The organism is Desulfomicrobium apsheronum (assembly GCF_900114115.1).
GTDB lineage: Bacteria > Desulfobacterota > Desulfovibrionia > Desulfovibrionales > Desulfomicrobiaceae > Desulfomicrobium > Desulfomicrobium apsheronum.
In genome coordinates, this window is sequence record NZ_FORX01000004.1 from 114,025 (window position 1) to 171,695 (window position 57,671).

A 57,671-nucleotide genomic window follows, 5' to 3' on the forward strand; every position below is an offset into this window, starting at 1 on the left:
AAGAACATACGCGGCGACATTCGATTTCCGGCATGCGGCTTCCAGCGTCCACGGAACCAAGCTTCGCTGACCGCTGCCCCCGCTTTTACCGCTCTCGCCAAGAGAAATGACCCGCTCCAGTTTCCCCTGTTCCGAAATTTCTACAACATGGGTGATGCGCTGATACGTGTACCCCGGAAGGGGAATGCCGAAGCGCCCGTCATTCACCATCCGCTGGTAGTATTCATGGAGCGCGGAGAGAATCATTGACGCGACTCCTTCCAGTATCTGGCCACTTCAATGACGCCGCCTTCGATGCGCGGGTGATAAAAGAGAGGAGTCATATCATCGCTGAAGTCGATGTCGTAAAGCATCACTCCCAGATCACGCGAGGGGTGATCCCACAATTTGGAGACAGGCATCGTGCCTTCCAGCAACTCAAAATGCGCTGGAAACTCCCGGCATCCCAGATATGGACGATGGAAGCATTTTCCAGTTCGCGCGCGACGATTGAAGCAGTCCAGATGCTTGCCAAAACTGTCATCGGGTCCCGCCCTTTCAGTCAGTTCGAAACGGGCCTCGATAACATACGCGACATTGCGCAGCACCAGCGAGGTTCGCTGCTGACGAACACGGACATCGTTGGCGACAAGCTCCAGGGGCTTTTTGTGCTTCAGGGCCTGCACTACCTTGTCCTTGGAAACGGTCTCGCCGACCTCGTTTCTTCGGATGGAATCGAACACGATCGGATTGAGCACGCCAATCCTGATCACCACCCAACGTATCGCCGGTTTCCAATATATCGCTTCAAGAATGCCACGCGCCGCAGAAGGAGTCATTACCTCATAACTGACTCGCTCCACCTTCATTTCGGGGCGTGTGAAGCATGCGTATTCACCCCAAACCAACAATCGTATCCCATGGGCCATTGCTCACCTGCGACGATTACAGGGTTTGCCGAGGGGTCGAACGTCTTTTTGTGCCGCGCGTTCAAGTATTTATTACGCAAAATTTGAAACGATAAAAAAATGAATATAAAAATCAAATCTATAAAATCATACTTATTTACTATATAAATAAATGAATAAATCAAAATAATATTATAACGGTTCAATTTAATGAAAAAAAATTATATTTGTTTTCGATTATAGCACAAACAAAAAAATTAAGACAAGATTATTGTCGCGTCATACATTTAGTGCGCATTTACTGTGAATAAAATTTGTTATCAAAACGACAGCAAAGATTGTCATACAAAGATTTTGAAATAGAATGTATCGTATTTTTAAATAACCAACCTTCAAAATCCAAGACGTCGCGCCCGGCACAGAATTGTGCAGGTAGTCTCGGAAAATCAGGCCGTCACTGTCGGCAGGATTGAAATGCTTGATTTAAGGGAAGTCCCAAGAGAATCGAACGGTCCGAAGTTTTCCGGCAGATCAGGCCCAAGTCGAATGTAAAGTTCGCCGAATGAATGCGTTGAAGCACCTTACATCATATGGATAAAGCGGCAGGACCGAAGCCCTGCTCCTTGCCAGTGAGCAACTCCATAAATGCGGATCTACTGTTCATGGTACATGCCTCCTTATTGGGGTCATAATCCATAAACACTGCACTCCGCATACCACACCGACAACCAGCTCTTTTCATTCATCTCTTTAATGTATTGAAATTTTACCAGGGAACCTACTGTAACAATTATCGACGCGAGAAGCCCGCGATGAATGCAGTCAGGATAAATTGAAACACCAATTCAAAGAATTACATGAATATATGCTGCTGTAAGAAATTCCAACAGACACTGTTGCTTTTAGCCTTAAAGCCCCAGCGAGGGCACTCGGGCATGGGTGCTCCGCCGCGATTTCGTTCATGGAGCGGCTCTTGTAACGGCATGACTCCCTGAAAAGCAGAGCCAGGTTCAACCGGCACCGTCACCGCTTCATTTTCCGGTCGGAAGCGAAGAGGCTTTCGTTCAGAGCTTCGTCACCAGCCTGCGCAAATGTCTTCAGAATATCCCATTCGGCCTTGATACGGGCCCTGATCTGGTCCCAGCCAAGTTCGTCATCATGCCGCCGGATGGAGGGACCGGATCGCAGGTTTTCATACGCCGCGAGCGCCTTGCGCGCGGAAGACGCCATCGAAAAGACATCGGCCGTGGCGCGAGCGGAGGCGACCAAGGCCGCCCTCTCTTCCCGCGAACGCCCATGAACCCACTGTAGCGCAGCGTAGAAGGCCTCCCTTGTCTCCTCCCTGATCACCCGGCCGTTATCCCCGTCCACGACGACTTCCCGGACACCCGGCGCATCAAGGGCCACCACCGGCAGGCCGGACGCCATCGCTTCGGTCAGGACCATGCCCTGGGTTTCGCTTTTCGACGCGAACGCGAACACGTCCATGGCATTGAGCGCATCGGCGAGGGCGTCCTTCTCCAGTACGCCACAGGTATGGAGCCGCCCGCTCATGCCGGCCCCGGCAAAGATATGCTTGATCGCCTCCAGCGAAGGCCCGGCGCCGACCAGCAGAAAAACCGCCGCGCCATGCTCCTTCATGAAGTCCGCAACCGATCGTGCGAGAAATTCCAGGTTCTTTTCGGGGGCCAGGCGGCCCATGTGCCCGACCACAAACGCATCCTCGGGGATATGCTTTTTCATCCTGAAATCCCGACCCTTGCCCTTTGTAAAGCGCTCCACGCTAACCCCTGTGGGCACCACCAATACCGGCGAGGTGACGCCGCGCCGGATCAGCATGTCGCGAATGCTCTGGCTTGGCGCAAAAACCTGATCGGCAAGATTGGCATAGCGAGTGGACAGCTCGATGACGAAACGCTTCATCGCCAGCGAATCGCCCGGCACATAGTGCGTGTACTGCTCGTAAAGCGTGTGATGGGTGAACACCAGCGGCAGGTCGAACTTGCGGGCTATCCGCAGAGCGGTCATGCCGAGCAGGAAGGGATGCTGGGAGTGGATGACATCGGGGCCGAATTCCTCCATCCTGTCGTACAGTCCCCGCGATACCGGCAGCACCACCGAAAAGTCGCTGCCATTGAAATGCTGGATGGCGGGAATACGGAAGACATCGGTTTCATGCTCCGGCGCATTCTCGAATTCCGGCGCCACGACCAGCACGCGGTGCCCCAGTTCCCGGTATGCCTTCGCGAACGCTTCCACCGAGCGCGCCACGCCCCCCACGTGCGGTGTGAAAGTGTTCGTGATGAGCGCGATGTTCATGACGGGTTTTCCTTTGTTGCCACGATCACGGTTGTGGCGCTTCGTTCCAGCGTGACAGGCTCATGGCCTGGGAGACGAACGTCGATGAGCGGCTGCTGATCGCGCCATGCCGTTCGCAAGACGATTTCAACGCTGGTTTCCGAGACTGGATTCAGGGCAATCGACACCGGACCGAAGCTTGTGGGAGCCGGTCCGAACAGCACGGGTCTGCCTTCCTTCAGCCAGCGCCCGGGAATACCCGCACACAGAATCAGACGATCGCCCTCTTCACGCACAAAAGAGTTGCGCACCATTAGGACCCATTCGGCCGCCGCCCAGACATGATGGCCGTCCCCCATGCACCCTCCCCGGGTATGCGGATGAATCGCTTCAGGCCACTGGCCCGTCGACGTCGCCAGCCCGGCCACCGCGTCCATCAGCTCCAGATGCCGGGGGTCATTGGCTCGTAGCAACACCTGAGCCACATGCAGGGTCAGATACGCGTTGAGACCGGAATGGATCATGTCCTGAAAAAAAGCGCCTTCGATGAAACAGGCTTTGAGCAGAAACTCCGCGCAATCGAGCAGCCGGGGATCGTCCGGGGCATGCAGTTGCAGGGGGTAGCCGGAAACGATCGACCCGATGGCGCCGGAATCCAGCCGCCGATACGGCGAAGCCGGCATGCCCGGACGTCCCAGCCGCTGCGCGCAGGAAGCCAGGCTGCGCTCCACCGACCCGGTGAAATCGACGGCGGCGCGCGTGAACTCCGCAGCCATGTCGGCATCGTGGCCATGGACCAGAGCCGCTGCGCAATGCAGTCCGGCAATGCCCCAGAAGTCATCCCAGTAGTAGTAATCGTTGGGACCGAGGTGCTCGGCGCTGAATCCCGCCGGCAGCAAGCCCGCATGTGGGGCGGCGAGTGTGTCGGAAAGACGCTTGCGTATGATCCAGCGCGCGCCGCGTGCAATCACGCTGCGCCAGTCGGCGGTCAGTTTCCTGCCGCTGATTTGCTGGTAGCGATGCAGGATCCACAGCACCTCACCGTTGGAATCCCACTCGCCGTCCTGCGACCGAAAATAGCCGAGCGGAGTCTGGCGCTCCGGAAAGCGCCTGAGCGCGCGTTCGGCACGCGCCTCCAGGCCCACGCACAGCAGGGCATGGATGATGTAGGCGGCATCACGAAACCAGAAACGCCTGTAGGTCGATGGGCCCGGGTACACATCGTCCGGCGAATGCAGAATCAACGAGGTGATCGCCGCGTCATAGAGTTCCTGGTACTTGCGATCGGGACACTGCAACATGCACGCGCCTTCGCGCAGATCCGTCCAGGCATTTTGCGCAAGCACGGGGGCCTTGTGCTGCAGCGGAATACGGGCGGTCAGGACCCTCTCGCCGTCTTCGGGTATCGCGAACAGCGCCGCCGCCGTCACCATGCCGTGGTCGCAACTGCCCGCGCCGCGTTCTTCCATTTCGGCGTGGGCATGCGCCTGCCTCAAATGAAGCGCGACATCGCCATGGCCATAATCGGATACAAGGTGACGTTCCACCGGCGCGCTGAACACGACACTCTGTTCCTCGTTCACGGTCCAGGTCCTGCGATCAGGGGAAAGAGCCACCTCATTGATGAAACTGATCCCTTCCGCATTGGCCGGGCGCAACGCGAGCGCCAGCCAGGCGGGGCCGTCGGCCCGGGCCGTCAGAGTTAGCACGCACACCGGCATCCCGCCTTCGAGTTCAACGCTCGCCGTGCTGCTCAGGATCAGGCCGCCCTCCTGAACCCGTGTCGTGATCGCAAGGCCGCTGGACATGTCCTGCCGCTGATCGCCGCTCAGGCTACGCGACGGAAACAGGTTGCGCCCACCTTCCGTACACACCCAGCCGTCCAGGGACCAGCCGTCCAGGCAGGGCGTCAGGAGTCCGCGCGGATCGACCAGCGGAAATTCCTCGCAGTCGGGATAACCGAGCGCGGTCCAGTTGCGATGGGTGAGATTGATATGCGAGACCGAAAATGCGCGTGGAATGAATGATTCGTCATTGGGGTTGAATTGGCGTTCGACCCAGTAGGGCCACACCCAGTCCATGTTGTACTGGATCACGCGGCTGTTGATCAGGCCGCGCGCGTGAAACACGACCCCCGCACGCAACAGTTCAACCGGTTCGCCCACTTCGGAGGGCTGAGCGAAACTGCGCAGCCGCGCGAGCAGTTCGATCGGATCGAGGAAACCCTGGCGACGCGCCGCGCGCCGTATGATGTATTGCAAAAAGGTCCATTTTGAAAATTTCATGAGCTGTCCTTGGTGGGTCCTGCCCTTTTCCCTGCTTCAGGCCCGGGCTTGCCGCCCTGCACGACTTCGCTTTTCCGCGAATACGCCGCCAGAGCCCGCCGCGCCAGTTTGTTGAAATAAAGCAACGCAACGATCGTCATGACGAACCCCAGGCCATAGATCGCCCACTGCAACGGCGAACGCTCCATTTCACCCCGCAGTAGGCTTGCCAGATCGGCGGTGATCGAGCCCAAGTAGACGTTGTGCAACGAAAACGGAATGAACCCGATCAGCGAGCCGAGCACGAAGCCCTTGAACGTGAACCCAGTCAGTCCGAAGAGATAATTGGAAATCTTGCCCGGAAAGAACGGGATCAGCCGGGTGAGCATCACGACTTTCAAGTCGTGACGCGCCATTTCTTCGCTGACGACCTGCAACCTGCCGTGACCGACGATGAACCGCGAGGCGCGCTCGCCAAACAGGTGGCGGGCGATCAGGAAGGCCAGCGACGCGCCAATGGCCGTACCCGCCACGACCAGCACGGTCCCCTTGCTGACGCCGAACACGAAACCGGCACCCGTGGTGACGAAAAAGCCCGGCAAAAGCAGGACCACTACCGCCGCCATGAGCAGGATGAAGTAGACTCCGGCCATCACACCCTGCGCGTCTATCCACTCCAGCAATGCGACCAGTTGCTCGTGAAGATCGAAATAGACGAGCACGGCGAGAATCAGGCCGACAAACACAATGCCCGAGGCAATGCCAAGCAAAGGTCTTTTCATGCCTGTCGCGACGAATGAAGTGAAAGCACTGGATATGGATTTGATCATTTCCTTTTTTACCTGGGCTGTGAAATTTATTCGAAAATTTGAAAGCAGCTTACAAATGCTATAAATTTTCTGATTTTGATTTCATTTAAACATAATTTACTGATATAATTACATGGTCATTCCAGCATATATTCTCAAACAAAACAAAAAAAGAAGCCTTCAATTCCTCCGCTAGCATGGTTGACGTGCCGTGTCCAAAAAAGTCTGCCCCCATCAGGATCGACGTCGACTGCACTCCCGCCCTTACGGACTCCGGAAGCCCACAAAAGGTCTAAGCGGGACGCGCGCCATGCGCGGCACAAACGAAAACTATTTTTTGTGCCCCGATTCGGGTATGGATTTGTGGAAACTGAACGCCGGGGAGAGGGAGACGCGAACATGTCGGTTTTGCATACGTTGAGATTGGCGGCGGTGTTGACAGGCACCCTTTGCTTCCTGATTTGGCCCTTGTCGGACCCGGCCACGTGCGCGCCGGATTCCGCCGGACAGGAAATGCGCGAACTGGAACAGGAGGGGAAGCTCACCGTCCGGGCCCTGCGTGGCTGGAACATGCTGCCAGCCCCGTTCATGCGGCTTGCCCTGGAACTGCATCAAGGCGGAATCGACATTCTCGGGGCAGACGTGCAGAAAATTTTGTCCCTGGCGCACGAGGCAAAAAGCGCGAATGCCGGGTCCCTGGCCAAACATGTCGACACCCTGGAAGCGCTGGCCAAATACATGCAGGAATTCGCGGCCCGGCAGGCGAACGCCCCCGCCGCGCCCCTGCCCAATGGACCGGAACACGCAGGCGGCGAACCGAGCACGGCCCCGCCTGTCCGGGTGCCTGGCCCGGTGCCTGGCCCGGTGCCCGTACAAGACTCTGATCTGCTCGGTACGGACGATTACGACTGGCGAAACACTCCGGACCTGCAGGCCGAGAAACAGGCCATCGGACAGCGGCAGAACGATTTCCGGCAGGCCATGGACCGCAAGGACATCGCGGGGGCTACGGCCCTCATCGCCAAGGGCCGGCGCGACGTCTACGCGGCGCTGTTCGCGGCCAACCCCGACGCCATGCCGTCGTTTGGGGCCCTGTTCGAAGCGGCGGAAATCACGTTCCTGAGTCCTCCCGCCGAGCCGGAAAAGGACCCAACGCTCAGAACTGCCGAGTATGCATTGGAACTGGACGGATTCACCTTCTATGCAAGGTGGATGAAAGATGGCGACACCTGGTTTCTGGCCGATTTTTGAAGGGGCTTGCTCATGAGGATCAAATTTTTCTGCACTGCGCTTCTGCTTCTTTTTCTTGCCTTGACGCATGACGGCCTGGCCTGGAACCAGGGAACGCATCGGCAGATCAACTACGAAGCGGTCAATGTTTTCTACAGGCAGATGGAAGGCAAGAAGAAGTATCTTCTGGGACCGTTGCCGGAAGAATTGCGCCAAAAACCCTGCCGGGGCATTGCCGTGACCAGCTCCGGCCTTGACATCGGGCATTACACGATCGCCGAGGGTTCCTTCACGATGCCGCAGTGGATCATCGTGGGCGGCGACTGGGCCGACGAACCGCACCTGTATGCCTCGGTGCGGCATTTCTACGACCCCCTTGGCCTTGTGAAGCCATACCTGACGGATCAGTTCTGGGCCCACGGAGTCCTCTATGAAGCCCCCGGCATCGATGCCAAGACATGGGGGCTGGACCACCCGGACAATCCGTTCAGCTTCCGGCAGGGGCTGACCTATTACAAGCTCGCCATGGAGGTCGACGACAGCGTTCCCCTGCCGCCCACGCTCGCCCCGAATCATTTCAAGCTCAACCTGAATCTGGCTCCGGTTGATCATGCCGACCAACGCAGCGTCTATCTCGCGTTGGCGTACCGGGCGCTGGGCGAGGCCATGCACATGCTGGGCGACATGACGCAGCCCGCGCACGTCCGCAACGACTCCCATCCCCTCGACGAACCCATCGAGACGCGCATCTTCAGCGAGCATGTCCGCGCAGCGGCCGCGGACCCTTTCCTGGATCCCCGGCTGACGCCCCTGCTGGCCAGCGCCGGCGGCACCCTCCAGGAACCCGAACGCCTGGTCCGCGAAGTGGCGAGCTTCACCAACAGTCATTTCTATTCCGAGGACACCATCCACGACAAGGCTTCCAAAATCATTCCGAACAATTACGACCCGCTCCTGGCCCACGCCTATCCGTCTCCGCAATTTTCCGATCTGCGTGAAAGCGCCACCCTCGTTCAGGGCTATCTGATCAAGCGCAGGGTCAAACGCTACGACGGCCAGGGGGGAGCCTTCGACTGGACGCGAGTGCCCATGGCGCAGGAACGGCTCAGTTTTCACTGGTTCGACCCGGACCAGTCCATCTGGAACGACCCGCTGGAATCCGCGGCCTCCTACTCGGGCGCCACGGGGCGCTATCACATCCCGAACGCCTACGCGCCGAATCAGGCCAAGGTGCTGCTGCCCATCGCCATCCATGCCAATGCGGATCTGATGGACATGTTTTTTCCGACCATGGAGCTTGTCTCGACTTTTGCCGAAAAAGGCGTGGAAAAAGGGGATGCACCAAGCGGGGCCGAGTATTCGAGGTATGTGATCGAGGTCGAGACGGACATGACGCACCACCAGGAGCAGGACGTGGCCTGGAAAGCCTATGGGCTTGCGATCGAATACACCGGTCCGGCGACGCTGGTCATCGCCCGCGACGGGAAGCCGGTCAGCAGGCGCGCGCTGCATTTCCGGAAGGGCAGGCTCGAAGCCATCGAAAAGGCCGACGGCACCCTTGAGAAGAAGAAATTGCGTCTTTACTCGACTCTGGGCGAACACGCCCTGACTGAGGAAGAGGAATTCTATGGCATCGAGGACGGCCAGACGGCCCATGTGGAGATCGAAGCGGGAACAAGGCGCTTCAAGAGCGAACCCTTTACCTACAAGAAAAAGGACACAACGGTCGTCATCCAGCCGCCGCGCATCGTGACATACGAGATGGCCGAGGGCGCCACCCAGGTCACGCACGAGTTCGAGGCGACCGCCCGCCCCGATGACGCCTATCGTTTCGTGTGGGACTTCGGCGACGGAGCGACCTTCTCCGAAGACCTGCGGCCCGGCGTCTCGTCAAAGATCAGTCATACCTACACGAATCTGAAGGCCAAAGACCGCTTCCATCCCGAAGTCAGGCTGGAAAGCACAAGTGGCGCCGCGCTGGCCAAGGACGCCGTAACCATCGACATTACGGAAAAAGAGGACGTCGCCGAGCCCGCTCCGGCGACAGCAGAAGGCGGCGGACGCTGGATGCTGACCAGGACCTGGCAGGACATCCTCGAAAGCTCCCGTTTCAACACCGTCAATGTTCAAGGTACGGAGACATCCGCCTCGATCCATATCTCCGTGAAGGATCGCAGCGCCACCTGGGTATTCGACTACGGGGCCAGCTGGTCGCCGCTGCCGGTCTCGGCCGCGCCGAGAGAAGAGGTGGAAATCCTGCTCAAAGTCGACAGGGCGGAAGGATCAACGGGGCCGGTCTGGTCATGCGGGCTCGAAATTTACGACGGCCGCCACAAGGATCACAACTATCCGCCGCCCAAGGCGACCTTTTTGGCCTCCGGATTCAAATGGCATTCTCTTTGGGTCGCCAAGGATCCCAAGGTTACGCAGACAACCTACAATCTGTCTTTTGGAAAGAACCCCAAGAAGGGAGACAAGCAGGTGGTGACGGTTCGTTTCGTGGGCCATGGCTGCGGAGCGGCCATCGCCAATGGCGCCGTTCACCAGTATTACGAGTACACCTTTCAGCCCTGAAAACACCCGGAAACGCTCGCGTCTCCGGCACGGGACATCGATGAGCACGCCTGCCTGCGGATCAGTTGGTGGTCGTGGCCTGGGAGAGGCGCAGACCGGCTTCAGGGGCTTTGGCCTGATCCATGTCGGCCGTCAGCTGCGTCACCCTGGCCTTGAAGGCGGCGCGATCCTTCTTGGAAATGGAGGACATGATCGGGATGGGTGCCGTGACCGGATCGACGGGGCGTCCCGCGACGTGGAACTCGTAATGCAGATGCGGGCCGGTGGACCGACCGGTGTTGCCGGACAGGGCGATCTTGTCGCCGCGCTTGACCCTTTGCCCCTTGCGGACCAGAAATTTGCTCAGATGCAGGTAGCGGGTCGAGTAGCGATCGCTATGCCGGATTTCGATGTATTTGCCGGCGAAACGGTGCTGGAGGGTACGCGTCACCACGCCATCGCCCGGGGCGAATATGGGCGTGCCCACGGACATGCGGAAATCGGCGCCGTTGTGCGGGGAGACCCTGCCGGTCACCGGGTGACGCCGCCTGGGGTTGAAGGCTGACGACAGCCGCTGGCTGCACTTGAACGGATAGCGGACAAAGGCGCGCATGAGGCTGTTGCCCTCGCGGTCGTAGTACTTGCCGTCCGAGAACAGATAAGCGTCGTAAGTCCGTTTCCGGCAGAGGATGCGGATGCCCAGGATCTGGCTCTCGCCCGCGAACTCGTCGCCGACGAACTGCTGCCTGCGCACGACCTGAAACGTGTCCCCGGCCTGCAGGTCGCGGCGGAAGTTGATGCGTCCCTTGAGCAGATCCGCGATGCTCGCCACTTCCTGATCATTCAGGCCCGCGCTCTGGGCGGAGACGAAAAAGCTGCCCTCGATGCCGCCGGCCAGGGTCTGTTGCACCCAGGTACCGGGATGGATGACTTCCTCGAACTCGAAATTTTCCGCGTCAACCCGGCGATAGACGACCTGCCGGGCCGGATTCACTGAAAGCACCATCCGTTCCAGACTCCAGTCGGCATTGAACGTAAACGTCAGCGTGTTCCCGGGGCGCAGGATGTCCAAGGCCAGGAGCTGCTCGTCGGCGTCCATGATCTGGAACAGGGTCGTCTGGGAAATGAGGTGTTTATCGAAGATGGAACTCAGGGTGTCCCCGTCCTGGATCAGGCATTCCTGCACGGGCTCCCGTTTGGGCGGTTCCGGCACGTCGGCCGCGACCGCCGTGGCGTTGTCCATGGTGGCGTTGCCCATGGTCGAGTTGTCCATGGTGGCGTTGTCCGTGGCGACGGAGTCCTCGGCGGGGCTGCCGAACACGTCGAGGACATCCTGCCGATGCGTCCATGCCAGATACACTGCGCAAACAATGACCAGACCGGCCAGGAGGATTGGGATGAGCCGGCGGCGGCGCGCCAGTTTCCGTTTGTCGTTGATATAGTAATTTTTCATGGAGTATTGCGATTGTATTCGGGGTCGGCCCATGGTCCGGGCCCAAGGGCGGCGCCGCGTCTTCAGCGATGCAAGGAAGTGCCTGCAAAAATAATCAGCGTGGGTCAAGCCTTACGAAAAAGCGACATGGCAAGCAAACCATTGCCGTGGCTTCATTGCCTTGACTCCAGCGCCCAGAATGCGGCAGGTCAGGCAAACGCCACCTTACTATAATCGCCGACAGCATCCCGCAATCGTCGGCCGGTTCAATCGGGGCAACACCAACACCCTCCTATGCATGACATTGTTCTCACCACGCTGAATGCCCGGTATATCCACCCCGCCATCGGGCTGCGCTACCTGCATGCCAATCTGCATGACCTGCGGCCACGGGCCGTTGTCCAGGAATTCGTCATTTCGGAACAACTGGTCGACATTGCTGAAAAAATCCTGGCGCACCGTCCCAGAATCATCGGCCTTGGCGTCTACATCTGGAACGGAAAGGAATGCGAACAGCTGGTGCGCATTCTCAAAACCCTCGCGCCCGAGACGCTGCTTGTTCTTGGCGGGCCGGAGGTCAGCCATTTTCCGCATCGGCTCGATTTTTCCATGGCCGACCACGTGATCTGCGGCGAAGGGGAAGAGCGATTTTATCAGCTCTGCTGCGCGTATCTTACAGGCGGCACCGGGATGCCCCGGATCATCACGGCCAGCCCGCCCGATCCGGACCGCCTTGTCATGCCTTACGCCCTGTACACTGACGAAGACATTGCCCACCGGGTCATTTATGTGGAAGCGTCCAGGGGATGCCCCTTTTCCTGCGAATTCTGCCTGTCCTCCATCGACAAAAAGGTCCGCTATTTCGACCCGGACCGATTTCTGCGCGAACTGGCCACGCTCTGGGAACGGGGGGCGCGCAACTTCAAGTTCATCGACCGGACTTTCAACCTGAGCATGCAGCGGGTCGGGCCGATCCTGGATTTTTTCCTGCGGCAGGAACCGCCGTTTCTGGTCCATTTTGAGGTTGTGCCCGAACATTTTCCCGATGAATTGCGGGAGCAGCTTGCCCAGTTTCCTCCGGGCACCCTGCAACTGGAAGTCGGCATCCAGACCTTGAACGCGGATGTAGCCGCGTCCATTCACAGGCGGCTGGACATGGACAGGATCACGGCCAACCTGCGCTTTCTGGAAGAAAAGACCAATGCCCATCTGCATGTGGACCTGATCATCGGGCTGCCCGGGGAAAGCGCGGACAGCTTTGGCCGCAACCTGAATCGGCTGGCCAATCTGACCAGGGCCGAAATCCAGCTGGGCGTCCTGAAAAAACTGTCCGGCACCACCCTGAACAGGCACGATGCCGTGCATGGCATGACCTATCTGCCATATCCCCCCTACGAAATCCTGGCCAACGACCTGATTGATTTCAAAACCATGCAGGACTTGAAACGCATGGCCCGGTTCTGGGACCTGCTCTATAACAGCGGGAATTTTAATGGCAGTGTGCGCCTGCTGTGGCCGGATCAGGATGTCTATGCGGGATTTCTGCGGTTTTCGAAATGGCTGTACGGCGCGACCCTGTCCACCTGGCAGATTGCCTTGAAACGCCTGGCGGAACTGCTTTTCGCCTACCTGACCGAGGAGCTTGGGCTATCTGATAATGAGGCGGCCAACGCCATTGCCGCCGACCTTCTGAAAGTCAAGGGCCGACCCTTGCCCCTGGTGATTTCGGACAACATGACTTTCCATCCCAGGTCGCTGGAAGCCAGAAGCACATCCGGCCCCGGAAAGAGGCAGGCCAAGCATCTGGAGTGACGTACGCTGCTCATGCCCAGGGAATTGCAGCGATTATTCGGCTCGTGGACGCAAAAGATCGGTCGATACGTATCCTCTTTCCGCCCTCATGCCGGATGGCGCTCTTCCGCCGCGCCCTTCATGCCCTCCTTGACATAATTCCCGCAAAGAGCCGAAGAAGACGTTCCGCCGACGACGGATGCCCGCCATCCGGATGCTTGCGGCAAAATCGGCCCTCAAACTCAAGGAGAATCCGCCATGGAACAGAAAAAAGACGTCTGCCCGAGTTGCGGCAAGGAAATACCGCACCCCGTGCTGTATCGGTGCATCAGCTGCTTTGCGAAGTATTGCGTGGAATGCGAAGGGTCGGAGTCCGGCATCCGCTGCCCCAAATGCGGACAGTCCGGACGCATGGTCCTGGACCAGTGCAAGTAGGCAGGGCGCGGCTCAGGCACGGCTGCCCCCCCAGAAGGGCCGTCCGATCGGGACGGCCCGGCCGGAAAGGAAGACGGGCGGGGCTTACGGCCTGACGATGATCCCCGTGCCGTGCAGGTCGGACAAGGGGACGACGAACACCCCCTGCTCCTCGCAGAACTCCCGGACGGCCTGCCTTACGCCGTTGAATCTGGCGTTGTTGTAGTCGTGGATGATGATGTATCCGCCGTGCGACATGCGCGGGTAGAAATAATGCAGGCCATCGAGAATGGGCTTGTAGAGATCCGCGTCCAGGCTGACAACGGCAAATTCCTCATCCAGCCCCCTGGTCGTTTCCGGAAAATATCCGACCCGGAACACGGCCCTGTCAGAAAATGGCAGCCTTTCGCGCACCGCTTCGACGCTTGTGTCCGCAAAGTCCCCCACTGCCGCCCGTGAAAATTTCCCATCCCCCTCTACCGCCACGTCTCGCGGATCGAACCCGCTGAAGGTGTCGAAGAGGTAGAGGTCGCGCTCTGGAAAGAGCCGGTTCAGTTCCACGGCGAAGGCCCCCCGATATACGCCAAGCTCGGCCACGGCCCCGGGCACTCCCCGCTCCCGCACTTCAACGGCGATCATCTTCAGCGCGGCCAGGCGCAGGTCGAAGGTCTGACGCAGCTCCGGTGCCGTCACGACCCGCGCGGTGACGTTCATGGCTTTAAGACGCGCCCGCACCTCGGCGCAGGCATCCTTGTTGAGCATGGAGATAAAGACGGCGTCGGGCGCAAGCCCCGGGACAGCCTCGGGCGGGACGACGGGGATTGCGTCCACCATGCCGCCCCATTTTTTTTCATCGCTGTCACAATAGGCCCTGACGGTGATGTCGGCATGCAGCAGGCTCGCGATCATGCGTCCGCCCTGCCCTGTACCCCAGATGATGACGTCCTTCATGTCCATCCCCCCCTTTTTTTCAAGAATGTGCCGGACTTCCGTCTGCGGCAAGGCCATGGGATACCGTCCGGGACCGGAGCCGTCAAAGGCATTATGGGAGATTTGACGCGATGCCCGCCATGGCTGAACGCTTGCCTGATTGTGCAACCCCATCTAAAATAAGAAGTTTACCAGGCCTGGATGGACATGCTCAGGGACCACAACCTGAGGTTGCATGCCTTCCACCTGGAAATGGCAAACCGTATCGCGGTTAACCTGCCAACACTCTCACGCTTTTAATGCTCTGTCGGCCAGACTTGAGGCGGGCATGAGCGAGGACACCACCAGATGCGTTTCGGACTGCCCGAAGAGGCCATCCAGGAAATCCAGGCCGCCCTGGCCCTTTACCCTGAGGTGGAAAAGGCCATCCTTTATGGCTCCCGCGCCACGGGCGCGTTCAAGCCCGGCTCGGACATCGAACTGACCCTGGTCGGCGAAAAGCTGACCCACAATCACCTTTTGGGCATCATGAGCGACCTTGACGACCTGCTCCTGCCCTGGATGATCGACCTGTCCCTTCTCGCCGCCATCGACCGCCCCGGACTACGCGACCACATAGACCGCGAGGGGCAGACGCTCTACGAGCGCTAAAGGCTACTTCCAGCCGCCCTGATACGAACCCAGCTTCCTGCCGTCCCGATGGAAACAATGGCCGGAACATCCGGATTGGCGGTCTTGACCGCCTTGAAGAGATCGCCTGGTTTGTTCCCGTCCCAGATCAGAATTGCATTGGCAACCTTTTCCAGATTTTCCAATGAGGTGCCGTTCGCCTGAATCGGCGCAACACATTGGAGTGCGATGACAAAAAATACACATATATAAAAAAAGACTGCGCATAATCTGCTCCGGGGAGTGATTTGATGGACTTCATTCAGTAAAAACTGGATAGAAAAATGTCTCGACAGGTCAAAAAATTGCAGTAAACTTACCTATGGGCCTTTGCGTGACACAGTAATGTTTTTCGATTCCATTTCTGTGCCCAGGACGTCACCACACAGAATCATCACAGAAAAGATCAAGACGCTATCGACTCTCAGCATGAACAATAAATGGCCCGTCATGAATTCTTTGAAAAGAATAGTGAATTATACCGATTCAAATCGTGCTTGTACGCCAATCCAGGTGAAAAACAAAAGATGCAAAATTAATCAGCAATTTCACCAGTTATCCGCAAAAACCGCCTCGGGCAAGCCAAAGGACTGTTCCGGAGCGCTCCCGATGCAAGCGCAATTGCAATTTCAACTAAACTCGCATATAATTCCTAATTAAAACCATTTATATGGAGTCAGCGCCGCATGAGCACGTCAAATTGCGTTCAAGCAGGGGCCAGCTTTCGTGCCTCACTCTTTCTTTTGATCCTTTGCATCCTCAGCGTCACATCGGCTCACGGGCAAAGTGGCAAGAGTTCCGAAACGGCAACGGCCGGTTCTGGCACCACTGTTTCGCAAGGAACCGATCCAGCGGCTGCCGCCTCCCAGGCAGCCGGAGCGGATGAGGTCCTGCGCGGCCTGGCCGAAAAGAACGCCCTGACGGTCCGCGCCCTGGTCGGCTTCGGCCGCATCCCCGCCGCCGACATGGCGCCCCTGGCCGGACTGCGTGGCAAGGGGATCGACGTGCTCGGTGCGACTCCCGAACAGCTAGAAACCATCATCAAGGAGCACGGCGCGACGCTCACCCCTGCGGAGCGTGACAGCCTGGGCCGGGTCGCCGAGACCATGCGCGAGGCTGGAGCGGCTGAAGCGGCTGCGGACAGCACACCGCTGGAGACGGCCACCGCTGTCGCGGAAAGTGCCCCGGGCGATGACGAAGCCCTGGAGGCGGAGCTGGCCGCGATCCTGGCCGAAGAGGTCCCGGAAATCCCGGCGCAAGAGGACGAATCCGCGCCGAGCCAGGACAACACCGTTGCCAAGACAGCAGGCGCCACCTTCACCGCCTCAAACGTCGAGCCGGCCACCCTGCCACCCATGAAGCCCGCCCCTTTTCTGGACATCAACGCCCTGACCCCAACCCAGTGGGACGGTGCCGTGGCCGCAGCCATGGAAGGCATGCGCATGGTCTACGGCCCCATGTCCGAGGCCGAGGAGGAATCCTTCCGCAAGACCTGGGGCGTGCTGCGCCAGTACCCTTCTCCGGACGCCGTGGACTACCTCAACCAGTTCAACCCGCTCTTGGGCGAATTTCTGTCCCTGCGCGGCGCCGTGGCCGAAGCCGGAGCTCGGCTTGAAGAAGCCGTGGAGGAGATCGCCTGGGCGGCCGAGGCCGACGACCCGGCCCTGGCCATGGATGCCATGACCCTGGCTAGGCAGCACCGCAACACGATCCTGTCCTGTCAGAAACGCCTGGACGAGGTCGTGACCGAACTCGTGGCCCTGGGCAATCCGCCCGACGGCAAGACCCTCATGGCCGAAGGCCAGCAGCAGTACAAAAGCGCCAAGGATTTCCTGCGGGCCCTGGTAGAGCAGCCTGGGCCCGAGGGCGAATGGATCGGATACGTGGTCTACCCCAAGGGCTTCGTGGTGCTGGACGGCGAGGTCATCAAGAAGCAGCCGAACCATTTCCTGATTTACTCACACGGAGAGCCCAAGGAGTACTCCTGCATATCCCTGGATACGGGCAAGTACGAGGAAAAAGAGCACAAATTTGTCGAGGAGGTCGACCTGAGCAGCGTCGACCTCCTGTCCAGTATACAAGGTGATACACTCAACCACACCTTCACCGACGAGGACGGGGATACATGGACCGTCCACGCGCAGCGCTACACGGGCGGAGAGATGCCCTTGTTCCCGGACAGTTCCCTGGAAGTGTTCGAGGAAGCGCGTGCAAAAAATGACCGCGAACATGCGGAACGCCTGGAGGCGGCCAAGCTTATCGAAGACCCCGATGCGCACCTGAAGGAGGTCCTCGGAGCGGGCATCAGCCATGGAATGAGTGATAACTCCATCCAGGAGGCCCTGGCCCATTACCGCATACGTCCGGCTTTTCATGCGGCGGCTGTGAAATGGGCAACCATGGGCGATGCAATGGCCGACTCCGAGGAGGCCCGCCTGCGCCAGTTCGACGCCCTGGTGGCTGGCGGTGCGCCACAGCAGGTCGCCGAAGCGCCTGTCCCGAAACAGGCGCCGCAGGAAGAAAAGAAAGAGGAAGAAAAGCCCAAGGAAGCGCAGGAACCCGAGGTCGCGATCGGCCCAGAAGACACTCCCCTGCATATCGTCGATGACCAGCCCGCCGAGGAGAGGCGCGTCATCGACCAGGAAGCCATTGATTTCCACTCGGCCAACGTGGCCATCATCCAGCGCAACATGGACCGGGACATCGCCGACATCACAAAGGAGACGAACCCCGACCGGCGCCATGACCTGGAGATGCGCGTGCTGAATGCCAAGGCCAACCTCCAGTCCGAACAGGACCGCATCGAATCCCTCAAGACCGGCGTCATCGTGCACACCCGCTCCGAGTGGGACGACTTCGCGCGCAGCCAATTCATTCAGAACATCGCCGCTGACCAGCGCAAGATGGAGAAGGTCGATCGGGCCATGAAGAAAGCCCTGTCCATGGCCGACACCCTGCCCTACGACAAGGCCGCAAAGGTGCGCGAGATTGTGGCCAAGGGCTTCAGCCCCGAGGTCATGACGGCCACGGACACGGACAAGGCGTCGGCGGTCATCAAGGATGTCTACACCGTGGCCACGGGCCACTGGGAAGGCGAAAAGAAAAAGGCCGACGCTGACGCCGAGTGGGCCGACACCTGTCTGCAGACTGCGGAAACGGTCAAGAGCACCGCCGACAAGACCCTCATGGGCCTGTCCTTCATCGGCGGTCCGGCCGTGAACCGGGTCTACCAGGGTGCGGTCGGCTACATCGAAGGTGGCCCGAAGGAGGCCTTCCTGCGCGTGGGCGGATCCTACAACCAGCTCACCGGCATCGCCGTGGACGGCTACAGGGGCTTCGAAGCCGCCGTGGAAAACGGCGGCGGCTGGGAGGAAGGCATCAAGGGCGCAGGCTGGGAAGTGGCCCAGGGCATCGTCATGGACAAGGCCATGGGCTTCGTGGCCAACGGAGTGTCCCGGGGCTATGGAGCCGTGAAGGGCCGTGGGGGCGCACGCACCCCCGACGCCCCGGGCGCCACTGGCAAGGTCGCCGCTCCCGAAGGCCAGATCACCAAGGCCGTGGCCAAGGCCAAGCCCGCGGGCGTGCCCGACGACGGCTTCAACCGCCCCCTGACCGCGGCCGAACACCAGGTCTATAAAGAGCAGATAGTCGACGCCCGGTTGCGGGTCACCTCCTACAAAAAAACCTTCAACAAGCTGCAGCAGGCCCGCAGGGAAAAGGCTCCGCCCACGGAGATCAAGAAGATCCTGCGCGAACTCGACGTCCACTCGACCAGGATACACGCATCGCCCCAGGCCAAGATGATGATGAAGTCGCACCAGCGCAGCCCAAAGAACAAGGAGATGGTCAAGCGCTTCGTGAACAGCATGGACCGGGTCCACAACCGGGTGCAGAAACGCTTCCACGAAAAAATGGACGCCGAGTGGGACCGCGAGGGCCTCGCTCCAATCCGCAACGCCGACAGCGGCAAGAGCGTCAACACGGACTACGACATCGCCCGGCAGGTCAAGTTCGACGAAAACGGGCTGCCCATCGCACCCAAGAAGAACGGCCGCCCCGTTCCCGAAAGCCTGTGGCAGGTCGAAGCCCAGAATAAATGGGAAGAGTCTTTCCATGAAGTCACGGGCCAGAGTCCCAAGCGCTCCTGGGAAAATGTGACGACCAGCGGTCACTCCGAAGCCTACAAGGATCTGACCGTCATCGAAAAGAATGGCATCCTGCGGGCCAACAAGGCCTGGGCCGGGCAGACCTCCGACGTCAACCAGTTCAAGGGCGACCACCTGCGCAGCGACGATAACTTCAGCCGTATCGAGAAACATGTGGAGATCTCGCGCAGCACGTCCAAGGAATGCCAGAAGCGCCTCAAGCCCCTCATGGAGGCCAATACCCCGCCCAAGACGGACAAGGCCAACTACGATGCCTTCATGAAACACAAGAACTACTGGGAGAAGATGAACGAAGTCCTGGAGGGCATGGGCTCGGGCCGTATCGACCCGCTGGAGGGCGACCGCCGCATCCGCCTGCTGTCGGGCGGCAAGAGTTCGCTTGAAGTGACGCATGACCTGCGCAACTTCCTGGAGTCGCTCATAAAATTTGGCAAGTCGTCCTGACAAGACTCGGAACCAGATATTGACGCAGACAAGCCGGGAGTTGCGCGCAATCCTCCCGGCTTGTCTGCGCCAATCTTTACTCTATTGCGCAGCTTCCGCTATCGCCCTTTGATTAAGGGCTTACTGTATTTTTGCCTCAGAAAAAAAGTATCGCTTCAAACGCATATCACACCCCGCATGCCCGAGCCTTTCTTCCATTGTGACCGAAAAAAGCCTTCTTCAAAGAATTGATCTGCCTCCGGACGTGTTCAATCCAGTTGAAATTGCAATTTCAGACGAACTCTTCTATGTTTAAAATCTAAAACTATTCACAGGGAGTCTATGCCGCATGATCTTCTGGAAGTTCATCCAGTTCCAAGGCCACATTCACTCCGTTCTGATGCTCCTGTGTTGGGCACTGTTCGCAACCATAATTCCGGCACAAGGCGTGAACGCGTCCGAGACGGCAACTACCACCCAGCCCGGCGTCCCGCAGGACACGGACGCAGCCTTGCGCGACTTGGCTGAAAAGAACGCCCTGACCGTGCGGGCGCTGGTCGGCTACGGCCGGATTTCCGCTTCCGCCATGGCCCCCCTGGCTGGGCTGCGCGGTAAAGGCATTGATGTGCTCGGAGCCACGCCGGAACAGCTCGACGTCATCCTGCAGGAACACGGTGCGACCCTGACATCCGAGGAACGCAAAAGCCTGGACACGGTCGCCAACGCCATGCGCGATGTCGGGACGGTGGTCACCACCGCCCCGCCGGAGGCAGCCCCGGCCGACATGGATGTCGCTGGCGACGTTGACGACGATCTGCTCAACGAAGAAGTGGCCATCATGCTCGCCAGCGATCCGGGGCCCGAGGATTGGGACTGGCCCGCCGAAATCGCGCATTTTCCCGCTGTCGCCGTCTCCCTCACCGCCTCCAATGTCTATCCCGTCGCGCTTCCTCCCATGAAACCAACCCCCTTCCTGGACATCAACGCTCTGACCCCGACCCAATGGGACGGAGCCGTGGCTGCGGCCATGGAAGGCATGCGCATGGTCTACGGCCCCCTGTCCGACGCCGAGGAGGAATCCTTCCGCAAGACATGGGGCGTGCTGCGGCAGCACCCTTCCCCCGAGGCAGTGGAATACCTGAACAGATTCAATCCGCTGCTTGGCGAGTTTCTTTCCCTGCGCGGCGCTGTGCCCGACGCCAGCGCCCGGCTTGAGCACGCCGTGGAACAGATCAGTTGGGCCATGGAAGCCAACGATCCGGCTATGACCTTGGAGGCTCTCACCCTGGCCAGAATGCACCGCAACACCCTCCTGTCCTGCCAGAAACGCCTGGACGAGGTCATCGCCGAACTGATCGCCTTGGGCGACCCGCCCGATGGCAGGGCCCTCATGGCCGAAGGCCAGCAGCAGTACAAGCGCGCCAAGGATTTTCTGCGCTCCCTTGTGGAAGAAAGCGGGCCGGAGGGCGAATGGGTCGGATACATCACCCACCCAGGCGGTTATGTGGTTTTGGAAGATAAAGTCATCAATAACTCGCCCTTCCACGCCCTGATCTACTCTGTTGGGGAGCCCAAGGAGTACTTTTGCCTTCTTCTCGAGCCAGGATCCAACTGGGATGAGGACTTCGAAAACGAGGTGTACACCTATGTCGACAACATCGACCTGACAAAGTTCGATTTGGTGGCCAGCATTCAGGGCGATACATTGAACTACTCCTCAACGGACGAGGATGGCGAGACCTGGAGCTTTCACGCCCAGCGCTACACGGGCGGACCGCTTCCTACGTTCCCGGATTTGTCGCGAGAATTGTTCGAGGAAGCGCTCGTAAAGAACGAACGGATAAAGGAGGAGCAACTGGCCAAGGTCGGCCAGACGGACTCTGCAAAAAAATCCTTCGACCGGGTGCTCGACGCGGGCGTCAGCCATTTTATGAAAAAAAAATTCATCGAAAATGCCCTGGCCCACTACCGCTCACGCGAGGCCTTCCACGCGGCCGCCGTGAAATGGGCCGCCATGGGCGACGAGATGGCTGGCTCCGAGGAGGCCCGCCTGCGCCAGTTCGATGCACTGGTGGCCGGAGGTGCCCCGCAGCAGGTCGCCGAAACGCCGAAAGCAAAGGACAAAGCCCAGGAGCCAAAAGAGAAGGAAAGCAAGGAATCAGCGGAACCCGCGCCCATGATCGCCCAGGGCGACACGCCCCTGCACATGGTCGATGACCAGACCGAGGAGGATCGGCGCATCATCGACCAGGAGACCATCGATTTCCACTCGGCCAACGTGGCCATCATCCAGCGCAACATGGAAAAAGACATCGCCGAACTCGCCAAGGAAACGAACTCCGAACGCCGGCACGACCTGGAGATGCGCGTGCTGAACGCCAAGGCCAACCTTCAGTCCGAGCAGGACCGTATCGAAACCCTGAAAACCGGCGTCATCGTGCACACCCGCTCCGACTGGGACGATTTTGCGAGGAGCCAGTTCATCCAGAAAATCGCCGCAGACCAGCGCAACATGGAGAAAGTGGACCGGGCCATGAAAAAAGCCTTCGCCATGGCCGACACCCTGCCCTTCGACAAGGCCGAGCAGGTGCGCAAAATCGTGGCCAAAGGTTTCAGCCCCGAGGTCATGACCGCCACGGACACTCAAAAGGCGTCACAGGTCATACGGCAGGCTTACGAAGTGTCCATGGACCACTGGGAAGGGGAAAAGAAAAAGGCCGACACCGACGCCGAGTGGGCCGACATCTGCCTGAAAACTGCGGAAATGACCAAGAGCGTCGCGGACAAATCCCTCATGGTCCTGTCTTTTGCCGGCGGCTCGGCCGTGAACCGGGTCTACCAGGGAACGATCGGCTACGTTGAGGGCGGTCCCAAAGAGGCTTTTCTCCGCGTTGGCGGGTCCTACAATCAGCTCACCGGCGTCGCCGTGGACTCTTTCCGGGGCTTCGAGGCTGCCGTGCAGAGCGGAGGCGGCTGGGAGGAAGGCTTCAAGGGCGCGGGCCTGGAAACGCTCAAAGGCCTCGCCATGGACGCGGCCATGCAGCTCGGTGTACGCGGGGTTGCCAGTGGCTACGGCGCAGTGAAAAACTTCAAGAAATCTCGCGGGGGAAATGTTCCGGCGACAGCGCCCAAGACCTCCGCAGGCAAAATGGCCGCAGCCGACGCCCCGCCTTCCGGGGCCAGGGCCAAACCGGCGGGCATCCCTGACGACGGCTTCAACCGGCCCCTGACCGAGGCCGACCGCCAGGTCTACAAGGCGCAGATGGCCGACGCCCGAACACGGGTCACATCCTACAAGAAGACCTTCGACCAGTTGCAGAAAGCGCGGCGGGAAAAGGCTTCGCCGACAGAGATCAAGAAAATCCTGCGTGTGCTTGACGACCGCTCGGCCAAGATCCACGCCTCGCCCCAGGCCAAGATGATCATGAAGACCCACCAGCGAAGCCCCAAGAACAAGGAGATGGTCAAGCGCTTCGTGAACAGCATGGATCGCGTCCACAATCGCGTGGAAAAAACCTTTCACCAAAAGATGGGTGCCGACTGGAGCCCCGAGGACCTCACCCCGATCCGCAATGCTGACCAGGGCAAGACCGTAAATACGGACTTCGACATCGCCAGACAGGTCAAATTCGACGCCAACGGGCTGCCCATACCGCCCAAAAAGAACGGTCGCCCCGTGCCTGAGAGCCTTTGGCAGGCCGACGCCCAGAAAAAATGGAATGATTCTTACCGGCAGGTCACGGGCCAGGACCCCAAGCGCTCCTGGGAGACCGTGACCACGGGCGGGCACCCGGAAGCCTACAAGGATCTGGCGCTCATCGAGAAAAATGGCGTTTTGCGGGCCAACAAGGCCTGGGCCGGACAGAGCGCCGACGTGAACCAGTTCAAGGGCGACCATCTGCGCGGCGACCCCAACTTCAACCGCATCGAATCGCATGTGGAGATCGCCCGCAGCACGGCCAAGGAATGCCAGAAGCGCCTCACGCCTCTCATGGAGACCAAGGCCCCGCCCAGGACGGACAAGGCCAACTTCGAAGCCTTCACAAAGCATAAGGAATACTGGGAAAACATGAACCGGATCATGGACCAGATGGGCTCGGGCCGCATCGACCCCCTGGAGGGCGACCGCCGCATCCGCCTGCTGTCGGGCGGCAAGAGCTCGCTTGAAGTGACGCACGACCTGCGCGACTTCCTGGAGTCGCTCATCAAGTTCGGCAAATAGGGACCTCCGACTGCAACAACGCGCGAGCGGCCGGGAAACGATACTCCCGGCCGCTCGCGCGTTGTTGTAACCGTGTACGCTATTGGCCTTTGATCAGGGGCTGTCTGCCCTTGGCCTCGGCAAAGGGCATCCATTCATAGGTGTAACGGGCCCCGTATTTCGGCACCAGCCCCAGGCCCGTGGCATGCCACAGGCCCACGTCGATGGTGTGCACATCCTTGCCCCGAAGGATCATGGCGCCGGCCTGACGCACTCTCCCGGGCTCCAACTGGGGCGAGAAAGAAACATCGACGGTCTCATCGGCAACCCGCGTGCCCTGCCCCATGACGCTCGCGTCGAGGATGATGAACATCCCGACGCTGCTTTTACCCTTGCGGTCAACAAAGCCCTCGTTGCGCGAGTACGAGGCGCCGATTTTCAGCGACCCGTCGACATCGGCCTCGAAATGGCGCGGCAGCGAGAACTCCACGCCGCCCGTGCGCGTTTCGGTGCCCTTGTCCTTCCAGCGGATGACCTCCGTGTACTGCAGCCGGAATGCCGTGGGGCTTGCGGACGACTCGATGAACTTGTCCATGTGCTCGGGCAGGCCCTCAAAGCTGTATTTCCCGAACTGCTCGATGTTGTAGGGCTCGATCCGGGTCAGCGCCCAGACGTTCCCGGCCGGCTCGCCGCGGATGTCCAAGTCGAGAAAGCGTTTGTCCAGCTTGAAGGAGATCGTTCGCTCCGCTTTTGCCGGGTCGTCGCTGTCCGCCCCCGGCTTGAACAACAAGAGCGTGTTGGGCGCGCCGCACTCCAGGTAGCCGAGCACCGTCATCTCCACGTCCACCGGAGCGGGGTCCTCGTCCAGGGCAGGCAGCCTGTGCGTCCAGCCCTCGCCCGTGGCGAAGGCGACCTGCCCGTCGCCGCCGATATGGGCAAAGCGCAGGACGTAGCCCGCGTAGGTGCGTTCCGTGAACTCGTCGGGCTGGCTCTCGAAGATGCGGATGCGACAGCGGGTGTTCATGGGCTCGCACATCTTGTCCAGGGCGTTGGCCGCCTCTTCGCTGAAGCGGGTCAGCATGTAGCGCTGGATGCGCGGCAGGACGCTGGCGTTGAGGCGCTTGTAAAGATCCCGGCGGGCCACGGCGTTCAGGTACTCCCGTTCCTTGGGCGTGGCTTCGTAGTTGAAGCGCCGTCCGGCTTCAAGCACCGTGAAGATGTCGTTTTCGCCATGATTCCAGTAGCCGGTCACATACTGCTCGATGTCGCTCTGCATGCCGCTGTAGGCGGCCTGGAACGCGCTGGTCGGGTCGGACGGGTTCTTCATGGCCTCGTCGTAATGCCTGGCGAAGTTCCGGTACCACCCGTCATCGGTGATGTAATAATTGCTCCCTGCGGAATAATAGGCCGCGTGCACGGCCTTGATCGTCGCGCTGCGCACGGCCTGGGCCTCTTCCACCAGGCTGTCCAGGGTAAACCCGAAGATGTAGACGGCGGCGAAACCGAGGTTCAGCGCATAGGCTCGCGCCGAAGTCACGTAGGGCCCGCGGATGAGCGAGGCGATGGTCGAGACATTACCCAGGATGTTCTTGTAGACTTGAACTCCGGTCTCCCTGTGCTGCAAACCCTTGGTCGTCACGTCGTCATAGGTCTGCACCGCAGCGATGAGCAGGTTCGCGTAGCCCGCGTTGGTCGCGATATTGGTCGACAGTTTGCCGCCGAACTCGCCAAAAAACGACCCCAGGGCGCCCGCGAAAGCCCCGCCCCCGGTGCCGATGTGGGTGAAGGCCTCGATGCCACCGACCACAGGGCTCAAAAAATCGATGTACGCGCTGAGTACCCCCTTTTCCTCCTCCACGCGGCCGCTGGACACGAAATCGCTGACGACCTGCGTCGAGGCCTCGAGGTCGAAGACCGCCCTGCCCCTGGCGTAGTCGACCACCTTCATGGTCGCTTCCTTGGTCCCGGAGCTGACGATGCCGAAGATCTCGCCATCGGGGCCTGCGCTTCCGGTCAGCAGTTGCGAACCTGCGGCGGATTGCGGCGGATCGGCAAGCGGGGCTTGAGCAGGGACGGTCTCACCGCTCACGTTCCCCACGGTCGGGGAAGAAACCGCCTGGGCCTCGATTTCCCGGAACAACTCACGGGTCTGCGCCAGTCCTGCCCGCTGCTCTGGCGTCAAATCCAGTTTGCCGCTGGCGGCATCGGCCAGCCAGGTGTCGATCTGCGCACCGTTCGCCGAAAGGGCGTCCAGCTTTCCTTTGGACCGTAGTTCCAGAATGAGCTTCCGATGCCCCTCATCCAGAAGCCCGAAGCCCTGCAGGGCCCTGACGGTCAGTTTGCCCTCCCGAGACAGTCCCAGCAGCTTGGCGTCCACATCGGCAGCAAGGGGAGAGGCCGCCATACCGGAAAGCGGAAGGCTGGCCAGAACAAACAGCAGACACGCAAAAACGATTCGTTTCATGAATGTGCTCTCGAAAAAAAAGTACGATATTCTGTTCAGTTGGCCCCGACGAGGCGCACCAGCGTGCCGTGATCCGGCTCGGGCGCGCGGCAGCGGGGGCATGGGCCGCTTCCCAGACCGTAGAGGCTGCCGCAGGCCAGGCAGACGCGGCGGTCGCCGTCAAGCGAGACCTTCTCCGGAACCTCCAGGCCCGAAACCTTGAAAACTCTGTCACCGGGCTTGAAATATTCGTACAGCCCCTGGGAGAGATGCTGGGTGCAAACCTTGCCGTCCCTTGTCCGAATCCTGGCCATGGGCTTATAGGAAATGTCGTCGTGCTGGTCACCGTCACGGCGCACGCGCACCTTTTTCATGAACAACTCCTCCACCACCCCGACCCAGCTTTTCACCGTCTGCTTGCGCGACCACTTGGCCAAGAGAAAGGTCACCACGGCCGCGAAGCCGAAGGAATAAATCACGTCTTCGTTTATCTCACCCATCTCCCACCAGATCACGCCAAGGATCACGGGCAGGACCAGCGCGAAGAAGCCCCAGGCGTAGATGCGCGAATGACGGCCATAGGTCAGCACCCAGGCCTTGGTTTGCTCCGGGGTCAGCGGAGCCGTTCCCGGAGAATGCTTTCTAGTCGAAGCTCTTTTTTCTGCAGCCATGACACCTCCTGTATTCTCATAAAATGGCCCGCTCCTGGTGGGGAAGCGGGCCATTTTTTCAATCCAGCGCAATGCTCTCTCGCCTGAAGTGCGTCCCGTCGATGGCCAGATACTCAAGACCACCTTCCACGAACATCGCGCGAGGCGGAATGAGGTCATGGACGCGGTCCTCGCCGCCGAACACGACAATGTGCATCTTCTTGTCCTTGTCCCTGGCGAAGTACACGAAGGCCTTTCCGTCGGGGCTGAACTGCGGCGGCTCTTCGTCATAGATTTCCCGGAACTCCGGCCCGGCCTCGCCGTCGAGGTAGGCGCGCCAGAACTTTTTCTGCTTCTCCAGCCACGCCACCCGCGAGCCGTCCGGGCTGAAAACGATGGACCGCGGCTTGCCGCTACCCCGCCCGATCTCCTTGCCGTCCACGACGATAACGTACTCCTCGTCGTTCAGCTGGAAACCGGCGGCCCAACGGCTGCCGTCGGGACTGAAGGTCTGGGCGGCCACATCCTTCAAGGGGCCGAAACCGTGGGAGACGACCTTCCCGTCCACCACCAGGAACGCATCATCGTCCCCACGAGCCTCGTAGATATGACGCGATCCGTCGGCACTGAAGGTCGCCGGGTTCCATATCTTCTTGAAATCGGGGCCGATCTGTCCTTTGACGACCATGCAGTCCATGTCCTCGCCCTGGGGTGCAACAAAGGCGTAGTTGTATCCATCCGGGGTCACGGTGAACTGGGAGCCATACCCCATGGAGGGTTTGAGCTCCTCACCGTCGCGGATCAGATAGCGGTCGCCGCCCTCCTTCTCGGCCACGTACCACATGTCCGAGCGACCGCTGGTGCGTACGATACCACTGTGGATTCCTGCGTACCTGGCCCCCGTCACGCCTTCGGCGGTCACGACCATGGCGTAGTTCTTGCCTGACTCGTCCTTGCCGCGCTCCACCCAGGCCGCCTTCCCGTCCGGGCCGATCACGCCCTTCTCCACGCGGTCAGGCGTCTCGCGCACCTGGCTCCCGTTCAGGAACACCCGGTAGACACCGCCCGTTTCGCCACCCACGAGGATGCTAGCCCCGTCGTCGCTCAGGTCCATTGTCTCAATGTCGTCAAAGACGGGACCCTGGGCCCCGTTGTGGATAGGGACGACTTTTTCCCCCACCTCGGCCTCGTAGTAGAAGGCTTCGCCGTTGGGACTGAAAAGCATGGTGTAGGTCTTGATGTCGTCATACCACGGGCCGGGCTGGCCGTTGACGAACATGCGCTTTCTGCCCTTTCTTTCGCCGTCGACCCAGGCCACGTGGCGCAGGTCGTCGGAGAGCCTGAGGGCCCCTTCGTCCAGGGCGTACTGTGGCAACTCGAAATCGAACTTTTCCGCTGCCTGCACCGGGGTCCCGGCAGAGCCGTCCCCGCCGGAAATGGGCTCGTCACTGCCTACGGCATAGAGGGACCCGGAGCGTTCATAGACATCGCCAGGCATGGCCGCCAATACCCAGCCGATGCGATGGTACTCGTACTTCAGAACGCCGAGCTCGTGTTCCCCGACATATTTTTTCAGCCGATAGGCCATGTACACGCCCACGGCCCTGGGGCCAACGGGCCGACCCGTCCCGGGATCGAGGCGAGGAGTCCAGCTGAGCGAATCAAGCTCTTTCTTGAAGTCGATTTCGGCGTCACCCCTGGCTTCGTCGAAAGGATGGAACAGCACTGACTTGCTCGCTACACGGTACGAAACCTTGTCCTTGATCTCCTGCTCGCTCAGGGTGACGGCAGGGTTCTCCGGGGCGTCCACATGGATGACCACGGGGGTGTCCGGCGTGGCCACGCCCAGGACAAGATCGTACGGACTGTTCGTATCACCCGTTTTTCCAGGATCAGGCAGCTGACTCGTCCTCTGTTCGAAATAACCCTTTTCCCTGGCGAGAATATCCGGATTGTCCGGCAAGAGCGCGGGAGCCGCGTGTTTGAACCAAGGGTCCACCGAGACATTCTTCAGGCCCTCCACCCGCAGCTTGACCCGGTAGGTGCCGGAAACCTGATAATTGATCGGAAACTCGACTCCGTCCTCGGGTCCCTCGTCGGTGGGTAGCGCCTGATTCGGGGCTTTGGCCTTTTCCGGCTCGTCCGCCGCAGCCACGGGCTGCTGCGATGGGGCGTCCGGCGCTTCGGGCGTGGACGGCTCCGACGCGCTGACCGGGTCCGGGGCAACAGCCTCCGCCTCAGGGGTTGCCGCGACATCGGCGGAACCCTTTTCGGGAACCGCACCGGGCACGGCAACGGGTCCGTCCGACTCCTGGGCCCAGCGCACGCCTGCGCTGCGCACCAGGGTTCCCGCTGGCACGGACGCGCCCGGGGCCGGAGGGGCCCAGTCGAGATGTTCCCCGCCCTCCATAAAACCGACCAACTCCGTCAGCTCCGCCCCGTACTGTTCCAGGGCCGCATCGGCGCTCCACTGCCGGACCTGATCAAGGTCAGCTCCCAGAAGGTCGAGACTGGCCTCCTGGCGCATCCTCTGGGCGAGGTTCATGTATTTGTCCGGCAAGCGGCCCCATCCACGCAGTGCGCGGACCGTGACCTTGCCCTGCTGCTCCATCTGCAGGAGGCCGTCCGGGCCGGTGGCGATCTCCGTGTCCGGAGATGAATCGGGTGCAGATAAAGCAATCCCCGACGCAATCAAAAACACAAACACTGCCAGCATTGTCGCAAATAAACGCATGCAGGCCTCCTTTGCCTATCAGTAATTAAAAAAATATATCTACACTCGACTTGTCTGCACAAAAAATCAAATTTTATGAAAATTCGTATAAATTATTTTTCCATTTCAAAACTGATCATCACCCGTTCAAACACACTCCACGTTCTGGAATCATATGCATACTCTATTCTCTCAGTTTCTTTCCATTCCAAAGGTCCTTTTTGTAAACCATTTCCTGTATTTGAAAATAAATGTTCACCGTATCTGTATGTGCCGCGTGGCGCACGGTCTTCCAGTGCATAGGCGTACCTCAAACCGTCCTCGGGGCGGCAGGCGCTCTTGCTGACCAGATTGTATTTCGGATCGAGGGATACCTCGTGGAAAGGGCCGACCCTGATCTCTTCCTTGACCATCAGCCCATAGTCCGGGCTGATGCTATCAAGGTCGAGGCTCAGTTGCGTGATGGTCAGCCCGTCTGAGGAAAACTGCAGGCGAGCCTGCCCTTCAACTTGAAACCCATTCTCGCTGTAGCTGACCGGAAAGGAAATGTTCGATCCGGGCGCGACCTTGGCCTTGATGGTCGGACGCGTATTACCGTAGGACGAGGCAGAGGATTTGAAGGTGATGGTCAGCATGGGCGCGTCCTTCATGATCTCCCAGATTTCACCGGTCATCTCGCCCGGATGACCGGAAGCCTGTTCCTCACCCGCCATCTCAATCTCCTTTAATGCCTCGGCGGTCATGCCCGCGTCGTCACGGACCCGGAAGGCCACGGTCTTCACTCCCGGTTCGGACGGGGCCTCCCAGTAAAACACGGCGCCCGTCGAAAGGGCGAGGCCGTTCATATCCACAGGATGGTAATCGGGGATGCCGCCGGTCAGACTGACCTCAAAATGCGCGATTTCCCCAGGCATCACTGAATCCGGCCCAGTGACCGTAGCCTGTCCGAGCGGTGGGGCTTCGGCGATCATGCGGTCGATCTGCGCGATCAGCCCCTGCGTCTGCCGCACCCTGTCCTCGAGCTCAGGATGACGGCCCACTGCTTCCTGCAACACGGCCAGTGCCTCCTCGACGTAGGTTCGGGCCAGAGTCAGGTTGCGCCCCATACTGGCCAGCCGGTAACCGTACATGTATGGCACCCGTGCCTGCGCGATTATCTGGTTGGCGGCGCCACGCTCCTCGGCCTTGGCCACGATGCCTTTCAAGTCCTGTATTTTCTCGAAAATACCCTCGTTGGGAAAATTCTGTTCCATGGCGTACCGTTCGACCTTGGCCAAATAATCGGAAGCCTTAGACACTTCGCCGGTCTTGAGCAGTTCGTCGACTTTGAGCATGCCGCGAATGGCGTTCATGCGCAGTTCCATGTCCGCCCACTGCTCCTTCATGGCCGCGTTGGCGCGGTCGTACTGGAGCATGATCATCTCAGTGACCAGCTCCTTGACCTGCGAACTCGTCCAGCTGACCACCAGGCCCGGCAGGAAGCCTCCGCCCAGGGCGGCGGTGGCCGCCGTGCCAGCCGTCTGCGCCGCAAAACCGAAACCCGTGCCCGTGGCGCTGGCCGCCGCTTCCTCGGCGTCGCTCATGGCCATGAGGGCCGGCACGTCAAAGGCCAGGACAAAGACGCCGTCGACAAATGTGCCGATGACTCCGGGATTCTTGACCAGATAATCTTTGACGGCGGCCTTGGTTCCCTTTTCGGACAGGAGCTTGTGGGCCGCCCGGAGCTGAGCGGGTGAAAGTTGATTGAGGGCTGTCTTCAGATCGTCGGCCAAATGCGCCGGAACCTTTCCTGTGGCGGTGATGGCATCCTCGACTCGGTTCAAGAGGCCGAGCGCCCTGACCCCGGCATCGTCCAAGGTGTCACCGCTGTAGGCCACGAGCTTTTTCAGGCCGTCGGGGCCGACATTGTGAAACGCCCCCGAAGCGCTTTCATCCAGCGCGATGACGGCAAACTCGCGCAGTTTCTTGCTCCGGATCATATCCATCAGCGCCTCGCGATTGGACTCAGCCAGTTTGCCGAGCCTGCCCGCAAACTCCTTGAGTCCGTCCTTGTTTCCCTTCCAGTACTCAAGGGCGGCGCGAATCTCCGCTCCGGCTCCCTTGGGGAGGGAATCGTATGTCAAACCGGCCTTGAGAAAGGTCTTCATGACCGCCTTCATGCTGTCATCCACCACGACCTGCTGTGCTATCTCGCCTTGTGTGGGCTGCTTCAATTCGCCCGCAAGAGGCGCGCCGCCCCAAGCAAGCATCAGAACCAGAAACAAAACGCCCGCCCGTTGCAATGCCCTGATTTTCATTCGAGCCCCCACTGCGCCAGTTGCGATCCTGCTTGGGCGGCGTTTCGACGCAGTTGCCCCGCCTTCTCCGCATCCTGGGGCACCCACAAGCCGGTTTCATATTCATCGGCCAAAAGCGCCATGGCATCGGCATCACCCGCTGCGGCCGCGCCTTCAAGCAGGGCCACGGACCGGACCGGATCAGGCGACCCGCCAATGCCAGCCCTGAGCGCAATGGCCAGGCTGACCTTCGCCTTGGGATCTCCACCGTCAGCCTGAGCGCCAAGATCGCTGATCATTTCACCAAGATCTTTGCCCTCGCCTTTGCCAGCAGTATTTGTTTCGACAACGGAAGGCTCCTGGGCAACGGAAGTCTCTAAAGCGGGCTGTTCGCCCGAGGGCAAGCCTTCATCCATGCGGCTGATCAGCTGTCCCAGAACATCACGCTGGGCTTCGCCGAGGTCAAGCTGCCCCTCGTCTGCCTGCCCCAGCCAGGAAGCAAGCTGCGCCCTGTCTGCGGAAATGAGGTCCAGGCCCAGGGCGCGAAACTCCATCGCCACGCCTGCAGTGGATTCGGGGACCAGTTTCCAGGCCCACAGGGCCCTGACTGTGAGCTGCCCTTCGTCTCGCAGTCTGATCAGCTCGGGCGGCAGCGTGTCCACGGCCGGCTCCGACGCGTGCAGCGGACAGGAGAACAAAAGAATAACCAAACACAACCAAATCCTCATGATTCCTCCACACACGGAATTCATACCGCGGCAATTCCGCAGTTCACGATAAAACCAGCCTGCATACGCCATTTATTCATTCATTGTCCCGGGAACAGACTCCCCGGTCCCGGCCTGCAGGGCCCCTTCGGGCAGAGCCGTGACATAGAGATCGTAGCCCCCTTTACCTCCCGAGCGATCAGACGAGAACATGAGCACCCGCAGATCATAAAGGTTCTTGAGCCCAAGACCGAGAATGGAAGGCCTGAACTCGTTGCCAAGGGTGTTCACCTGCACATTCTCCGGCATGAATTTCTGAATGTTTCTGGGCACTTGCCAATCACCATGGGATCTGATCGATACAAAGAGGTCAAACCCGCCCAGGCTGCCCGGGCGATCGGAGGCCATGAACAGATTATCGCCATGAACAAAGGGTGCCATGGTGTTGCCGGGAGAGGCCAATTCCGCCATCGGTTCGATATCCGCGGCCCGCGAGGGATCCGCCAGCCAGTGCGCGAAATCGAGACTGCCGCCGTGATTACGGTATCGGTAGATGCGATATTTCCCCGAACGATTGGAACTGAAGTACAGTTCATGACGCTTGAAGTCGTAAGTGGCGTAGGCTTCGTCCGAGTCGGCGCGATTGCCGAAGAAGGGGCGCACATCCCCGGCCGTGTCGACCAGATACAGGTTACGCCGCCCCTCGTGATCCGAGTCGAAGAGCCACACCCCGCCACCGGGAAGCTCTCCGGTGCCGTTCCAGGGCAACGGCTCTTCCGTCAGGGGGTAACTTTGGGTCATGTGCGGCGGAAAAGGCTCATCATACATGCGCTGCGGATCCGAAAGCGGAAACAGCGGGGTAGGCCCGCGCACGTTGCCGTGAAAGGCGGGAATGGCGGAAAAAGCCCCGTAGCGCTCCACGCTCAATTGCGGTGCAGGAGGACGGGACTGTCTGCGATCGGGATACGGTTCCTGCAATAACCGCAGGCGACCGGTGTCGATAGTGAAATGATGGCCCTTGCTGTCCGCGTTGCTGGCAAAAGCGATAAAAGCGTCCATCTTCAGCGGCGGCGGCCCGGCCACGGCATTGAAATCGTCATAAGGGCTGTTCAATCCGGCTAGGGAATGTATGGCCGGTTCCATGCACACGGTGTTGGGCAAGTCTCCATACAGGGCGTCAAGGAGGCAGCCGGACAGCATCAGCGGGACCATTGCGGTCAGGGCGAGGCGACGAATCATGCTTGCTCTCCGTTTGAAGATTCATTTATCCTGAATCATTTTGCCATCCGCCACGATACTCTCACGGCATTTCGCCTTCTTCTTCCGCGTTCCAATCCGCCGGGGCCGGGATCATTTCGGGGCGAATGCGCCTTCCACCTCTTGCACGAGCATGGGCAGATTCCCAAGCGTAGCGCCGGACATCTCCAAGTCCGGGGTCAGGCCCGCGCCGGAACAGGAATCCCCACCGGGAAGCAGCACATCCCGGTTCGTATAGCGCAGGACCGAACCGTCGGACAGGCGGACGTCGGTCTGGGAGCTGCATTTGCCGTAGGTGCGCTGGCCCACGAGCTTCGCCTTGCCCTGCCGGTGTAATGCCCCGGCGAAAATTTCGGCCGCGCTGGCCGTGTCCGGCCCCACGATGAGTGCCAACGGCATGAGGTATTTTTCCCCGGACGGAGCTCGTACTTCGCGAACTTCCTTGCCGCGCCCCTGGATAGAACCCAGAAGCGTCCCAGCCGGAAGAAACAGGCCCGCTATATCGAAGGCCTCGTAAAGGTCACCGCCCCCTGCGTCGCGCAGGTCGATGATGAGCAGCCCGTCCCGCGCCGCGCCCTTTCGGGCCAGAAAATCGATGGTGGCCAGCAGGGCGGGCCTTGTCATCCCGGCCACGAATTCGCGGATGCGCAGCACCTGCCGGTCGCCCGGAGGGATCGGCTCCACATCAAGAGGCTTGAAAGGCTCGCGGATGATCGTGACCGTCTCCTGGCGCCCGTCCGGCCGAGCGAGCAGCAGGCGCACGGCGGTGTCCTCCTCGCCCTTCAAGGCGGACGCCACGGCCACGGGCTCAAGTCCGGCGACGCTCCTGCCGTCGATTTCAAGCAGCCTTGAGCGGTCGGGCACTCCGGCCAGATCCGCCGCCCCGCCCTTGTAGATCGAAAGGAAAATTTCGCCTCCACGCACGACAAGCTCAGCGCCGATGCCGATCCAGGCCTCGCGTCCGGTCACGGGGGACTGATACTCCCGGGCCGGAAAATACCGCGCATACGGATCGATCTGCTTCAAAAGCTCCGGCAGACGGGCCTCGTCCAGGGCCTCAAGAACCTCCGGGGCAGGAGGCACAAGGGCATCCTCGCGCAGAATCCGGCGGATCTCATCCAGGGGCGCGCAGAGCGCCCCCGCATGAGTGGCGAAAACCGCCGTCACGGCCAGGACCAGTAGACCGGCAATCCTCACTGGGCCAGCTCCATCTGCATCTTCATGAGCAGATCGTATTCCTTGCGCAACGAGTCGCGCTGTTTTTCAAGCTGCTTGCGGCGCAGGTCCATGTCCGCGTCCCCAAGGCCGCTGCCTTCCAGATCATCCAGAGAGGACGCCTGCTTGTTCATCTTCCCCTTGAGTTCGGTGACCCGTTTTTGCAGGTCGGCCACGCTCTGCTTGTCCGCGCCTTCCTTGGCGGCGAGGCTTTTGGTCTTCTTGTCGAGGGCCGCTATCTCGGTCTGCATGGCCTTCACGCGCGCCTGATCCTTGTCGAGCTGGGCCTGAGCCGCCGATTTCTGGGCCTCAAGCTGACCTTTCTCGGCATCGAGCTGGCTCTGCGTGGCCCGCAATTCCTGAAGCCGGGCTTCGCGTTCTGCCACGCGATCCTTGTAGCCGCCCCCGCCCAGACCGGCGACACCGCCGAAAAAGCCTCCCGTGCGCGGATCATGCTGGCCCGCGCAACCGGCAAGAAGCATCGCCGCGAACAGCATCGGGATGAAAATCGTCCTCCTCATACCGACAACCTCTGATCGATCTGGGCCAGCTGGGTGCTCCCGTCGCGCAGCTTGTCCAGGTTCTTCTGCAGCGTGTTCACTTCTTTTTGCAGACGCACGATGTACTGGTCATCGGCCGGGCGGGTCTTTTTCTCGTCGGCCAGGATGGCGGTCTGGACTTCAAGCTCCTTGTCCAGAGTGTCCTCAAGCTTCTTGCTGGCATCGATCTTTTTCTGCAGCTCGTCGCTCTTGGCCACCAGCACCTTCTTGTCCACGGTGCCCTTGTCGTACTGGGCGCGCAGGGTCTTGGACTGCTTTTCAAGCGTGGTCACGTCCTTGGAAAGCTTGGCGTTGTAGGCGATGGCGGTCTTGTTGAACTCCTGGGTGTTTGCAATCTCGGCATCGAGGAAATCCTCGGTGCTGGCATAGGCCTGCTTGCGCTTGGCGATCTCATTGCCGACCAGAAATCCCAGACCCGCACCGGCCGCCGCTCCGATGGCCGCGCCGCGTCCGCCGCCCACGGCATAACCGAGCAGGCCGCCGAGCACCGCGCCCACGCCTGTACCTTCGGCCTGAGTACGGTTCTTGTCGGACATGGTCGCGCATCCTGGCAACAGAGCGAAGACCAGAAGCATCACAACAAGCACCTTCGCTATCTTTTTCATCTCCTCATCCTCCTGAAACTGTTTGTTTTATGAATCTGAAAATTCTGCAAAACCCTTACGAAACTCTTCCAGCCACAGGTCTGTGTCGGCTCGGCGCTGCTCAGCGAAACTTTCGGCGTGTCCCTTGAGCAGCTTCATGACCAGACGTTCACGCTTGGTCATCTCCCTGGCTTCAAGCTCCGTGAAGGCAAAATCGATGTACGCTTTTTCGTACTCGCCCAAAGTGCCGATCTTGTCTTTGTAGCCTTGCATCTGCTCTCCAAGCGCCGTCTCCAGTTCGGCCATGGATTTCTCCACCGCCGCGACCTGTTCCTGGTAGCGCGACGATGTTTCGGCCAGCTCCTTGGCCAGGGCCAGGGTGTCCGTAAGCCGCGCCAGACGGGAAAGATACACGGACAGGTTGACCCCGTTGCGGGCCGCATCCTGGGCCAGGCTGCGCGCGCTCTCACGCTGGGCCAGTTCCAGGCGCTCGCGGGCCTTCTCCAGGGTGGACTGTACCGCGCCAAGCGGTTCGCGCAGACCCGGATTCTCCTTGATCAGCCGCTCGATGATGGGGTCCGCCGACCCGATCTGAACCGAGGCCTGACTGACAAGGTTATCGAGGGTGCGACCCACGGGCATGGTCCTTCGCAGGTCGGCCTTGTAGGCCTCGTATTCCTTCTCGATGCGGGTGCGCTGGGCCGAGGTCACGACCACGTTGGCTCCGATGGCCAGACGTGCCCCGGTGTTGAAGGATCGCCGCTCCTCGACCTTCTTCTCGTCCACGTTCCAGGCGTAGACGTCGAGCTCGGCCCGCAGCGCGCTGCGCAGGTCCGCGGGGGGGGTCGAGACACTTCCGCCGCGCACGGCCACGCCGCCGGGCTTGCCCTGCCAGATTTCCGGCCGGAACAGCCCCGAGGTCATCTCCTGGGCATTGCCGAAGAGGTCGTGAAAGCCGCCCGCGGCGGGCTTACGCAGCCCCACCGGCCGCAATTGATGCTTGGCGTTGCCAAGGTGCCACGCGAACTCGTTGGCCTCGGCTGCCGGAAAAGGCAGACCGTTGTCGAAGGTGCCGGCCTGGATGGCAACGAGGCCGCCACGGGCGCAGTATTCCCATTCGTCTTCGGTGGGCAGGCGCATGAATCCGGGCGCCTCGTCCACACGCGGCATGGCTTCGACCCGTTCGGGATGGGCGGGATCGAACAGCCACTGATTGTAACGACGGATGAATTCAAGCACATCCCCATGACCGACATAGGCCAGCGGCATCATGAGCGCGTCGCGCAACTCGCGGCCTTTCAGCGTCGGCAGCTTCTGGTCCTCCGGGTCGCCGCTGGCGGCCAGGAGCGCGTCCATGCCCATGACCGCGACAAACTGGCCCCGGGTCAGTTCGTATTTGGCCATGACCAGCTCCCAGGTTCCATCCGGGCCGGATGGAAAGGAGCCGCTGATCTGGGTGCGTTGCAGCCCCTCGAAGATTCCGCCGGCCGCGTCGCCGATCTGGATGATGCGGCTCTGGTCGCCCCAGAATCCGCTGCCCGGCACAGGAACCTTGCGAAAAACCATCTGGGCGTCGCCCGGCATGGGCAGGATCAGGTCGCCTTCGGCCGGTTTCGGGTTGAAAGGAGTCTGCGGCGGCGCTTCGGCCAGGGCCGCCGTGATCGAGACAGCGTGACTGAGCACGCATGCCGCCGCGAAAAAGAGAAAAAACATCACGGCCAAAAGTCGCCGGCCCGGCCTCACGCCATCATTGCTCACGAATGACCTCCGCAGGATCAATGCATGTCGCCCGCCACGCGGCTGCCAGAGAGGCAAGAGCCGCCAGGGCGAGGGTTGTCAGACAGAAAACCGGAACATACGGCCCCGGCAAGACGCAAAAAGCCTCGCCCGGAGCAAGCTCGGAGGCAAAGGCATGGTTGATGGTCGCAGCCAGGGCCGCGTAGCCGCCAAATCCGGCCGCAAGGCCCAGCGCGGCGATCATGAGCCCCTGTGCGATGGGAAAGAAAAAGACATGCCTGCGCGCAAAACCGAGCAGTCTGAGCACCCCAAGATCACGCCTGCGCCGTTCCACGGCTGCATACAGACTGGCCACCAGCACCGCCGTCCCTCCGAAAAGCCCCAGCAGCGCGATGAGCCAGAAGAGGCGGGTAAGCCCCCTGTCCAGGACCTGGATGCGCTCGATGGCCTCCACTTCGGCAATGACCTCGATGCCCTGGCCCTTGAGCCGGTGGTAGAGTCCCGGGACATCGTCGATGCCTTGCGCATAGAGCCGAAAGCCCCGATACCCGCCGCGCGCCATTTCAAAGCGCCCCGTGCCGCGATCGAAAGCCACGGCGCGCTGCGTGGCGGTGCGCAGCACTCCCAAAAGCTCCACCGGCACCACCGGATGCTCAAGGGCGGTCTCCCCGAGCACGTGCAGATCGAACTCCAGCTCGGCCACGCCCTGGCTGCGCAGCGACGGCGTTTCTCCGGCGGGCACGCCCTGGGCGGCGGGCCACAGGACGCCGGGAATCCCCTCGGGCAGCCGTCCGGCGTATCCGCCCCACGGCGTCGGCGGGACCCCGAGCAGTCGCGCTTCTTCCTCACCAAGGGACAGGCCCACGAGGCGCAGCTCCTCTTCTCCGCGCTTGACCACGACATCACGGACATAGGGCAAAAGCACGCGGGTGTATCCACGCAGCTTCTGCTCGATGGCCCGCAGGTTTGAGGCGGTCAGGGAAGTCCCCGGCGAAAGCAGGTTGTAGATTGCAAGGCCAGGGGGCGGCGAAAATCCGAGCAGTTCCCGTGCCCCTTCCGGGGTCAGGTCCGCGATACGGCCAAATCCGGTGTTGATGACCAGCCCCGACCGGATGATGGGAAAGAGCGGTTCGGGCAGCACGAGCACGGCCCCGTCGAAGCTGGCAAAGGGCTCGGGAGTATCTCCGGCCCAGCCGCGCGCCGGGGCCGCGTAGCCCTCCTTGTAGGCCTCGACGTCGAGCACGAACGAAAGAGGCGCATAGACCCGCGCAAGAGAGCCTGCCCGCGCATCAAGCACGGCCGCGACCTTGAGCCGGACCTCCACATTCTCCGTACGCCCGCCCCTGGAGCGCGTCACCCGCGCCACGACTTCTTCGCCGGCCTTTACGCCCAGGCGCCGGGCGGCTTCGGCCGTGAGCACTGCCGCGCCGTCCTCGGGCACGATGGCACCGTTCTCAAGCAGCAGCGGATCGCCGGGCGCGGTCGGGATGAGGTCGAAAAGCTCGGCCTTGCCCGCGTCCTCACGCACCATGCTGATGACCGAGGACAAAGGCAGGATGGTCGGGGTCAGAAAGCCGATGCCAGGCCAGGAGGCCACATCCGTGAACCACTCGGGCTTGTATTCCCTGGTTTGCGCAGGCCGGATCTCACGGAAAACCGGGTCCTCGACCAGGCGTTCGCGCAGGGTCTGGATGGTGCCGTGTTTCAGGCCAAGCAGGACAAGCAGGGGAGAGATCACCGCTGCGAGTGCGATGACCAGGCAGAGGGTCAGAATCCATTCGTGCCGCAGATGCAGGGCGGCGAGAGCCGGGATGAGCCGTAAAGGACGGGGAGAGGTCATGGGGAACCCTCCGTGACCGGCCTGCACAGCGAACTGGTGACATGTTCGGAGACCTGCCGCGTATCGAAGGTGTAGGCGACATCGGCGCGGTCCATGACCAGATCCACGTCATGGGTGACCACCACCACGGCCACGGCTTCGTCGCGGGCCAGACGGTGCATGTCGTCCATGATGGCCCGCGCCCGGGCCTTGTCCACGGCCGCCGTGGGCTCGTCGGCCAGGACCAGCCGCGGCTGGTGCGCCAGGGCGCGCAGGATGGCCACCCGCTGCCGCTGCCCGATGGACAGGGCCACGGGCATCCGGTCCAGGCAACCGGCAACCCCGAGGCGATCGGCCAGCGCCGTCACCCGGGTCTCCGTGATCTCGCCGCCTTTGATCCGCGCGGGCAGGCAGATGTTCTGCCGCACGCTCAAAAAAGGCAGCAGGCCTCCGGTTTGCAAAACGTAGCCGAACAGGTCGCGACGCAATGCGGACAAGCCGTCCTCGTCGTCCCGGGCCCACAGGGCCGCCACGTCGATGGGAACCGTCGCTTCCCCGGAGGTGATCTCGAAGCGCTCGACCCGTGTCGGAGCCATGACCAGGGCGAGCGTGTCGAGCAGCGTGCTCTTGCCGCAGCCGCTCTCGCCGATGACCGCGACCATCTGCCCGGGACGGACCGCGAAATGCGGCACGTGCAGTTCGAAAACGCTCTCGCTCTGGGAACGCGTCTTGACGAGCCCGTCCAGGCGGATCATGGGCGCGATCGCTTCAGCCATGCCGCTCCCGCCTAGGGCAGGTAGTCCAGATGCAGCGGATAGACCAGATCCTGGTCCGGGTCCGTGTCGTTGAGACGGAACCATGCATCGACCTGCTCGTTGATGGTGCGGTACTGATCGAGTTTGGCCAGGACGCTCCACTCCAGCTGCGAGCGCTGCTCCGCCGTCATGCTCGCGAACATGTCGTCGGTCAGGGACAGGATGTCGCTCTTGTAGGGCAGACTCTGGATGAATGCGGGCAAAAGCCCGGACTCGGCCAGCGTCGCGGCCCCGCCGATGTCGTCAGGGCGCTTCATGGTCTGGCCGGATACGCTCTGCAGGGCTTCGAAGAACTGCCCCTGAGTGACCTGGGCGCGCATCAGCGCCTGCACGACCTGATCCAGGGACTGGGCCAGGGAGGACAGCTGTTCGCGTGTGACCAAGACGCGCACGTCTAGGGCGCGGTCGGCGGGGTTGATCAGGTCGCGGTCCAGGGTCCAGGCCACGATATCCTTGGGCGGGGTGGCCTCCTTGCCGACGTACTCGATGAGCGCGGCCTCCCAGAGCTTGTCGAACTCCTCAAGCGGAGCCGCCCCGACCGCGTCGGCCGCCCCGGCGGTATCGGCGCCGGCGGAACCGCCCATGGTTTCGTTGAGCTTGGCGTTGATGCGGCTTGTCAGATGTTCGGCCAGATCGCGGTACTGCTGCTCCTCGAAGGCGTTGACCTCCCTAATGGCGGAACTCTCGGGGTTACCGCGCACCCGGGCGAGGTGGGAGAATTGGGCCAGGGCCCGGGGGTGATCCTCGGCGGCGCGGGGATCCTGCAGGTGAATGGCGAAAAGATGCACCTGGGCGTCGTCGTATTCGCGGCGCAGATCGGTCTCGTCCTTGCCGGTGGTGTTCTGGGGGTGTCCTTTGGGATGGGAGCTGGCGTCACCGACGAAAATGACGAAGCGCAAAGCCCCTTCACGCCATTTGGAATGCAGGGCCACGTCCACTCCGGCAAAGGCTTCCTCGGCATAGTCCACGCTGCCCACGGCCGTTGCACCACCGTCCTTTTCAAGCAGTTCGACCAGCTGCTCGCCGGGCACCAGTTCGGGCGTCAGGTTGCGGGTCACGTATTCAAGCTGGGGAGCGGCCGCCAGGGAATCCCGGAAGACCACAAGGCCGAAACGGAAGCGATCGGCGGTCTCGGCGCTGAATTTTCTGGTCATCCCGGCCACGGCCTCGCGGGTCATGTCGATGAAGGGCTGCATGCTGCGGCTGGTGTCGATGACGAAGACGACATCGGTCTTCACGTCGCGCATGGTGGCTCCGCCAGCCGAGCGGCCCACCTGCGCCTGTTCCAGATAGTCGGGACTTTTAAGGGTGTCGGCACCGCGGCTGTTCGGCACGGCGGCGGCCAATTGCAGGAGGCGCGCGTCGTCGCCGTCGATCCTGGTCTGCGACCACTGCAGGATGGGCAGGACATAGAATTGGCGGGTGATGTCCACAAAACGCTGCGGTTCCATGCTGACAACGCTGTCGGGGATGTTTTTGGCGTCTATGGCGTCGTAGATGCCCTTGGCCTTGCCGGCCATGTCCATGTCGTCGACCACGGCTTCAAGCGCGGCGCGGTCGTTGAACATGAGTACGGGCCTGCGTCCTTCAAGAGGATTGCCGGGATGGGTGTAGGAAACCAGCAGGGCCTGCCGCCATTCGAGCACGTCCCGGGCCTGCATCCAGCCCTCGGGCTCGGTCTTGGAACGGCCGACCTGGTACCACCCGCGCGGATCCGAGGCCTGGCTCAGGTCGAGATTCTGGCGGTCGAACACATAGAGGGGACGAAAAGCGGGAACATTGGCCAGGACGATTCCGTCTTCGCTCGCCGCCGCATCGCGGTACATGGCGGAAAAAGGACGCGGCAGGATGCGCAGCGGCAACTGGGTGGCGGCTTCCAGGCATGGGCTGCCGGGCTGGCAGACGATTCCGTCATCAGGCGGGGTGGCCCCGACATGTCCGACATCTCCTTCCAGCGCGGCAAGACCGTCCGCCGGCGCATGCCCCTGGGTCCCTTCGAGATCCGCGAGGGCCGCGAGTCCTGTTCCGGCAAAGGCTGTCAGGCACATAACCGTGCCCAGAGAGAGGATTCTCCGTGCGGACGCGAGATAACGAGACATGACACCTCCTGACTGCGTGAGTTGGAATTCTACGTATTGCAATGAACGGCGTTACAAAATTTATCCACAAAAGTAATAAAATAAACTGAACAATAATGCAAACTTATATTAGGCAAGTCGAGCCGAAAAGAACAAAATAAGTATGTAACTGCTGAATGTAATCAAAAATAACACCAAAGAAGTCTCTCTATTTCAGCATGTTGAAAAAGGGCGCTGAACTGGGCTCAATTCCAGACCAAAAGGATTCGGAAAGATCGCGGATCATGCAAACCTGGGCGCAAAAACTCCAAATGCATCATTCGTTGCGCAAAAACGGAGCCGCCTTGCGGCCCAGAACGCGCCAGGTACCAAGCAGACCCATGAACAACGACACCCCGACACCGGCCAGTACGGTCAAAAGGCCCATGGTGAGGTCCGGCCGGAACTGCATGCGCAGCAGGCCCTGGACCACGCCCCAGGCCGTGATCGTGCCCAGCGCAAGGCTGCCAAGGCCCGTGAACAATCCGGCCAGGGAGAACTCGGCCACGAGGATGGCCAGGATGTCGCGCCGTGTTGCCCCACAGACCTTGTAGATGACGCTGTCGTAAATGCGGCGGTGCTGGTCCGCAGAGAAGGCTCCGGCCAGGACCAGAAACCCGACCAGGAGCGCCACTCCGGCCATGACCTGGAAGATGCGCACCGTGCGGGTCAAGATCAGCGCCGCGTTGTCGAGCACCTCGCGGATGGTGATCACGGCCACCTCCGGAAAGGCTTCCGTGGCACGGGCGTACAGGGATTCCGTGTCGTCCACGCCGTAGGCCGCCCCGAGCCAGGTCTGCGGAGCGGTGTCGAGGGTGTTCGGAGAAAAGATGATGGCGAACTGCATGGCCAGGGTCCGCCAGTCGACCTCGCGGATGCTGGTGATGGTCCCGGTCAGGTTTCGGCCCAGCACATTGACGGTCAGCGTGTCACCAAGATCCACCCCGAACCCCTGGGCCAGGTCGGAAGTCAAAGAAATGAGCGGCGGACCGGCATACCCGCTCTCCCACCACTGGCCCCGCAGGAGGGTGCTGCCGCGCGGAAAGTCCTCGCTGTAGGAGAGGCCGCGGTCCCCGCGCACGGCCCAGGCCACCTCCTCGGCCACGGTGGCGTTCTCCACCGGCGTGTCGCCGATGCGCACGATGCGCCCCCGGATCATGGGGCGCAGATCCAGCCGCGACAGGCCGGGGGTGTCATTGGCCAGGGCGCGAAACCGCTCGACCTGATCGGGCCGGATGTCCATGAAGAAAAAGTCCGGGGCCTCCTCGGCCAATTCGGCGGTCAGCGCCCTGGTCAGGCTGGAATTGACCATGACCACGGCCACCAGGGCCGTCAGTCCAAAACCCAGGGCAAAGACCAGGCTCACGCCCGGCGAGCCCGGGCGATGGATGTTGGCCACGCCGATGCGGGCGCTGGGCCAGGGCAATCGCGGCGCCCTGGCCGCCAGCCAGCGAATGATCCGGGCCAGCCCCTTGAAGAGCACGAAGGCCATGATGGTGCCGCCCACGAACCATGCCGCGAGCTTGTTGTTGCCCGCGAACCAGAAGACCATCAGCGCCAGCAGGACAAAGGCGGCGGCCGTGGGCAGGATCGCAGCGCGCGGGATGCGCGCCATGTCGGCCGAGATGTAGCCCCGGAAAATCCCCGAAGGGCGCACCATGACCGCGCGAAAGAGGGGCGGCATGGAGAAGGCCAGGGTCGTGACCAGCCCGAAGAGAGCGGCCTGGATCAGGGGGGCGAAATAAATGCCGGCGCGGACCTGAATGGGCAGGACGTCGGAAAAGAATCGCCCCGCCAGCCAGGGCACAACACTCCCGGCCAGCATCCCGGCGCAGGCTCCGACAAAACCCAGGAACAGGACCTGCGCCAGATACGAGATGAACAGCACCCTGCTCGAACCGCCCATGCACTTCATGGCGGCCATGTGGTTGAGCCGTCCGCCAAGATATCCGCGCACGCCCCCGGCGATGCCCAGGCCCCCGACCAGAAGCGCGCCCAGGCCGATGAGGGTCAGATCCACGCTCAGGCGCTCCAGTACGGTGCGGATGCGCGGTGCAGCGTGAATGTAGTCGCGCACCCGCCAACCCGAATCGGGGTGGTCGGCGCGGATCCGGGCTACCATCTGTTCGGCGTCCCCGCCATCAAGACGGAGCAGATACTCGGCGCGGAACAGGCTGCCCGGCTGGGTCAGGCCGGTCTGCGCGAAGACGTCGGCAGAGACCATGAGCCGGGGCCCGAGGCTGAAGAATTCGACCACGCGGTCCGGCTCGCGCTCGATGATCCCGCGCAGGGCGAAGCGCACGTCGCCGACACGGATCTCATCCCCCACCGCAACCTGAAGCCTGGTGAGAAGTCCCCGGTCGGCAACGGCTCCGGGCAGACCGTCCCTGACGGCGAACAGATCCTGCACCTCATTGCCGCCTTCCAGTTCCATGCGACCGTACAGGGGATAGAGCGCGTCCACGCCCTTGAACTCGACCAGCACGGATTTTGCGGCCACTCCCTGCGCGTCGGCGCGGGCCATGGTGCGCGTGGAAAGGATCCGGCTCATTTCGCCGAAACTGCCGAGATATGCCGCTTCGTCCTCGCTCAAGCTGCGTGAGGTGAGGCTCACGCTCACGTCCCCACCGAGGATGGCCTTGGCGTCACCGGCCAGTCCGGCTTCGAAGGCGCGCCCCAGGGAACCCACGGCGCTGATGGCCAGAACCCCCAGAAACAGGCAGCCCAGAAAGACGCCAAAACCGCGCAGGCCGCCCCGCAGCTCACGGCGGCACAGCGTCAGGGACAATTGCAAATCTTTGATACCCATCACGCCTCCATGCGTCCGGAGTGCATGGTGGCCACCCGGTCGCAGCGTTCGGCCAGGGAGCGGTCATGAGTGACCAGGACCAGGGTCGCGTTCTCTTCGGCCTGTAGGGTAAAGAGCAGTTCCATGACCTTCGCCCCGGTCTCCTCGTCCAGGTTGCCCGTGGGCTCGTCGGCCAGGATGATCCGAGGCCGCGCGGCAAAGGCGCGGGCCAGGGCCACTCGCTGTTGCTCGCCGCCGGAAAGTTGCGAGGGATAATGGCTCCCGCGATGCCCGAGTCCGACCTGCTCCAGCGCCTCCAGAGCCCGGCCGCGAGCCTGTGGATGATGGGCGAATTCCAGTGGCAGGGCCGCGTTTTCAAGGGCCGTCATGGTCGGGATGAGATGAAAGGCCTGAAAGACGATGCCCAGATGCTCGCGCCTGAAGCGTGACAGCGCGTCCTCGGTCAGGGCGGTCAGGTCCACCCCGGCCACCTGCACCTGGCCCAGGGTCGGCCGCTCCAGCCCGGCCATGAGCATGAGCATGGTCGTCTTGCCGGAACCGGAAGGGCCGACCACGGCCAGGGTCTCGCCCTGGGCGACCCGCAGATTGACCCCGCTCAATATGTTGACCGGCCCCGAGCCGGCGGTTAGCGTCAAATGAACGTTTGAGAGCACAACAGAAGAGGAAGCATTCATGTCATCCATCCTTGTATGGGGTATCACCTGGGCCGTGGCCCTGATCGTGTTATGTCCGGTCCGCGGAGCTTGCGCGGAGCGTGAAATCCATATTCTCGCCTTTGGGGACAGCCTGACCGCAGGCTACAACCTGCCACCCTCCAAGTCATTCGCCGCCCAGCTGGAGCAGCAGATGCTCAGCCAGGGACGCAAGGTCCGGGTCACCAACGCCGGCCTTTCCGGCGACACTTCAAGCGGCGGGCGGGCACGCCTGGGCTGGTCCCTGCAGGACAAGCCCGATCTGGTCATCCTGGAGCTCGGCGCCAACGACGGCCTGCGCGGCCTGGACCCGGCGCCCATGCGCGCCAACCTCGAAGCCATTATCAAGGAGTGCCTGGAGGCCGGAGCCCGTGTCATACTGGCTGGAATGCGTGCCCCGGTCAATTGGGGAGCGGCTTATCGAAAAGAGTTCGAGCAGGTTTTTCCCGATCTGGCCCAGAAATATGAGCTGCCGTTGTACCCTTTTTTCCTGGACGGGGTTATATCCGACCCAGGCCTGCTGCTTGAGGACGGCCTGCATCCCAATGCCGACGGTGTGGAACGCATCGTGGACGGCATCCTGCCCATGGTCCTGGACGAAGTGGACGCGCTGATGCAAAGTCCGGCATAATCAATAAAACATACATCCTTGTCGTGGGGAACTCATGACCACTCTGCCTTTCGTGCTGCTAGGCATCCTCATTGGAGCCTGGTTTCTGTCCGTCAAGATCATGCGCATCACCGTCGATGCGCTGTCCTCTCCCCGGGAGCGAATGGTCCCGCGCTCGCACGTGCCCTCGGATCAGGAGCTGCGCCAGCCGCTGCGCCAGGCTGAAGATTGGGCCCGTGAGCATGGGTTCGACGACGATATCATGTTCGACTTCCAGATCGCATCCAAGGATCAGGCCCTGTTTTGCCGGACCTGGAAAAACGCGGCGGAGAAAACCTATCTGGTTTTATATTACGGGATGGGCAAGCACTTCGTGGAACTGGTCACCATTTACGACGACAAGACCGGCGTGACGACCACCAACGCGCCGGACGCCCACACCCTGCCCGCAGTGCCCGGAGCCTTCATCCAGAGCTTTCCCGGAAACGGGCTGACCGACCTGCTCGGACTGCACCTGCAGGGCCGCGCCACCCTGGAAAGACGCACCGGACTCACCCCGCAGGAACGCCTGGAAGACACTGTCGATCTCATCGCCAGATCCCTGCAACGCCAGGCCACCTACGTCATGTCCATTCCCGGATGGCAATGGAAGGGAATCTGGTGGATCACCGTGCGCAAGAAGAAGATGATCGGCAAGGATGTCGGCTGGCAGCTCGATCAGCTCGGCGTGTTCGAACCTACCGCCGAGTCTCCGGAGATTCTGCAGTGACGCCCTGTTTCCGCCCGAAGGCACTCCTGTTCCCCCTCATGGCCTGCGCGGCCGTGCCGGATGAAACCCTGAGCGGAATCGACGCGGCCATGGAAGCCCCGACAGTTCAGGCCGCCCTTCCCGCGCAGGGCTCGGCCGCATCATGACCCTCACCCCCCTGGACTACAATCCTCCGACCGAACCCCGGCTGACCGTCATCCATGAAGACCGGGACATGATCGTGGTCAACAAGCCGGGCGGCCTTTTGTCCGTACCCGGACGCACTCCGGAGCTTTTGGACTCGGTCCTGTCGCGGGTGCGCGAAATCCATCCCGGGGCCCAGGCCGTGCATCGCCTGGACCTTGGCACCTCGGGGGTGCTGGTCGTGGCCACGCGGCGCAAGGCCGAAGCGATCCTGCGGCAGCAATTCCAGGACCGCCTGACCCGCAAGGTCTATCTGGCGAGGGTTACCGGCGTGATGACCGAGGACTCGGGGCAGGTGGATCTGCCACTCATCTGCGACTGGCCCAACCGCCCAAGGCAGATGGTCTGCCACGACACGGGCAAACCAGCCCTGACGGACTATTCTGTGCTTGAACGCGCCCAAGAGAGCACCCTGGTCCTGCTGCGCCCCCACACCGGCCGCTCCCATCAACTGCGAGTGCACATGGCCAGCCTTGGCCATCCCATTATCGGCGACAACCTCTACGGCGACGCCAGGCAGGGCGACCGTCTGCATCTCCACGCCAGTCAACTGGGCCTGCATCACCCCTACAGCGGCGAATGGATCATGTTCCACGCCCCCTGCGACTTCGCCCCGCACGTAGCCCCCATCGCGCTCGAGGCACCCGCCTCCCCTTCCGAAACCTGACTTCGGCCTCGGTCAACGACCGGCCTGCGCCCGCGAAAACCTGTCATCAAAGCCGTACTCCGAAGCACGCATCGATAATCCCGATCCGTTTTCGACCCACGGATCAAAATTTACGATTTGACCGCAAGCCCGCCTCGGGCCAGATAGTCATCGCATGATCCCAATTCACTGGAAATCCTGGTCTTATGCCGCAGTGCGCATCGCGCTGGCGCTGGCTTTTCTTGCCGCCGGAATCATCAAGATTCTGGACCCCATGACCTTTGCCGTGACCATCGACGCCTTCGGCATCCTGCCGGGTCCATTGATCCTGCCCGTAGCCGTTTTCCTGCCCCTCCTCGAAATCATGGGCGCGGTGGCGCTCATTTTCGATATTCGGGGCAGCCTTGGCCTCATCACCTTCATGATTCTCATGTTCATCGCCGTGCTCGGCTACGGGATGCACATGGGCCTGGACATCGACTGCGGCTGCTACGGCCCCGGGGACCCCGAGGGCGAGGCCTTTGCAGGGATTCGCGATGCGCTGTGGAGGGATCTGATCATGCTCGGATGCGCGGCAACACTGTATGCGTGGCGTAAGGTCATGGGCGTGCGCCCGGGCACTTTCGCCGGATATTATCGATCCATCAAAACCTTTATCTCCAAGGAAGAAACTGCATGAAGAAAATCGCCGTCCTCGTTGTGACCCTGCTTTACCTGCTCGTTGCAAGCCCCTCCTTCGCCCTCTTCGATTCCAAGTTCGAGGCCGAAGTCACCAAGGAAGCCGAGGCAGTAAAATTGTTCCGTGACACCACCGCAGCCGGCTACGGCCTGATCACGGGTGCGGAACTGAAGAAGATGATGGACGAGGGCAAGGACATGGTCATCATCGACACCATGCCCTACGAAGACAGCTATAAGAAGGAACACGTTCCCGGGGCGCTGCAGTTCCTGTTCCCCATTCCGGACATGAAGGAATGGGACGCCAAGGATACCGGCGGGAAGTCCCAGGCCGACTTCGAGGCCATGCTCGGCCCCGACAAGGACAAGACCATCGTGGTCTATTGCGGCTTCGTGAAATGCACGCGCAGCCACAACGGCGCGCTCTGGGCCAAGAAACTCGGCTACAACAACGTCTACCGCTTCCCCGGCGGCATCTTCGGATGGAAGGGCCTGGATTACCCGATCGAGAAGGTGCAGTAGGCGCGGACTCGCTCCTTTTTCGGCAGCGCGCCCATGACAGCAAAAAAGCCCTTGATCTCATTGTGGATCAGGGGCTTTTTTGCTGTTTGAACGCATCTTCATCCCGAACAAGCCGGACAAAAATTTCTGACAATCTCTATTGAAATTTCAGCTTCTCATTTCAAATTTTCGAGATCGGCCAAATCCTGGAACCGTCCGGTTGACCGCTTGTTTTTCTTCAGGTTCTCAATGTCGATAAAGTCGACAGCAATGCCATCGAGGATGATCTGCATGCGTGCAGCATGGCACTCGGAAAAATCAACCCCGGAAAGAACATTGAGAAGGTCGATACGGCTGGGCGGATACCCGAGTTGCACGATCTGGCTGGGGACCAGAAAATCGTCGGCAGTCAAGTCCAGGGAACCGAATCCGAAATCCTCCAGGGCCTTGACGAGCTTCTCCGCATTTTCACGGGTCATCTCGATCCAGACATCCAGGTCCTTGGTGTAGCGGGGATAGCCGTGGACAGCGACTGCATAGCCCCCCACGACCAGATACCGAACCTGGTTATCGCTGAGTGATTGAATAAACTCTTTGAAATCTGGGTTCAGCACCGTACCTCCATTGATGATACTCCCGCCGGATCTCTTCGAGGGCTTCAATCCTCACGGAATATGACTGAGCAATCCAGTAGGAGAAATCGCTTGGCTGCTCCTCCATGCTGACTTTCGTCACGACTTTTTCGATTCCGATTTGCTTCACGCTGTATCCAACCACGCCATGTAATTAAAAATTGACGAAGGCAGTCCGGTCATCCAGACAAAGTCACTTTTCCTGTGAAAGCTTCTACCCCACCACGTCATACCGGCTAAAAACCAGCGAATAGAACGCCTTGCCCTTGGTCCGGGACCGAAGTTCCGTGGAGAAGCCGAAGAGCTGGCGCATGGGGGCCGTGGCCGTGATGCCGGACTCGTAATCCGAGGTGCGTACATCAAGGATGCGCGCGTTCTTGGCCCCGAGCAGATTGACGCAGTCGCCAACATATTCCTGCGGCATGCGCAACTCCACGTCCATGATCGGTTCGAGCAGGACCGGCGAGGCCTTGACCAGAGCCGACTTCATGGCCTCCAGCGCGGCCATGCGCACGCCCAGATCCGTGAGTCCATCCTCGAAATGGGCGACTTCAAGCAATGTCGCCTCAACGTCGGAAACCAGGCACCCCTGGAGCATTCCGGCCTGCAGCGCGTCCTCCATGGCCTTCAGGGCGATGTCCGTGTGATTAGTGGCCGGCAGTTCGGTGACGCAGCGGTTGCCCTGACCGCGCGCGGCCGGACGCACCATGACTCGGACCAGGGCGCGGTGCTGCTGATCCCCGATGAGCTTGCGGCAGCTTCCCTCGGCCGTCGCATCGGCGGCGATGGTCTCACGGAAAATGACCTGCGGGTTGCCGTAGCGGAAAGTCACCCCACTCTCGCGGCGCAGCCGCTCCAGAACCACCTCCAGATGCAGCTCGCCAAGGCCCGCCACGATGAGCTGATCCGTGTCCTCGTCCGTGAAAGATTGCAGGGTCGGATCTTCGATGCAATATCTTTGAAGCAAAGCTTGAAGTTTGTCCGTATCACTGGCGCTGCCCGGCACCAGGGCCACGTTCAGGACCGGCTGGATGATGTCGATGTTCTCAAGGCGCAACGTGGCCTTGCCGGAAAAAAGCGTGTCTCCGGTGATGCATTCCTTGAGTCCCGTGGCCAGGACGATCTCGCCGGTCTTGGCCTCGGGAATGGGCTCGTACCGGTTGGCGTGCACCGTGTAGAGCTTGTGGATCTTTTCAAAGCGCTCCAGCCGGGAATTGTACGCCGCGCTGTTTTCGCCGATGCGGCCGTTGTAGACGCGCATGAAAATCTTCTTGTGCGCGCCCTCGAAGAGAACCTTGAAGACAAAGCCCACGAACTGATCCGCGCGCACGTTCTGCTCCTCCATGCGCCGCAGCACGTGGGCATGGGAATGCGATTCATCCGGAGATGGCAGAAAATGCACGATCCCGTTCATGAGCGGCTGCACGCCAATGTTCTTGAGCGCGCTGCCACAATAGATCGGCACTGCCTGCCCGGTCAGGGTCGCCTTGCGCAGGGCCGTCCTCAGCTCGGTCTCGCCAATGGCTTCATCGGCTAGGTAGCGCTCCATGATCAGCTCGTCGAAATCGGCCGCAGCTTCCGTCAGTTCCTTGCGCCTGGCTTCAAGCAGCTCGAGGTCCCGGTCCGTCGGATCAAACTCATGCACCGTCGCGCCCTGATCGGTCGCATCGAAGACAAGGACCTTGCCACGCAAAAGATGCAGCACCCCGCCCTCCACGCATTCGGACGGCACCGTCACCGGCAGCGGCCTGACCGCGAGGCGGGCCTGGATATCCGCGACCACCTTCCAGTAATCGGCGCCGGGGCGGTCGGTCTTGTTCACGAAAACGAGCCTCGGAAGCCCGTACTTGCGGGCCTGCCGCCAGACCGTCTCGCTCTGGGACTCGATGCCGTTGACCCCGCAGAAGACGACGATCGCGCCGTCGCAAACTCGCAGGGAGCGTTCCACCTCGACGTTGAAATCAACGTGCCCGGGAGTGTCAATGATGTTGACCTGACTGCCTTCCCAAACCACGGAAGTGCAGGCGGAAGTGATGGTGATGCCCCGCTTCTGCTCTTCCTCAAGGTAGTCCATGGTCGCATTGCCGTCATGGACCTCGCCGATCTTGTGGATCTTGTGCGCATAAAAAAGCAGGCGCTCGGTCAGCGTGGTCTTGCCCGCGTCGATGTGGGCGATGATGCCGATATTTCGTGTGGAGGAATCGATGTCGTTTTTTTTCATGGGCTTTAAATCAAATCGGGTTAGGAAAAGGTGGAAGTGAACTTGCGAAACGTATCCGGGCTGATCACGTCCCAGGCCCAGCAGCCAAGCAACCTCTCGGCCATGACTACCGGCGCCTGTCCCGGTTCGCCACCGTAGCTGATGTAGGGCCGGCCGACAACGGACACATCGGAGGTGACGGCCCTGTAGGCCTGGACGTATTCGCTGTCGGGGATGGCCAGTTCCACCCCGTATCCTGCCGGATCAGGGCGCAGCGTCCTGGGATAATCAAGGTTGATTCCAGCCAGATCAATGCATATTCCGGGGCCGCTGCCGGCCAGAAGCTCGACCAGCGGTCGCGGGTCGGAGCTGAAGACCTGCTGCACGGACAGAAAATCGCACCCGAACAGAAACGGGTCGGTCACCGGGCCGCTGACGTGCACGACGATTCCCCCGACCTTGGCCACCAGGGCCTGGACCATGGCGGAAAAAAAGGCTGGGAGGGGAAAACGGCGCAGGTCCATCGCAAAAAAAGCCCACTCCAGCCGCTCGCAGCTGACGGAGTGCTCCACGTGACTGAGCCGCCGGGTCTGCATGACCGGCTCTGTGCCGTTCTGGACCAGGGCATAGGCAAAGCTCACCGCGTTCTTGATCATCGATTTCTGGACCGCCGGACAGCGTTCGTACGCCTCGCCAAACGCATCGTCATCAATGTCCGGGACAAATCCGTTCTCGGCCAACAGCTCTTCGATCACCTTGTGCTCCTTGCAAAAAAAATGGGCAGGCCATACATGACCTGCCCGACATTTCCACATTTCAAGGCGTTGCACAACAGGGTGCGCGCCAGGAAGTTCAGATCGCGTCCAGCACCAGCGCGCCCATGGCGGAGCAGCCGACCTTCTCTCCCTCGCCGACATAAATGTCCCCGGTGCGATAGCCCTTGGCCAGCACGGTCTTGACCGCCGCGTCGATGGCCGCGGCCTCTTTTTCAAGGCCGAAGGCGAAGCGGAGCATCATGGACACGGACAGAATTGTGGCCAGGGGATTGGCGATGTCCTGACCGGCAATGTCCGGGGCCGAGCCGTGGATGGGCTCGAACAGCGCGGGCCCACCCGATCCCATGGAGGCCGAAGGCAGCATGCCGATGGAACCGGTGATGATGGAGGCCTCGTCGGAGAGGATGTCGCCAAACAAGTTCTCGGTCACGATGACGTCGAACTGCGAGGGGTCGCGGATGAGCTGCATGGCCGCGTTGTCCACGTACATGTGCGAAAGCGCAACGTCCGGGTACTCCGCCGCCGTACGGATGGCCACCTCGCGCCACAGGCGGGACACGTCCAGCACGTTGGCCTTGTCCACGGAGCACAGCTTTTTGCCGCGCTTGCGGGCGATCTCGCAGGCCACTCGAACGATGCGCTCGATCTCGGACTCGGAGTAGATCATGGTGTTGAAGGCGGCGCGTTCGCCGTTCACCACGGTCTCGCCGCGCGGTTCGCCGAAATAGGCGCCGCCTGTCAGCTCGCGCACGACCATGATGTCAAGGCCCTGCCCGATGATGTCCGGACGCAGATAGGACGCCGCCGCCAGTTCCGGAAAAAGCACGGCCGGACGCAGATTGGAAAAAAGACCCAGGGCCTTGCGGATGCCGAGCAGTCCCTTTTCGGGCCGGATGGCCGGGTCGATGGCGTCCCATTTGGGACCGCCCACGGCGCCCAGCAGCACCGCGTCGGCGGCCTTGCAGGCGGCCACGGTGGCCTCGGGCAGAGGATTGCCCACGGTGTCGATGGCGGCGCCGCCGATAAGCGCGGTCTCGGTCTGAACCGTGTGTCCGAACTTCTTCGCCACTTTCTCCAGAACCTTCACGGCCTGGGTGACTATCTCGGGGCCTATGCCGTCACCGGGCATGAGGCAAATTTTCATATTCATTGATATCTCCAGCATGAATAAACCATATGTTGTTTCAATGCGTCGGTTCGGAAAGGCATGGATTCCCGCCTGCGCGGGAATGACACCTCGCTGTTGGCCAAATGGTCAGCGTGCCGATACCTGCATGGATTCCCGCCTGCGCGGGAATGACACCTCAGCCAGGGCGACACTGCTGAACGTTTTCCTGACGGCGGCTTTCCGTATTGCCACAACGTCATCCCCGCGCAGGCGGGGATCCATGCCTCTCGCCTTCGATGCGGCAGCGTGTCCAACCCGCGCGCCAGCCACGATCCTACTGCGCCACCTTGCGCTTCACGTACTCCACCAGCCCGCCGCCGGAGAGCATTTCCATCATGAACGGGGCCACGGGAATGAAACCGATGGTCTCGCCCGTGGTCAGGTTCCTGATCGTGCCCGCAGCCACGTCGATCTCAAGCTCGTTGCCTTCCTTGATGCGCTCGATGTCGTCGCCCAGTTCCAGCAGCAAAAGGCCCATGTTGAAGGAGTTGCGATAGAAGATGCGCGCGTAGCTCCGCGCCAGGACCACGGGAATGCCAGCGCCCAGGATGGCCAGGGGAGCGTGCTCGCGCGAGGAACCGCAACCGAAATTGTCACCGGCGACCAGGATGTCGCCGGGGGTGACGCGCTTGACCCAGCCGGGCTCAAGGCCCTCGAAACAGTTCTTGCCAAGCTCCGCCGTATCGGCCGTGACCAAAAACCGGGCCGGGATGATCGCGTCCGTATCTATATGATCGCCCACCACGTGGGTTTTTCCTTTAAATGTCATGACTGCTCTCCTTTAACCAAGTTTGCCCGGATGGGTGATAAGCCCGGTCACGGCCGTGGCCGCCGCCACCGCCGGATTGGCCAGGTAGACTTCGGACTGCAGGCTGCCCATGCGTCCCTTGAAATTGCGGTTGGTCGTGGCCAGGCAACGCTCGCCTCCGGCCAGGATGCCCATGTGCCCGCCAAGGCACGGACCGCAGGTAGGCGGACTGATGATGGCGCCAGCATCGAGAAAAATGCGCAGCAGGCCCTCGTCCAGGGCCATCGAATACGCGCCGGGTGAGGCCGGGATGACGATGAAACGCACACCCTTGGCCACCTTGCGTCCCTTGATGATCCTGGCCGCCTCGCGCAGGTCGCTGATGCGGCCGTTGGTGCAGGAACCGAGCACGACCTGATCGACGCGCACGCCGGAAACTTCCTCCACCGGCTTCACATTGTCCGGCAGGTGCGGGCAGGCGATCTGGGGTGAGAAGGAGGACACGTCAAAGGTCATCTCCTTCCAGTAATGCGCGCCCTCGTCGGCGGCGATGGGACTGTCGCCCATGCGCCCATGAGCCTGGCAATAGGCCAGGGTCTTCTCATCCGCAGCGAAAAGCCCGACCTTGCCCCCGGCCTCGATGGCCATGTTGGCCATGGTCATGCGCGCCTCGACCGAAAGGCCCTCGATGACCTCGCCGCCGAACTCCAGCGCCTTGTACAGGGCCCCGGCCACACCGGTCTGGCCGATGGTGAAAAGGACCAGATCCTTGCCGCCGACATGCTCCGGCAGCTTGCCGGTGAAATTGACGCGGATGGTCTCCGGCACCTTGAACCAGGTCTCACCGAGGGCCATGGCTGCGGCGATGTCCGTGCTGCCAAGACCCGTGGCGAAGGCGCCGAGGCCACCGTAGGTGCAGGTGTGGCTGTCGGCCCCGACCACGATGTCACCGGGCCCGACCAGTCCGTATTCGGGCAGGATGGCGTGTTCGACGCCCACGTTGCCGCCCTCGTAATAGTGGGTGATGTCCATCTCGCGGGCAAAGTAGCGCACGACCTTGACCTGCTCGGCAGAGTCGATGTCCTTATTGGGGGTGAAGTGGTCACAGACCAGGGCCACGCGGTCCTTGTCGAAAACCTGCTTCACGCCCATCCCGCGAATGGACTTGATGGCGAGCGGCGCGGTTATATCGTTGGCCAACACCATGGACACGCGGCACTGGACGATCTGTCCGTCCGCGGTGATGGGCTGGTCCGTATGCCTCTGCAATATCTTCTGTGCTAAAGTCTGGCGCATATGCTGTCCTCCTGTCTTTTGGCCAAGCGGTTCAGGGCGTTCAGATACGCCTTGGCGCTGGCCACGATGATGTCCGCATCGGATGCGCGACCCACCGAGGTTTTTCCGTTTTCTTCTATCTTGACGGTCACCTCGCCCTGGGCGTCGGTGCCGCCGGTTATGGCGTTGACCGCATAGCGGACCAGTTTGGGGCTGCGCCCGACGACCTTGCCGATGGTGTTGAAAACAGCATCGATGGGGCCTGTCCCAAAATCCGAAAGAATGCGTTCTTCACCGTCCACATACATTTTGACGACCGCGTTGGGGATGGCCATGTTGCCGCTCAGGGCACTCAGGTATTCCAGGCGGTACTTGTCCGGAAGGCGGAAAATCTCATCGAGGACGACGGCTTCGAGGTCTTCGACGAAAATTTCCTTCTTGCGATCGGCCAGCTTTTTCATGGCCGTAAAAACTACGCCGAGCTGTTCTTCGTCAAGGCGGTAGCCAAGATCCTTGAGGCGCTTGTCGAAGGCGGCGCGACCCGAATGCTTGCCCAGCACCATGTCCTCTTCCTGGCGTCCCACGGACTCAGGGGTCATGATCTCGTAGGTCTGGCGATTCTTGAGCACGCCATCCTGGTGGATTCCGGATTCATGGGCAAACGCGTTGGCACCGATAATCGATTTGTAAGGAGGTATAGGCTGACCGATGATCAATGACAAGAGCCGGGTGGAGGGGAAAATCTGCTCTTTATTGATGTTTGTGGTCAGCTGGTAGAAATCCTTGCGCACATCCATGGACATGACCACCTCTTCCAGCGCCGCGTTGCCGGCGCGCTCGCCGATGCCGCTCAGCGTCACCTCGGCCTGGCGCGCGCCCGCCTTCAAGGCCGCCAGGGTGTTGGCCGTGGCCAGGCCCAGGTCGTTGTGGCAGTGCACGGAAAAGACGGCCTTGTGGCTGCCCTTCACGTTCTCCAGCAAATACTTGATCAGCTCCGCGAATTCCTGGGGCTGCGTATAGCCGA

At 61.1% G+C, this 57,671-nt stretch carries 43 protein-coding genes (2 of these 43 only partly in view); 13 read left to right on the plus strand and 30 right to left on the minus strand.

The features are described 5' to 3' along the window. The 5 genes from cas8c to BMZ40_RS06150 all read right to left on the minus strand — a co-directional run. Nucleotides 1-246, minus strand: partial view of a type I-C CRISPR-associated protein Cas8c/Csd1 gene (gene cas8c / locus BMZ40_RS06130; RefSeq protein ID WP_092373224.1) — the 5' end (the start) only. 1,548 nt of this gene lie to the left of the window's left edge; 246 of the gene's 1,794 nt are visible here — the first part of the coding sequence; its start codon is at nt 244-246; the stop codon falls past the left edge of the window. Further along, on the minus strand, nt 243-908 hold the full coding sequence (cas5c, locus tag BMZ40_RS06135) for a type I-C CRISPR-associated protein Cas5c (protein WP_092373225.1): 666 nt from the start codon (nt 906-908) through the stop codon (nt 243-245). Before cas5c ends, cas8c begins: the two co-directional genes overlap by 4 nt. A gap of 1,002 nt (nt 909-1,910) precedes the next feature. After that, nucleotides 1,911-3,206 carry a glycosyltransferase gene (locus tag BMZ40_RS06140; protein ID WP_092373226.1) on the minus strand — a complete coding sequence of 432 codons (1,296 nt, stop codon included), beginning with the start codon at nt 3,204-3,206 and terminating at the stop codon, nt 1,911-1,913. Beyond that, nucleotides 3,203-5,470, minus strand: a complete 2,268-nt coding sequence (locus BMZ40_RS06145; RefSeq protein ID WP_092373227.1) for a hypothetical protein — start codon at nt 5,468-5,470, stop codon at nt 3,203-3,205. The genes BMZ40_RS06140 and BMZ40_RS06145 overlap by 4 nt, the downstream gene beginning before the upstream one ends. Next, nucleotides 5,467-6,279: a TVP38/TMEM64 family protein gene (locus BMZ40_RS06150; protein WP_177193043.1), complete on the minus strand. Its 813-nt coding sequence runs from the start codon at nt 6,277-6,279 to the stop codon at nt 5,467-5,469. Before BMZ40_RS06150 ends, BMZ40_RS06145 begins: the two co-directional genes overlap by 4 nt. Nucleotides 6,280-6,657: 378 nt before the next feature. Between BMZ40_RS06150 and BMZ40_RS06155 the strand changes: the two genes are divergently transcribed. Beyond that, nucleotides 6,658-7,509, plus strand: a complete 852-nt coding sequence (locus BMZ40_RS06155) for a hypothetical protein (protein ID WP_092373228.1) — start codon at nt 6,658-6,660, stop codon at nt 7,507-7,509. Nucleotides 7,510-7,521: 12 nt separating this feature from the next. Then, nucleotides 7,522-10,062, plus strand: coding sequence for a hypothetical protein (locus BMZ40_RS06160; protein ID WP_092373229.1), 2,541 nt, complete (start codon nt 7,522-7,524; stop codon nt 10,060-10,062). 61 nt (nt 10,063-10,123) lie between these two features. Here the strand turns inward: BMZ40_RS06160 and BMZ40_RS06165 are convergent, their stop codons facing one another. Then, on the minus strand, nt 10,124-11,494 hold the full coding sequence (locus tag BMZ40_RS06165) for a peptidoglycan DD-metalloendopeptidase family protein (RefSeq protein ID WP_143075559.1): 1,371 nt from the start codon (nt 11,492-11,494) through the stop codon (nt 10,124-10,126). Nucleotides 11,495-11,767: 273 nt separating this feature from the next. On the opposite strand from BMZ40_RS06165, the gene BMZ40_RS06170 reads away from it, so the two are divergent. Both BMZ40_RS06170 and BMZ40_RS19515 read left to right on the plus strand, forming a co-directional pair. Continuing rightward, nucleotides 11,768-13,285: a B12-binding domain-containing radical SAM protein gene (locus BMZ40_RS06170; RefSeq protein WP_092373231.1), complete on the plus strand. Its 1,518-nt coding sequence runs from the start codon at nt 11,768-11,770 to the stop codon at nt 13,283-13,285. A 237-nt stretch (nt 13,286-13,522) separates the two neighbouring features. Next, on the plus strand, nt 13,523-13,699 hold the full coding sequence (locus BMZ40_RS19515) for a hypothetical protein (RefSeq protein ID WP_153304607.1): 177 nt from the start codon (nt 13,523-13,525) through the stop codon (nt 13,697-13,699). A gap of 84 nt (nt 13,700-13,783) precedes the next feature. On the opposite strand, the gene BMZ40_RS06175 is transcribed toward BMZ40_RS19515, so the two are convergent. Then, nucleotides 13,784-14,686 carry a TylF/MycF/NovP-related O-methyltransferase gene (locus tag BMZ40_RS06175; RefSeq protein ID WP_218143740.1) on the minus strand — a complete coding sequence of 301 codons (903 nt, stop codon included), beginning with the start codon at nt 14,684-14,686 and terminating at the stop codon, nt 13,784-13,786. Between the two features lie 270 nt (nt 14,687-14,956). Between BMZ40_RS06175 and BMZ40_RS06180 the strand changes: the two genes are divergently transcribed. Next, nucleotides 14,957-15,259 (plus strand): nucleotidyltransferase domain-containing protein, encoded by a 303-nt coding sequence (locus tag BMZ40_RS06180; RefSeq protein ID WP_092373232.1) that lies wholly within the window; start codon nt 14,957-14,959, stop codon nt 15,257-15,259. Here the strand turns inward: BMZ40_RS06180 and BMZ40_RS19520 are convergent. Continuing rightward, nucleotides 15,256-15,423 (minus strand): hypothetical protein, encoded by a 168-nt coding sequence (locus BMZ40_RS19520; protein WP_177193044.1) that lies wholly within the window; start codon nt 15,421-15,423, stop codon nt 15,256-15,258. The two genes, BMZ40_RS06180 and BMZ40_RS19520, sit on opposite strands and share 4 nt — an antisense overlap. Nucleotides 15,424-15,963: 540 nt before the next feature. Here BMZ40_RS19520 and BMZ40_RS06185 point away from each other — a divergent pair. Both BMZ40_RS06185 and BMZ40_RS06190 read left to right on the plus strand, forming a co-directional pair. Then, complete coding sequence (locus BMZ40_RS06185) at nt 15,964-19,887, plus strand: hypothetical protein (protein WP_092373233.1); 3,924 nt, start codon at nt 15,964-15,966, stop codon at nt 19,885-19,887. Between the two features lie 328 nt (nt 19,888-20,215). Beyond that, nucleotides 20,216-24,088, plus strand: a complete 3,873-nt coding sequence (locus tag BMZ40_RS06190) for a hypothetical protein (protein ID WP_092373234.1) — start codon at nt 20,216-20,218, stop codon at nt 24,086-24,088. Between the two features lie 79 nt (nt 24,089-24,167). Here the strand turns inward: BMZ40_RS06190 and BMZ40_RS06195 are convergent, their stop codons facing one another. The 15 genes from BMZ40_RS06195 to BMZ40_RS06265 form a co-directional block, all read right to left on the minus strand. Beyond that, a complete protein-coding gene (locus BMZ40_RS06195; protein ID WP_092373235.1) occupies nt 24,168-26,531 on the minus strand; it encodes a hypothetical protein in 2,364 nt (787 codons plus the stop codon). A 35-nt stretch (nt 26,532-26,566) separates the two neighbouring features. Further along, on the minus strand, nt 26,567-27,181 hold the full coding sequence (locus BMZ40_RS06200) for a hypothetical protein (RefSeq protein ID WP_092373236.1): 615 nt from the start codon (nt 27,179-27,181) through the stop codon (nt 26,567-26,569). Between the two features lie 58 nt (nt 27,182-27,239). Beyond that, complete coding sequence (locus BMZ40_RS06205) at nt 27,240-29,894, minus strand: hypothetical protein (RefSeq protein ID WP_143075560.1); 2,655 nt, start codon at nt 29,892-29,894, stop codon at nt 27,240-27,242. A 92-nt stretch (nt 29,895-29,986) separates the two neighbouring features. Then, nucleotides 29,987-32,170, minus strand: coding sequence for a hypothetical protein (locus tag BMZ40_RS06210; protein WP_092373238.1), 2,184 nt, complete (start codon nt 32,168-32,170; stop codon nt 29,987-29,989). Next, nucleotides 32,167-32,811, minus strand: a complete 645-nt coding sequence (locus BMZ40_RS06215) for an SEL1-like repeat protein (RefSeq protein ID WP_143075561.1) — start codon at nt 32,809-32,811, stop codon at nt 32,167-32,169. The genes BMZ40_RS06210 and BMZ40_RS06215 overlap by 4 nt, the downstream gene beginning before the upstream one ends. 138 nt (nt 32,812-32,949) lie before the next feature. Beyond that, nucleotides 32,950-34,095 carry a TolB-like translocation protein gene (locus BMZ40_RS06220; protein ID WP_092373240.1) on the minus strand — a complete coding sequence of 382 codons (1,146 nt, stop codon included), beginning with the start codon at nt 34,093-34,095 and terminating at the stop codon, nt 32,950-32,952. A gap of 111 nt (nt 34,096-34,206) precedes the next feature. Then, a complete protein-coding gene (locus tag BMZ40_RS06225) occupies nt 34,207-35,310 on the minus strand; it encodes a S41 family peptidase (protein ID WP_092373241.1) in 1,104 nt (367 codons plus the stop codon). Further along, on the minus strand, nt 35,307-35,849 hold the full coding sequence (locus tag BMZ40_RS06230; RefSeq protein WP_092373242.1) for a hypothetical protein: 543 nt from the start codon (nt 35,847-35,849) through the stop codon (nt 35,307-35,309). The genes BMZ40_RS06225 and BMZ40_RS06230 overlap by 4 nt, the downstream gene beginning before the upstream one ends. Next, nucleotides 35,846-36,493 carry a YMGG-like glycine zipper-containing protein gene (locus BMZ40_RS06235; RefSeq protein ID WP_092373243.1) on the minus strand — a complete coding sequence of 216 codons (648 nt, stop codon included), beginning with the start codon at nt 36,491-36,493 and terminating at the stop codon, nt 35,846-35,848. Before BMZ40_RS06235 ends, BMZ40_RS06230 begins: the two co-directional genes overlap by 4 nt. Nucleotides 36,494-36,520: 27 nt before the next feature. Then, nucleotides 36,521-38,230, minus strand: a complete 1,710-nt coding sequence (locus BMZ40_RS06240; RefSeq protein ID WP_092373244.1) for a formylglycine-generating enzyme family protein — start codon at nt 38,228-38,230, stop codon at nt 36,521-36,523. Beyond that, complete coding sequence (locus BMZ40_RS06245) at nt 38,220-40,049, minus strand: ABC transporter permease (protein ID WP_092373245.1); 1,830 nt, start codon at nt 40,047-40,049, stop codon at nt 38,220-38,222. The genes BMZ40_RS06240 and BMZ40_RS06245 overlap by 11 nt, the downstream gene beginning before the upstream one ends. Beyond that, nucleotides 40,046-40,804, minus strand: coding sequence for an ABC transporter ATP-binding protein (locus BMZ40_RS06250; RefSeq protein ID WP_092373246.1), 759 nt, complete (start codon nt 40,802-40,804; stop codon nt 40,046-40,048). The genes BMZ40_RS06245 and BMZ40_RS06250 overlap by 4 nt, the downstream gene beginning before the upstream one ends. A gap of 11 nt (nt 40,805-40,815) precedes the next feature. Then, on the minus strand, nt 40,816-42,942 hold the full coding sequence (locus tag BMZ40_RS06255; RefSeq protein WP_218143741.1) for a vWA domain-containing protein: 2,127 nt from the start codon (nt 42,940-42,942) through the stop codon (nt 40,816-40,818). A gap of 295 nt (nt 42,943-43,237) precedes the next feature. Then, on the minus strand, nt 43,238-45,769 hold the full coding sequence (locus BMZ40_RS06260) for an ABC transporter permease (protein ID WP_092373248.1): 2,532 nt from the start codon (nt 45,767-45,769) through the stop codon (nt 43,238-43,240). Next, nucleotides 45,769-46,443: an ABC transporter ATP-binding protein gene (locus BMZ40_RS06265; protein WP_177193045.1), complete on the minus strand. Its 675-nt coding sequence runs from the start codon at nt 46,441-46,443 to the stop codon at nt 45,769-45,771. The genes BMZ40_RS06260 and BMZ40_RS06265 overlap by 1 nt, the downstream gene beginning before the upstream one ends. Between BMZ40_RS06265 and BMZ40_RS06270 the strand changes: the two genes are divergently transcribed. The 6 genes from BMZ40_RS06270 (at nt 46,442) to BMZ40_RS06290 (ending at nt 49,869) form a co-directional block, all read left to right on the plus strand. Next, nucleotides 46,442-47,092: an arylesterase gene (locus BMZ40_RS06270; RefSeq protein ID WP_092373249.1), complete on the plus strand. Its 651-nt coding sequence runs from the start codon at nt 46,442-46,444 to the stop codon at nt 47,090-47,092. The genes BMZ40_RS06265 and BMZ40_RS06270 overlap by 2 nt on opposite strands. A 34-nt stretch (nt 47,093-47,126) precedes the next feature. After that, nucleotides 47,127-47,840: a hypothetical protein gene (locus BMZ40_RS06275; protein WP_092373250.1), complete on the plus strand. Its 714-nt coding sequence runs from the start codon at nt 47,127-47,129 to the stop codon at nt 47,838-47,840. Beyond that, entirely contained in the window at nt 47,837-47,986 is a 150-nt protein-coding gene (locus BMZ40_RS19525; RefSeq protein ID WP_177193046.1) for a hypothetical protein, read from the plus strand. Before BMZ40_RS06275 ends, BMZ40_RS19525 begins: the two co-directional genes overlap by 4 nt. Next, nucleotides 47,983-48,690 (plus strand): RluA family pseudouridine synthase, encoded by a 708-nt coding sequence (locus tag BMZ40_RS06280; RefSeq protein ID WP_092373251.1) that lies wholly within the window; start codon nt 47,983-47,985, stop codon nt 48,688-48,690. Before BMZ40_RS19525 ends, BMZ40_RS06280 begins: the two co-directional genes overlap by 4 nt. 154 nt (nt 48,691-48,844) lie before the next feature. Continuing rightward, complete coding sequence (locus tag BMZ40_RS06285) at nt 48,845-49,348, plus strand: MauE/DoxX family redox-associated membrane protein (RefSeq protein WP_092373252.1); 504 nt, start codon at nt 48,845-48,847, stop codon at nt 49,346-49,348. Next, a complete protein-coding gene (locus BMZ40_RS06290) occupies nt 49,345-49,869 on the plus strand; it encodes a rhodanese-like domain-containing protein (RefSeq protein WP_092373253.1) in 525 nt (174 codons plus the stop codon). The genes BMZ40_RS06285 and BMZ40_RS06290 overlap by 4 nt, the downstream gene beginning before the upstream one ends. 155 nt (nt 49,870-50,024) lie before the next feature. Here the strand turns inward: BMZ40_RS06290 and BMZ40_RS06295 are convergent, their stop codons facing one another. The 7 genes from BMZ40_RS06295 to BMZ40_RS06330 form a co-directional block, all read right to left on the minus strand. After that, nucleotides 50,025-50,462, minus strand: coding sequence for a nucleotidyltransferase domain-containing protein (locus tag BMZ40_RS06295; RefSeq protein ID WP_092373254.1), 438 nt, complete (start codon nt 50,460-50,462; stop codon nt 50,025-50,027). 232 nt (nt 50,463-50,694) lie between these two features. Continuing rightward, nucleotides 50,695-52,701, minus strand: coding sequence for an elongation factor G (locus BMZ40_RS06305; RefSeq protein ID WP_092373255.1), 2,007 nt, complete (start codon nt 52,699-52,701; stop codon nt 50,695-50,697). Between the two features lie 20 nt (nt 52,702-52,721). Further along, a complete protein-coding gene (locus BMZ40_RS06310; RefSeq protein WP_092373256.1) occupies nt 52,722-53,435 on the minus strand; it encodes a hypothetical protein in 714 nt (237 codons plus the stop codon). Between the two features lie 97 nt (nt 53,436-53,532). After that, complete coding sequence (leuB, locus tag BMZ40_RS06315; protein WP_092373257.1) at nt 53,533-54,606, minus strand: 3-isopropylmalate dehydrogenase; 1,074 nt, start codon at nt 54,604-54,606, stop codon at nt 53,533-53,535. A gap of 292 nt (nt 54,607-54,898) precedes the next feature. Next, nucleotides 54,899-55,393: a 3-isopropylmalate dehydratase small subunit gene (locus BMZ40_RS06320; protein ID WP_092373258.1), complete on the minus strand. Its 495-nt coding sequence runs from the start codon at nt 55,391-55,393 to the stop codon at nt 54,899-54,901. 12 nt (nt 55,394-55,405) lie between these two features. Beyond that, nucleotides 55,406-56,668, minus strand: a complete 1,263-nt coding sequence (gene leuC, locus BMZ40_RS06325; RefSeq protein WP_092373259.1) for a 3-isopropylmalate dehydratase large subunit — start codon at nt 56,666-56,668, stop codon at nt 55,406-55,408. Next, nucleotides 56,653-57,671 carry the 3' portion of a 2-isopropylmalate synthase gene (locus tag BMZ40_RS06330; protein WP_092373260.1) on the minus strand. The gene runs 514 nt beyond the window's last position, so 1,019 of the gene's 1,533 nt are visible here — the last part of the coding sequence; its start codon lies beyond the right edge, outside the window; it ends in the stop codon at nt 56,653-56,655. Before BMZ40_RS06330 ends, leuC begins: the two co-directional genes overlap by 16 nt.

Bases quoted from the DNA above. Each gene is read 5' to 3' on its own strand.
- BMZ40_RS06140 (WP_092373226.1), bottom strand. From the start codon at position 3,206: ATGAACATCGCGCTCATCACGAACACTTTCACACCGCACGTGGGGGGC.
- BMZ40_RS06305 (WP_092373255.1), bottom strand. From the start codon at position 52,701: ATGAAAAAAAACGACATCGATTCCTCCACACGAAATATCGGCATCATC.
- BMZ40_RS19515 (WP_153304607.1), top strand. From the start codon at position 13,523: ATGGAACAGAAAAAAGACGTCTGCCCGAGTTGCGGCAAGGAAATACCG.
- BMZ40_RS06275 (WP_092373250.1), top strand. From the start codon at position 47,127: ATGACCACTCTGCCTTTCGTGCTGCTAGGCATCCTCATTGGAGCCTGG.
- BMZ40_RS06235 (WP_092373243.1), bottom strand. From the start codon at position 36,493: ATGAAAAAGATAGCGAAGGTGCTTGTTGTGATGCTTCTGGTCTTCGCT.
- BMZ40_RS06250 (WP_092373246.1), bottom strand. From the start codon at position 40,804: ATGGCTGAAGCGATCGCGCCCATGATCCGCCTGGACGGGCTCGTCAAG.
- BMZ40_RS06180 (WP_092373232.1), top strand. From the start codon at position 14,957: ATGCGTTTCGGACTGCCCGAAGAGGCCATCCAGGAAATCCAGGCCGCC.
- BMZ40_RS06145 (WP_092373227.1), bottom strand. From the start codon at position 5,470: ATGAAATTTTCAAAATGGACCTTTTTGCAATACATCATACGGCGCGCG.
- BMZ40_RS06155 (WP_092373228.1), top strand. From the start codon at position 6,658: ATGTCGGTTTTGCATACGTTGAGATTGGCGGCGGTGTTGACAGGCACC.
- cas5c (WP_092373225.1), bottom strand. From the start codon at position 908: ATGGCCCATGGGATACGATTGTTGGTTTGGGGTGAATACGCATGCTTC.
- BMZ40_RS06205 (WP_143075560.1), bottom strand. From the start codon at position 29,894: ATGCGTTTATTTGCGACAATGCTGGCAGTGTTTGTGTTTTTGATTGCG.
- BMZ40_RS06170 (WP_092373231.1), top strand. From the start codon at position 11,768: ATGCATGACATTGTTCTCACCACGCTGAATGCCCGGTATATCCACCCC.
- leuB (WP_092373257.1), bottom strand. From the start codon at position 54,606: ATGAATATGAAAATTTGCCTCATGCCCGGTGACGGCATAGGCCCCGAG.
- BMZ40_RS06150 (WP_177193043.1), bottom strand. From the start codon at position 6,279: ATGATCAAATCCATATCCAGTGCTTTCACTTCATTCGTCGCGACAGGC.
- BMZ40_RS06190 (WP_092373234.1), top strand. From the start codon at position 20,216: ATGATCTTCTGGAAGTTCATCCAGTTCCAAGGCCACATTCACTCCGTT.
- BMZ40_RS06260 (WP_092373248.1), bottom strand. From the start codon at position 45,769: ATGGGTATCAAAGATTTGCAATTGTCCCTGACGCTGTGCCGCCGTGAG.
- BMZ40_RS06165 (WP_143075559.1), bottom strand. From the start codon at position 11,494: ATGAAAAATTACTATATCAACGACAAACGGAAACTGGCGCGCCGCCGC.
- BMZ40_RS06175 (WP_218143740.1), bottom strand. From the start codon at position 14,686: ATGGCCTTGCCGCAGACGGAAGTCCGGCACATTCTTGAAAAAAAGGGG.
- BMZ40_RS06185 (WP_092373233.1), top strand. From the start codon at position 15,964: ATGAGCACGTCAAATTGCGTTCAAGCAGGGGCCAGCTTTCGTGCCTCA.
- BMZ40_RS06320 (WP_092373258.1), bottom strand. From the start codon at position 55,393: ATGACATTTAAAGGAAAAACCCACGTGGTGGGCGATCATATAGATACG.
- leuC (WP_092373259.1), bottom strand. From the start codon at position 56,668: ATGCGCCAGACTTTAGCACAGAAGATATTGCAGAGGCATACGGACCAG.
- BMZ40_RS06290 (WP_092373253.1), top strand. From the start codon at position 49,345: ATGAAGAAAATCGCCGTCCTCGTTGTGACCCTGCTTTACCTGCTCGTT.
- BMZ40_RS06285 (WP_092373252.1), top strand. From the start codon at position 48,845: ATGATCCCAATTCACTGGAAATCCTGGTCTTATGCCGCAGTGCGCATC.
- BMZ40_RS06245 (WP_092373245.1), bottom strand. From the start codon at position 40,049: ATGACCTCTCCCCGTCCTTTACGGCTCATCCCGGCTCTCGCCGCCCTG.
- BMZ40_RS06255 (WP_218143741.1), bottom strand. From the start codon at position 42,942: ATGTCTCGTTATCTCGCGTCCGCACGGAGAATCCTCTCTCTGGGCACG.
- BMZ40_RS06280 (WP_092373251.1), top strand. From the start codon at position 47,983: ATGACCCTCACCCCCCTGGACTACAATCCTCCGACCGAACCCCGGCTG.
- BMZ40_RS06270 (WP_092373249.1), top strand. From the start codon at position 46,442: ATGTCATCCATCCTTGTATGGGGTATCACCTGGGCCGTGGCCCTGATC.
- BMZ40_RS06230 (WP_092373242.1), bottom strand. From the start codon at position 35,849: ATGAGGAGGACGATTTTCATCCCGATGCTGTTCGCGGCGATGCTTCTT.
- BMZ40_RS06265 (WP_177193045.1), bottom strand. From the start codon at position 46,443: ATGAATGCTTCCTCTTCTGTTGTGCTCTCAAACGTTCATTTGACGCTA.
- BMZ40_RS06195 (WP_092373235.1), bottom strand. From the start codon at position 26,531: ATGAAACGAATCGTTTTTGCGTGTCTGCTGTTTGTTCTGGCCAGCCTT.
- BMZ40_RS06200 (WP_092373236.1), bottom strand. From the start codon at position 27,181: ATGGCTGCAGAAAAAAGAGCTTCGACTAGAAAGCATTCTCCGGGAACG.
- BMZ40_RS06160 (WP_092373229.1), top strand. From the start codon at position 7,522: ATGAGGATCAAATTTTTCTGCACTGCGCTTCTGCTTCTTTTTCTTGCC.
- BMZ40_RS06210 (WP_092373238.1), bottom strand. From the start codon at position 32,170: ATGAAAATCAGGGCATTGCAACGGGCGGGCGTTTTGTTTCTGGTTCTG.
- BMZ40_RS06220 (WP_092373240.1), bottom strand. From the start codon at position 34,095: ATGATTCGTCGCCTCGCCCTGACCGCAATGGTCCCGCTGATGCTGTCC.